Origin of the sequence: Stenotrophomonas sp. Nf1 (assembly GCF_003028475.1) — a bacterium.
Lineage (GTDB): Bacteria > Pseudomonadota > Gammaproteobacteria > Xanthomonadales > Xanthomonadaceae > Stenotrophomonas.
Genome location: NZ_PYTV01000014.1, coordinates 55651 through 112092 on the forward strand (window position 1 = coordinate 55651; position 56442 = coordinate 112092).

The window sequence follows — 56442 nt, forward strand, 5'->3', positions numbered from 1 at the left end:
GTGCTGGATCGCCAGGGGCGCCCGTACAAGGTGGTCAAGTTCGCTACCGATATCACCGCGCAGAAGCTGCAGGCAGCCGATTCTGCAGGGCAGCTGGCCGCGATCGGCAAGTCGCAGGCGGTGATCGAGTTCAGCCTGGACGGGCGCATCCTGTCAGCCAACGACAACTTCCTGGCCACCACCGGTTACAGCCTGGATGAGGTGCGTGGCCAACATCATTCGCTGTTCGTTGAACCCGAACTTCGCAGCAGCGCCGAGTACCGCCAGTTCTGGGAAAAGCTTGGGCGCGGCGAATACGATGCCGGCCAGTACCGGCGGCTGGGCAAGGGCGGGCGCGAGGTCTGGATCCAGGCCTCGTACAACCCGATCCTCGACCTCAACGGCAAGCCGTTCAAGGTCGTCAAGTACGCCACCGACATCACCGCGCAGGTGCATGAGAACCAGGCCATGCAGCGTGCCGTGGCGCAGACCCGCGAAGTGGTGGCCGCGGCCAAGCAGGGCGATCTGACCCGCCGCGTGGCCACGGCCGGCACCCAGGGCCCGATCGGCGAACTGTGCGAGGGCGTGAATTCGCTGGTGGAGGCGATGGCCGCGATCATCAGCCAGATCAAGTTCGCCGCCGACACCATCGCGGTGGGTGCGACCGAAATCGCCCAGGGCAACAGCGACCTGTCGCAGCGCACCGAGCAGCAGGCGGCCTCGCTGGAGGAGACCGCCGTGTCGATGAAGGGGCTGGCCGACACCGTGCAGCGCACCGCCACCAACGCACGCCAGGCCAGCCAGCTGGCCGGTGGCGCCGCCGAGGTCGCTGCGCGCGGTGGCAGCGTGGTGCATGAGGTGGTGGAGACGATGGCGGTGATCAATGCGTCCTCGCGGCGCATCGTCGACATCATCGGGGTGATCGACGGCATCGCCTTCCAGACCAACATCCTGGCGTTGAATGCAGCGGTGGAGGCGGCACGCGCGGGCGAACACGGCCGTGGCTTTGCCGTGGTCGCCACCGAGATCCGCGAACTGTCGCAGCGTTCGGCCAGCGCGGCCAAGGAGATCAAGCAGCTGATCGATGCGTCGGTCGCCAACGTGGGGGCCGGCACCGCCCAGGTCGAAAGCGCTGGCCGCACCATGGACGAAATCGTGACCAACGTGCGCCGGGTCAGTGATCTGATGAGCGAGATCAGTACCGCCTCGCAGCAGCAGAGCGACGACATCCAGCAGATGAATCATGCGGTCGATCTGATCGATCAGGGTACCCAGCAGAATGCGGCGCTGGTGGAAGAGGCCTCGGCGGCGGCACGCAGCATGGAGGAGCAGTCGGCGCAGCTGCTGCAGACTGTCGCCGGTTTCCGCGTGCAGGGCAGCACCACCCATCCGCAGGGCGGCGCCGTCCTGCGCGCGGTCTAGGCACGACGGTCGGAGCGTTCGTCAGCGGCCGCCGTGGCGGTACGCACGCAGTTGCGGCCGGCGTGCTTGGCGCGGTAAAGGGCCTGGTCGGCGCGGTCGACCAGGTCACCCGGCGGCGCCTCCGCGCCAGGGGGCTGCCAGGCCACGCCGATGCTGATCGTCACGCTGTCCTCGGCGGCCGGCAGCGCGGCGGCTGCCACGGCGGCGCGCAGCCGCTCACCTGTCTGCTCTGCGTGGGCGGTGTCGGGCGAGGGCAGGGCAGCGATGAATTCCTCGCCGCCGTAGCGGGCCAGCAGATCGTCGCCACGCTGCAGGCAGCCCTCGAGGATCGCCGCAACGGCCCGCAGCCGGCGGTCGCCTTCCGGATGCCCGTAGGTGTCGTTGAGCCGTTTGAAGTGATCGATGTCGATCATCAGTACTGCCAGTCCCATGCCCTGGCGGCGGGCACGGCGATGGGCGCCGGCCAGTGACTCATCGAAGCTGCGGCGGTTGCCCAGCCCGGTCAGGGGATCGCGCCGCGCCAGCAGTTCCAGCTCATCGCGCTGGCGCTGGATCTCGACCTGGGTCAGCACGCTGCGCAGGGCGTAACCGAGCATGGCACCGATGAAGCCCACCGTCGCCAGGACCGGCTGCAGGCGGGCGACCAGCAGGGCCACCATCATCAGCAGCAGCGGCAGCATCAGCGGCACCCCGGCATCGACGACGCGGCGCAGATCGCGCGGCACAGCCACCGCCGGCCAGCGTCGGGTGCTGCCGGCCATCACTGCCAGCAGCACGAACAGTGCGCTGATCAGCAGGTCGGTCCACCCTCCGTCGGGTGCCTGGGGCTGCACCGTGTTGATGTACAGCGCCAGCAGGAAGTAGCCCAGCGCGTAGATCGAAAGTGTCCGGAAGAAGTCGCGGCGGTCAGGATTGTCCTCAGCCAGGAAGCGGATGAGTGCGAAGCAGAACACCAGGCTGTTCTGCACCATGCTCAGCGTGCTCAGGCTCTGCATCCACAGCGCGGTGTTCAGGTGCGCCAGCGCCCGCGTATGCACGAAGTACAGCAGCCACAATAGGGCGATGATCGCCAGGTCGACCGCGCGGATGCAGCGGTTGCCGCCGCCCGGGCTGGCCGCCACATAGGTCAGCGGGATCCGGTAGAACACGTACAGCACCAGCGATGACAGCATCATCTGTGCAGGCCCCAGACCGGCCATCCTGCGGTACAACAGGGCCAGCAGGGCCAGTGAGAACAGACTGACGGCAACGCCGAGCAGGCGCCACTTGCAGGCGGCCTGGCTGCGTCGCGCGCGCCGGGCGCAGGCCAGCGCCGCCAGCAGCGGAGCGGCCATCAGCATCAGATAGGAGCCGACCGGGTCTTCGGGGCCGATCAGGCCGATGACAAGCGCGTGCGTAACCAGGAACAACAGTGCGGCACGCAACGTCATGCATTCCCCCGCCCCCAGGTTCGGCTGGGATCACGATAGGCAGATGCGGGTGAGGCTGGCAAGAAAAGTGTGAACTTCGTTCACTGGCAACGTTGTCAGCAGAAGGCGGGTATTTCAGCGGGATGTCGCGTTCGGTTCATCCGCATCGCGCCCGGGATCGGCGCCGGGCCCCGCATATGCAAAAGGCCAGGTCGGGGACCTGGCCTTTGATGCAGTGGTGCCGGTGAAAGGACTCGAACCTTCATGGGGTTACCCCCGGCTGATTTTGAGTCAGCTGCGTATACCATTCCGCCACACCGGCAGGCAGCGTGCGAGTGTAACCGAGGTCGGCAGGGCTTTCATAGAGGGAAGGCCGATCAGGGCGCTTCCTGTCGGCATAGGCCCTATGGTGGCTATACTGCGGCGGCTTGAATACCTCCAGGAGCGGTAGCCGATGACAGTGTTGCAGGACCTGAGGGTGCTGGTGGTCGAGAATGACGAGATGAGTGCGGCCCTGCTGCAGATGCAGCTGGTGCATGCTGGCGCGACCGTGGTCGGGCTGGCGGCAAGCGTGTCCGAAGCCCTGCAGCTGTTGTCGGAATCGCGCCCGGACGTGGCCCTGCTCGATTACCGTCTGGCCCGCAACGAAACCAGCGAACCGGTGGCGGCTGCGTTGTCGGCATGCGGCATTCCCTTCGTGCTGGCCACCGGCATGCTGGCCGAGCAGATTCCCGAATCGATGCGCAGTGGCGTGCTGCTGGTCAAGCCCTATCTGTCGGCCGACCTGTTCCAGGCACTGGTGCGCGCGGTCGGTCGTTCCAGCGTCAAGGCCTGAGCGGACACGTCCGTTTCGCCAGGCAGGTATGCTGGCGGGGCCTGAATGCTCAGGCCTACAAGGAGCGTGGCATGAAGAAGTGGATCAAGCGCATGGTTGCTGCCGGTGTCCTTTCGATGGCGGTCTTTGGTGGTACGGCGTCGGCCGCGTGGTGTGGCCAGCCCTGTTTCCAGCTCTACAAGAGCTGCATCGCACGGGGCGGTGAGGTCGAGCAGTGCCTGCAGGAACAGGCGTTCTGCGAAGAGGCGATGTGCGGCGGCAACCCCTGATCCAGGAACCCCGCCCAGGCGGGGTTTTTCATCTGTGCGCGGCGCTCAGCCCGCTTCCTCGTAGACGTAGCGGATCTCCTCGCGGTCGTCGAGGATACGGTATTGGCGCGCCAGGTCATCCGGGTCGGGATTGAGCCAGGCATCCAGGTGTTCCCTGCGGATCGGCACGACGCCGCGATCATGGCCGGCCGCGGCGACATCGCTGGGCGGCGCATCGGTGATCGTGGCAAATGAGAGCAGGCGTCCCTCCGGGCCTTCCCATTCCGCCCACAGGCAGGCCAGCAGCAGGTCGCGCGGTGGATCGGGACGGAACTCCAGCACCACATCCTGCTCTTTCTCATCCGTGCCCAGTGTGCGCCCGGCCATCGCGTGGCGGGGCACGTGCTCATAGAACGCGCTGACCACCACGACACCGTGGCGCAGGCCGAAGGCGCCGCGCCAGTAGCCTTCCAGGCTGTCGCGGCGGGCGTTGTAGGTGCCGGGATAGAGCACGTCGTTGCGCGCGGGCTTGTCCGGCAACCGGCATTGATAGCGCATCGGCTTGATCACCCGCTGGCCGTGCTCGCTGACCATCACCGGCGCATAGGTGCCGGGAAAGATGCGGTTGTCGCGCGGCAGCAGCTGCACCCGGTGCAGGTCTTCGAGCCTTGCCTGCGCGCGCTCGATGCGATTGCCGGCCACGCGCAGGTCGTTGCGCGCCTTCCGGGTGGGGCGCGTGGCAAGGGTGGCATGGGCGATGTCGCGGCGCTCGCGCTGGCGGGCCAGCTCGGTCTCCAGTTGCTGCCGTTCCTGTGCGTGCCATTGCTGGATCTTGGCGACGATGTCGCGGCCCTGCTCGGTGCGTGCGCCGGCAAAGCCATCGTCCATCGCTTTGGGGGTCTTCGGACGCTTCTTGCCGGGATCATGGGCGTATAGCTCGGCAAATTCCTCCAGCGAGAGGATGGCGCCGAATTCACGCACCAGCTTGGCGTAGTCGGCGCGGATCAGGGCGGAATAGCACATGGGGACTCTGCCGGCGTGGGTCGCAGCGGCTGCGACGCGGATGCGGCAGGATAGCCTGACCCTTTGGAGAGAGTGCATGAACGATTCTGTCACCTGCCAGTTCCGCGAGGCCGTGCCCACGGTCGAAGACTACTGCCAGCTGCGTGTGCTTGCCGGCCTCAGCGCCAAGAGCCGGGAAGCGGCCGAACGCGCGCTGCCCAACACCCTGTTCGGTGTGTGTGCCTATCAAGGGAGTGAACTGGTGGCGATGGGGCGCATCGTCGGCGATGGCGGCTGCCATCTGCAGGTCTGCGATATCGCAGTGCTGCCGCGGTTGCAGGGGCAGGGCCTGGGCAAGGACGTGATGCGACGGCTCGATGCATGGATGCAGGCGAACCTGCCGCCGTCGGCGTACGTCAGCCTGCTGGCCGATGGCGAAGCGCATCGGTTGTACGCGCAGTTTGGTTTCGCGCCGACCGCGCCGGCCTCGATCGGGATGTATCGCCGGTTCTGAGGCGTGGAGGCGGTGAGGCCATCCACGCATGGCGTGGATGGCGCCTTCCCATAAATCGCAGGCAAAGAAAAACCCCGGTCGAAACCGGGGTCTTCAAGAATTGGCGTCCCCACGGGGATTCGAACCCCGGTCGCCACCGTGAAAGGGTGATGTCCTAGGCCTCTAGACGATGGGGACGCACGAAAACTTCAAGTTGTAGAACTTCGACGGCCTAATGTCGAAGTGGTGGAGCCAAGCGGGATCGAACCGCTGACCTCCTGCATGCCATGCAGGCGCTCTCCCAGCTGAGCTATGGCCCCAATGAAACTGCGGATGATCTGCCGGGAGCAGAGTCCGTTTTGAAACTGGCGTCCCCACGGGGATTCGAACCCCGGTCGCCACCGTGAAAGGGTGATGTCCTAGGCCTCTAGACGATGGGGACGCACGAAAAACTTCAAGTTGTAAAACTTTCGACGGCCTAATGTCGAAAGTGGTGGAGCCAAGCGGGATCGAACCGCTGACCTCCTGCATGCCATGCAGGCGCTCTCCCAGCTGAGCTATGGCCCCGTGTTACCGAGCCGCCTATCATACCTGCGTGTTCACGTTTGTGGAAGCTTTTTTTAAACTTTTTTCGTTCCGGTTCAACCGCAGCCACAAGGGCAGGGGAACCGCAACGCCACAACCTGAATGCCGGTAGGCGGTGAACAAAAAAGACCCGGTTATCGGCCGGGTCCTCGTTGTTCGTGATGAGTGGCGTCCCCACGGGGATTCGAACCCCGGTCGCCACCGTGAAAGGGTGATGTCCTAGGCCTCTAGACGATGGGGACGCAGATCTCATCAATGTTCTTTGCGACCTTTCGACGGCCTAATGCCGAAAGTTTGGTGGAGCCAAGCGGGATCGAACCGCTGACCTCCTGCATGCCATGCAGGCGCTCTCCCAGCTGAGCTATGGCCCCACGTCGCTGAGGAGCGAAATAATAGCCTTGCCCCAGGGGGTTGGCAAGCATTTGTTGCACTTTTCTTCACGTCGATCGCGACGGCGTTGTCATGCCTCCGCGCTCATGCGTTGCCATCGGTCAGGGCAGCCAGGATCGGGCATTGATCCAGCGTGCCATGACCGGGGCAGGCCTCGACCAGCTGCGACAGGGCCGCATGCATGCGTTGCAGTTCCGCCATCCGTTGTGCGATGTCATGCAGGCGTGCCTGCGCCGTGTCGCGCACGCTGCCCATGTCATGCCGGTGCTGGTCGCTGAGGGCCAGCAGTTCGCCGATCTCCTCCAGGCTGAAGCCCAGCGCCTTGGCGCGGCGGATGAAGCGCAGGCGACGCAGATCAGGCTCGCCGAAGATGCGATAGCCCCCGGCCGAGCGTGCTGCCGTGGGCAGCAGCTGCTGGCGCTCGTAGTAGCGCACCGTATCGATCGGTACGCCGGCCTGGCGTGCCAGTTGACCAATGTTCATGGCGGATTCCTGCGGATGCTGACGCCATTGTGAAGCCTTGAGTCCGCTCCAGGGTCAAGGGACGTCCCTGCGCCGCATTCAGCCTACTTTGCAACTTTCTTCATAGCCCCGCTGCTGGAGCAGTTCCTACCCTGCGCCTGAACTGGCCGCGCGATGGCCTGCAACGAACCGAGGAGGGGGCTGTGGAAGGATTCAGGAACGAAGGATTCGTCGAGGTGGGGGTGGTGGAGTATCCCGGAGGAGACCCATCTGCGGCCTCGGTGCTGACTGAGATGGCCCATGTGGCCAACCGGCTTGCCCACCAGCAGCGGCGACCGTTCAAGCGCGTCGTGGTGACGCGCTGGATCGTGCCGGCCAGCCAGACCGGTGTGCATCGCATCGCCGGCGCGGAGATCCTCGATGCCGACATTCCTGGCGTGGTCGCCGTACCGGGCCAGATCAGCCAGGGGGTCTGCCTGCGCGCCGACGAGATCCTGCTGGACTGGCTGCGCGCGCATTACGACGGCGGCAGCCTGCTGGCCGCGGCAGGCGATGGCGTCAGCGTGCTGGCGCGCGCCGGGCTGCTGGCCGGGCGCACCATCTGTGCGCTGGATTGCGGCCGTCACGCCGGTCTGCAGGTGCAGGCGGCCAGCTGGGTGCCGAGCGAGCGTGCACTGGTCGATGATGGCGATCTGCTGACCGTCGCGGGCAGCCAGGCCTGGCGGTTCCTCGGCCTGCGCCTGCTCTATCGCCTGCACGGCCAGGGGGTGGCCAATGCCGTGGCCCAGCAGCTGGGGGTTACCGTTCCGGCGGGGATCCAGCAGGACCTGGAGCGCTTCAGTGCCAATTTCGCCCATGGCGATCGCGATGTGCTGAAGGCGCAGCGTTGGCTGCATACCACCGCCGCGCGCGGCGCCACGTTGAGTGCGATCTGCGAAGTGTCAGGGTTGGAGCCACGTACGTTGCAGCGGCGCTTCCTCAGGGCCACCGGTCTGCGCCCCATCGAGTACTGCCAACGCCTGCGCATCGCCAAGGCGCAGACGCTGCTGCAGCAGGGAGCTGGCATCGATGAGGTGGCGTGGGGTGTGGGCTATGCCGATCAGAGTGCATTCCGACGCCTGTTCCTTCGCATCGTGGGCATGACACCGGCCAACTATCGTCGCCTGGTCAACCACAAGCGGCGCGAGCGTCCGCTGATGCCCTCGGTGGCCGGCAGCCTGCGCGGACTGCAACCTGCGGCCGGCGCGCAGATGCGACGCAGCGCGGCCTGATGCGGAAGGCATGGAGCGGACGCTGCACTTGCAACCTGGGCGCGGCGCTTCGACCATGCAGTCAGCACACGAGTGAACAGGTGGCAGATGTCGAGTATTGGACCGGTACCGATGCCGGTGGTGGTGATACTGCTGGGTGCATTGCTGGCCATGGTGGTGGCGCATCTCTGGCCGCGCCGCAAGGGCGAAACGACGCCGCCTTCGGCGGCAAGCATGGTGCTGGACATGCTGCTGATCGGCCTGCTGTGCGGGCGGATCAGTTTCGTCGCACTGAATTTCGGGCTCTACCGCCAGGCGCCGTGGAGCATCCTGCAGATCGCCGACGGTGGCTATCATCTTGTCGTGGTACTGGCCGCGGGCCTGCTGTGGGGCCTCTGGCGGCTGCGTCCATGGCGTGTGCTGCGTGTTCCGGTGCTGGCCGGCGCGTTGCTGGGGGTGATGTTCTGGGCAGGTGGCAGCCATCTGCTGGCGGTCTGGCAGCAACAGCGGATGCCACTCCCTGCGGTGCAGGTGGTGGACCTGCAGGGGCGGTCGATCGATCTGCAGCAGTTCCGGGGCGCACCGGTGGTGCTCAATCTGTGGGCCAGCTGGTGCGGGCCCTGCCGGCGCGAGATGCCGGTGCTGGCCGCAGCACAGCAGGCTCATACAGGCGTGCAGTTCGTGTTTCTCAACCAGGGTGAAACCGCGGACGAGGTCCGGGAATTCATCGCCGCAGAGCGGCTTGCGCTGGGCAACCTGCTGCTGGACGACTCCGCTTCGGCATCCACCGCGCTGGGGGTGCAGGCTTATCCTTCCACGCTGTTCTTCGACAAGGATGGACGCCTGCACGAGCTGCACCTGGGCGAACTGACCGCGGCCGGTCTTGAACACAAACTGCGCCGGCTGCGGTAGCCTGCGCGAGCATCTCACTACGGAGTTCCCATGTTGTCCACTTCCCTGCGTACCGCACCGGCGGTGCTGTTGCTGCCGGTTCTGCTGGCGTTGGCCGCCTGCAGCCAGGCCCAGACCCCGCCAGGCAAGACGGCGGCGGCACCGGCGGCGGGTGCGCCGGCCACCACCGCCAAGGGCGACCGTCCTGCGGTGCTGAAGGGCATCGAGAAACACGGTTTCGAAGTCGTTGCCGAGTTCGATGCACCGGGCGGGCTGCGCGGCTTCGCCGGCGTGGTGGGCGGGCAGCAGCCCGCTGCGGCCTATGTCACCGCCGATGGCAAGAATGTGCTGGTTGGCAGCCTGTTCGATGCCGAGGGCAATGACGTGGCGGCCGAGGCGGTGGAGAAACTGGTCGCTGCGCCGATGTCGGCCAAGATCTGGACCAAGCTGGACGCCAGTGCCTGGGTGCGTGACGGCAAGGCCGACGCCCCGCGTGTGGTCTATACCTTCAGTGATGCCAACTGCCCGTACTGCCACAAGTTCTGGGAAGCGGCGCGACCGTGGGTCGATGCCGGCAAGGTGCAGCTGCGCCACATCATGGTGGGGGTGATCCGCGAAGACAGCCCTGCCAAGGCGGCTGCCATCCTCGCCGCACGCGACCCGAGCGCGGCGTTGCTGGAGAACGAACGCCAGTTCGACCGGGGTGGCATCAAGGCACTGCCGAGCATCAGCCGTGAGATCGCCGGCAAGCTCGATGCCAACCAGGTGTTGATGATCGAGATGGGCTTCCAGGGAACGCCTGGCATCCTGTTCCAGGATGCCCAGGGTCAGGTGCAGCGCCGCTCCGGCCTGCCACAGGGGAGCGATCTGCAGACGGTGCTGGGACCGCGCTGAGCAGCGCCATCGCTTTGCTCTGAAGTGCGGGCCCGCATGGCGACATGCGGGCCCGTTGCATTTCGTGCGGCTGGCGGACACAACCGCTTGCGCACGATCTGTTGCGGGTCACGTCTGAATCGTGACTGAGATCAAGCATTACGCCTTGATTCCAATCAAGGCCAAAAACGACAGCTGTACTAGCCTTTGACGCATGGAATACAGCGTCAGCGCGCCCTGCATGCTGCGCCGCGGCCGCCCTGATCCGGGCGCAACGGTACAGCCATTCACGACACTCTCACCCTCCGCTTGTTACCCAGACCGCTGCGGTCGCCACCTCTCTGGCAGCGCGGCCCTGATGGTGATGGCATGGGTGGAGATGGGGCAGTGTCATCGTCCTGTTGCCTGCGAAGGGCAGGCTCGCCGGTGTCGTCAACGCAGTACCCGCATTTCCAGCAACGGCAACGTGTGGCCGGGGCGGCACCTGTGTGCGGCCGGGCAGCGCGATGCGAGTGTTCGCCCGGGGAGGAAGCAATGCGCTTGGCGGTACTGAGTCTGGCCTGCTTGACGGCACTGGCGATCACGCCAGCGTATGCACAGCAGGGGGAGCCGGAAGATGCACAGGCGTTGCGCCGCGAGATCGCCGCCATGCGGCAGGCGTTGGAAGGCATGCAGCAACGGCTGGACCGGCTTGAACAGCGCGATGCTGCTCCGGCGCAGGCCGCGCCATCGGCGGCGACGCGCGTGGCCGCTTCCGCCCCCTCCGATGCCATCCATCGCACCCAGGTGCCGGGCGTGGCGCAGCCGGTGCTGCCGCAACGCGACTCGGTGGCCGATCCGTCCACCGCGGCATCGCGACCGGACAGTGCCGCTGGTCCAACCGATCCAGACCTGAAGGGGTTCTTCGCGATTCCTGGCACCGATACCGTGATCCGTATCGGCGGCTACGCCAAGCTCGATGCGATTGCCGATTCGCGCGCGGCCGGTGACGAAGACCAGTTCATTCCTTCTTCGATGCCGGTGGGTGGCAGCCACCGCGATGTCTCCAATTTCAACATCCACGCCAAGCAGACCCGCTTCAGTTTCGAGGCGCGGCGCCCGACCACGCACGGCAACCTGCGCTTCTACCTGGAGAACGACTTCTTCGGCAGCAGTGACGGCTACCAGTTCCGCCTGCGTCATGCCTATGGGCAGCTCGGCAACACCTATGCCGGCTATGGCTATTCCAGCTTCATGGATGCCGACAGCCTGCCCGATACCCTCGATTTCGCCGGCCCCGGTGGCGCTGGCTACCTGCTGGTGGCCGGCGTCCATCACAACTTCGCGATGGGCAAGGGCAACACCCTGACTATCGCTGCCGAAGACCCGGAGACCGAACTGGCCGGTGCCAGTGATGAACGCGCCGCGGTGAACCGCTTGCCCGATGTCACGGTCACCGCGCGCATGGAGCGCGACTGGGGCCACCTGCAGCTGGGCGCGGTGGCACGCAGCCTGGCCTACGACGGTGAGGGCGAGCGTGACCGGCGCATGGCCGGAGGCCTGCAGCTGAGTGGCTCGGCCTCGGTGGGCGAACGTGATCTGCTGCTGTTCGGCGCGCTGGGTGGCCGCGGCCTCAGCCGATACACCGCCGACCTCACCGGGTCGGGCCTGGATGCCGTGGTGGATGCCGAGGGCCGTCTGGATGCCCTGGACCTGCATGGCGGCTTTGTCGGCTACACCCACTACTGGTCGCCACTGTGGCGCTCGAACCTGATCGTCGGCCAGCTGACTCTGGAACGTAACGCGGCGCTGGCCGCCGACGCCTTCCGGCAGAGCCGCTACGGCGTGTTCAACCTGATCTGGAGCCCGGCCCCTTCGTGGACCATGGGCATGGAACTGCTGTACGGGCGGCTGGAACAGCAGGGCGGCGCGCGCGGCGACACCGTCCGGGTGCAGGGCAGCCTGCAATACAACTTCATCAAGTAGGCGCCAGCGGCTGCACGCCAGCGCAACCCGTCCCCACGCCCGGCCGTACCGGGCTCATGCCAGTACAGGAGATTGTCATGGCAGAAGCAAAGAAAATCGGGGTGGTCGGAGCCACCTTCCTCGTCGCCGGCAACATGATGGGTTCCGGTGTGTTCCTGTTGCCGTCCAGCCTGGCCAAGATCGGTACCGCCTCGATCTGGGGCTGGCTGATCACCACCGCCGGTGCACTGCTGCTGGCCTTCGTGTTTGCCAAGCTCGGCAAGCTGGCACCCAAGGCAGGCGGCCCGTATGCCTATGCGCGCGACTGGTTCGGGCCGTACATGGGCTTCCAGACCAATACCATCTACTGGTTCGCCAACTGGATCGGCAACGTTGCCATTCCGATCGCAGCAGTGGGCTACTTCAGTTACTTCTTCCCGATCCTGTCCGAGCCGCTGGTGCGTTGCATCGCGGTGCTGGTGCTGGTGTGGGCGCTGAGCTTTGCCAACATGATCGGCCCGGCCTTTGTCAGCCGCGTGCAGACGGTCACCACCAGTTTCGCGCTGGTGCCGATCCTGGGCATCGCCATCTTCGGATGGTTCTTCTTCGACGCCGACATCTTCAAGGGCGCCTACAACGTGTCCGGTGAATCCAACTTCGGGGCGATTTCCAGCGCGGCGGCGCTGACCCTGTGGGCGTTCATCGGCGTTGAATCGGCCTCGGTGACTGCCGGTGTGGTCGAGAACCCGGAAAAGAACGTGGCCCGCGCGACGCTGGCCGGTGTGTTCCTGGCGGCGGTGGCCTACATCGCCAGCTCGTCGGTGATCATGGGCATGGTGCCCAACGGCGAGCTGCAGACCTCCGATGCGCCCTTCGCGCTGGCCGCGGCCAAGGCGGTGGGTGGCTGGGGCGGGGCGCTGGTCAGCCTGTGTGCCTTCATCGGTGCGGCCGGCTCGCTGGGTGGCTGGATCCTGCTGACCGCACAGAGCGCCAAGGCCGCCTCTGACGACGGCCTGTTCCCGAGCATCTTCAGCAAGACCAACAAGGACGACGTGCCGGTCAAGGGCGTACTGATCGTGGCGGTGCTGATGACCCTCGCCGTGCTGGTCACCTCCACCTCGGAAACCGCGTCGGCACAGTTCGACGTGATCACCTCGGCAGCGGTGGTACTGACCCTGCTGCCGTACATCTACTCGTGCGTGGCCTGCTATTTCGTGGTCGAACGCTCGCACACCATCATCCATACCGGCGCGTTCTGGACGCTGACCAGCCTGACCGTCGTGTACTGCCTGTGGGCGATCTACGGCTCGTCGGGAACCATCGTGCAGTACGCCTTCCTGTTCGTGCTGTTCATCACCGTGTTCTATCCCTTCTTCAGCGAGGAGCGCCGCCAGCAGCGGCAGCGCGCCCGCGAGGCCTCGGCCATCACCGCCAGTGCCCAGCGTTCCTGAGTTAGACAAGGAGAATCAACGTGTATTTCAAGTCCCTGGACTATCCGGTCATTGTCATCGACAACGACTACGAGTCACCGCGCATCGGTGGCATCCTGATCCGTGCGCTGGTGGAGGAGCTGCGCAGCAACGATCAGCGCGTACTGTGCGGCCTGAATCTGGATGATGCCCGCGCCGGTGCCCGTACCTACGTAGCGGCCTCGGCGGTGCTGATCTCGATCGATGGCAGCGAGGAAGTGGATGGCGAGTTCCAGCGCCTGACCGCCTTCCTGCGCGAGCAGAGCGCGCGCCGTGCCAACCTGCCGGTGTTCCTGTACGGTGAGCGCCGCACCATCGAGAAGGTGCCGAGCAAGCTGCTCAAGTACATCCACGGCTTCATCTTCCTGTTCGAAGACACCAAAAGCTTCATCTCGCGGCAGGTGATGCGCGCGGCCGAAGACTACATGAAGAACCTGCTGCCGCCGTTCTTCAAGGCGCTGATCCATCATGCGGCCGAATCGAACTATTCCTGGCACACGCCCGGACATGCCGGCGGCGTGGCGTTCACCAAGTCGCCGGTCGGCCGTGCGTTCCACCAGTTCTACGGCGAGAACACCCTGCGCAGCGATCTGTCGATCTCGGTGCCTGAGCTGGGTTCGCTGCTCGACCATACCGGCCCGATCAAGGACGCCGAGGAAGAGGCGGCGCGCAACTTCGGCGCCGACCATACTTTCTTCGTCACCAACGGCACCTCCACCGCCAACAAGATCGTCTGGCATGGCACGGTGGCGCGAGGCGACGTGGTGTTCGTCGACCGCAACTGCCACAAGTCGCTGCTGCATGCGCTGATCATGACCGGTGCGGTGCCGGTGTACTTCACCCCCAGCCGCAACGCGCACGGCATCATCGGCCCGATCAGCCTGGACCAGTTCACGCCCGAGTCGCTGCAGCAGCGTATCGCCGCCAACCCGCTGGCCAGCAAGGCCTACCAGGCCGGCTCCAAGCCCCGCATCGCGGTGGTGACCAATTCCACCTACGACGGCCTGTGCTACAACGCCGAGAAGATCGCCGACGAGATCGGCAGCGCGGTCGATTTCCTGCATTTCGACGAAGCATGGTATGCCTACGCCGCGTTCCATCCGTTCTACGAGAACCACTACGGCATGGCCAAGGGCAAGCCGCGTGAGCAGGATGCGATCATCTTCACCACCCATTCCACGCACAAGTTGCTGGCCGCGTTCTCGCAGGCGTCGATGATCCACGTGCGCAATTCGGCGCAGCGCGACCTGGATGCCGAGCGCTTCAACGAGTCGTTCATGATGCACACCTCCACCAGCCCGCATTACGGGGTGATCGCGGCCTGTGATGTGGCGTCGAAGATGATGGAAGGCGAGGCCGGCCGTTCGCTGGTGCAGGAGATGCATGACGAGGCGATCGCCTTCCGTCGCGCGATGCTGCACGTGCGTGACGATCTCGGCCGCGACGACTGGTGGTTCAGCGTGTGGCAGCCCACCAAGGTCGAGCGCAGTCTGGACAAGGGTGATACGCCGGCACCGCTGGTGGCCAAGCGCGAGGAGTGGTACCTGCAGCCAGACGGGCATTGGCACGGCTTCGAGAATCTGGTCGACGACTACGTGCTGATCGACCCGATCAAGGTGACCCTGCTGACCCCGGGCCTGGCGATGGACGGCAGCATGGGCACGCTGGGCATTCCGGCGGCGGTGCTCAGCAAGTTCCTCTGGGGCCGCGGCATCACCGTGGAGAAGACCAACCTGTACTCGGTGCTGTTCCTGTTCTCGATGGGCATCACCAAGGGCAAGTGGAGCACGCTGGTCACCGAACTGATGGCATTCAAGGAACTGTACGACCGCAACGCACCGCTCAGCCAGGCACTGCCGTCGCTGGCCGCAGACTATCCGAACGCCTACGCGGGTTGGGGCCTGCGTGACCTGTGCGACGCGCTGCATGCGTTCAACCAGGAATTCTCGGTGGCCAAGGTGATGCGCGAGATGTACGTGGACCTGCCAACGCCGGTGATGACCCCGGCCGATGCCTACAACCACCTGGTGAAGGGCGAAATCGAACGGGTCGACATCGAGCAGCTCAGCGGCCGCGTCGCAGCCACCATGCTGGTGCCGTACCCGCCGGGCATCCCGACCATCATGCCGGGCGAGCGTTTCGGCGACAGCGACGAACCCATCATCCAGTCGCTGCGCATCGCCCGCGAGCAGAATGCCCGCTTCCCGGGCTTTGAGTCGGACGTGCACGGGCTGATCATCGAGCAGGACGGCGATGTGAGCTCGTACCGGGTGGAGGTGCTGAAGGCCTGACCGGCGACGGTCGGCCCTTCGGCGAACAATGGAGACCGCGCGCGAGCAACGCATCCTGAAGTTCTCCATCGGGGTCACCATCGCGGTCAGCGCGGTCGGCTTCAGCGGTGGCCTGCTGGTGGGGTCGCAGGCCATCCTGTTCGACGGCGTGTACAGCCTGGTCGACGTGGCGCTGACCCTGGTGTCGTTGTCGGTGTTGCGGCTGGTGGCGCGGGAGCAGAGCCCGCGCTTCCAGTACGGCTACTGGCACCTGGAGCCGATGGTGGAGGCGCTGGGCGGGGTGATCCTGTCGCTGGCCTGCGTCTATGCGCTGGCCAATGCGGTGATTGGTTTGACCACGGGCGGACACGAAGTGAAATTCGGACCTGCGCTGTGGTGGGCGGCATTGCTGAGCGCCAGCAACCTGGCGATGGCGGCATTCGTCGCGCAGCGTGCGCGGCGCCTGCGCTCGGCGTTGTTGTGGCTGGACGTGCGAGGTTGGCTGCTGGGTGGGCTGATGAGCCTGGCGGTGGTGCTGGCCTTCGTGCTGGCACTGGCGTTGCACGGCGGCGACTGGCACCACTGGGTGCCGTACCTGGATTCGATCGTACTGGCGCTGATCAGCCTGGCGGTGCTGCCGGTGCCGGCGCGCAGTGCCTGGAAGGCGATGCGTGAAGTGCTGCAGGTTGCGCCCGACGATCTGGATCGGCGCGTGCAGCAGGTGATGCAGGCATTCGTGGCCGAACGCGGCTATGCCGGCTTCACCAGCCATGTGGCGAAGATGGGGCGGATGCGCTTCATCGAGATCCACGTGCTGACCGACCCGTCTACCCCCTTGGGAACGGTGGGCGGAGTCGATGCGATGCGTGATGAGATCGCCGTGCGGCTGGATGCGCGTGGCAGCACGTTCTGGCTCACCATCGATTTCACTGCCGACCCGGCGTGGACGTAGCGTCGAGCTTGCTCGACGGCGCCACGCATGGTTGCCTTCTGCCTGCCTGTAGAGCCTAGCCCATGCTCGGCTGCTGATCGCATGGAGCAGCCGAGCGTGGGCTCGGCTCTACAACTGCCGACCGCGTGAAGCCGTCGAGCAAGTTCGACGCTACGGACGGGGCGATCGTTGCGTGCGGCGGACTGCTCTGTTGCACCGGATGTATTTGACCTCAACCCGGGTTGAGGTCACAGACTGCCCCACAGTTCCACACCGCCTAGCGCAGGTAGTACTCCACGGGCACCACCAGTTCCTGCGGTGCCTTCAGCTCGGCGGGAATCGGCGGCAGCGGCTGCGCGCGGCGGAAGGTCTGCAACGCTGCGTCATCCAGCATCGGCTGGCCACTGGGCTGCTCCAGCCGCAGTGCCAGCAGGCGACCTTCGCGGTCGATGCTGGCCCTGACCCAGGCAGTGCCCTGCTGGCGCCGCGAGCGTGCGGCGGCGGGGTAGTAGCGATAACGCTCCAGCCGCGCCATCAGGCGGGCTTCCCACTGGTCGCTGGCGGCGCCGGCCTGGAGGTCCGCCGGTGGCGCGTCTGGAGCGGGCGGCGCGGCCGTGATCGATGCCGGTGCGGGACTTGCATCGGTCACGGCCGCTGGCGGGGCGACCGGCAGCGGCTGGCGGCCACGGCCACCGGTCTCGCTGGCAGCCAGCTCGCCCTCGCGCGCGGCGGTGGGCGTGGGCGGCGGCGGTGATTTGGCAGGTTGCGAGGCGCGCGCCTGCTGGGCTTGGCTGGGCGTATCGGCCTGGCGTTCCTCCAGCGGCTGCGGTGGCGTGGCCGGTGCCAGCAGACGCAGGCTGATGCGTACATCCTGTTCCGGTGGCGGCAGCGCCGGAGGCGCCGTTACCCAGTGCACCAGCAGCAACAAGGGCAGCAGGTGCAGGCCGATGGTGATCGCCATGGCCTGCCAGTGTTGACCGCGCTCACTCATCGCCGGTCACCCACAGCAGATCGGCGTCAGCGGCATCGATCACTTCGCCGGGCGAGGCGAGGGCAATCACCAGGGTGGGGACGGCCGGCGGCAGGTAGCCTGGCACTCCGGTACCGCGCAGCACATGCCAGCGGCCGGCAATCAGCAGCGCCGGTGCCGGTGCGCTGGCCAGTACCTGCGCCATGCGGGTGTCCCGCGCGTGCTGAACGGCCAGCATGCCGTCCAGCATCGGTGCTGCGTCCGCGTGCTGGGCCAGTAGCACCGCCGCCAGCCGCTGGCGGGCAGCGGCGACCGGGAAGCGCACCGGGTCGGTCGAAGCGAGCAGCGTGTTGACCTCTCCGCGCGACAGGTTGGCGCCATGCAGCGCAGTTCCTGCATGAGTCGCGGCCTCCACCACAGCGCCGTAGGCGCTCCACGGCCAGCGCGGATCCCAGTCCAGCAGTTCCTGCAATCGCGCGCTGTCGGCCTGGTTGCCCTTGCTCAACCAGCGCTGCACGCGTTGCAGACGTGGCTGACGCTCGCTGGCGATCATCTCCATCACCAGTGCGCCCTGTGCGCGCTCGCGCTGCAGTGCCAACAGCAGCCAGCGCTGTGCGGCATGATCGCCCGCCATGTCGTGACGCTCGCCCAGCAGCAGGCGCTGCGCGCCGGCGGCGCGCTGCAGGAACGTGGCTGCGTCCAGGGGCTGGCCGCTGGCCAGGTCGATCACCGTGCCAGGCATCGGCTGCGCGCCGACCATGCCCGCCAGCGCCAGCAGGCACAGTGGCAGCCAGCGGCGGCTAGAACGCCACATTGACGCCCATCGAGACGGTACGGCCGCGGCCGTTGCCGCGGTCCAGGATCGGGCTGAAGATGCTGTCGATCGAGGCATTGTTGTCATAGGACTTGTTCTGCAGGTTTTCGATGTTCAGCCACAGCGTGGTGTTGGCCTGCGGCTTGAAGCTGGCGTAGAAGTCCAGCAGCACCCCGGTGCCGCCGGTCTTGCGGGTCTGGAAGAAGTCGTAGCCTTCTTCGGTCGGTCCGGAGTACTCGGCGCGCAGGCCGGCCTGCACGCGCTGCTGCCACCAGCGACCGCCCACGTCCAGGGTCCAGTAGCGGTCGGGCAGGGCAGTGATGTCTTCCAGGTTGACGAATTCGATGGCCGGCGCACTGGTACGCGAGCGGGTCCAGCTGAGCGTGGCGTGGTAGCGCTCGCTGGCGTAGTGCGCTTCCAGCTCGACGCCGTGCATGCGCACCACACCGGGATGGTTCATCCAGCGGGTCGTGGCAGTGAAGTCGTCCGCATCCAGCACGTCGGTCCAGGCATTGAGCTGCGGATCGCTGTCGATTGGCACCACCAGCGGCTCCACTTCCGGCGGATGCACGATCAACAGGTACTGCGGCTTGATGTAGTCGCGGATGCGGTTGTCGAAGCGGGTGATGCGCAGCTGCGCCAGGTCACCATCGACCAGCAGCGAATCGGTGCTGAGATTGGCACCGAACTGCAGGTTGCGTGAGCGCTCGCGGCGCAGGAACGGATTGGCACCGATACCGTCGGCGACGCTGGCGTCCTCCAGCGGGATCTTCTCGAAGAACATTTCCTGCACACGCGGCGGCCGCGAGGTGCGCGAGACTTCAGCGAACAACTGCAGCCAGTCGGTGGCCTGCAGCGAGAGCGCCAGGCTGGGACTGAGTGCGCGCTCGCTGCGGCGCACGTCGATGTCACCGCCATTGATCTGCGTGCATTGGCCCGGAACATCGGAACACACCGGAATATGGCCGCCGATGCGATAGCGATCCTGGCGCAGGCCAGCGGTCAGCGCGTAGATGTCGTACTGCAGTTCCAGGGTGCTGAACACGCTGTCCAGCTGGCTGCGGCCCTGCGGGTTGGCGCCGCGCAGGATAGGGGTGTCGGCCACGTAGATGTCCGACTGGTGCTTGATGCCGGTGTTCCAGCGCGCCTGCAGGGCGCCGATATCGAAGCGGCTGGTGTTGTCGAGCGTCCAGCTGCTGAGGCTGCTGTGGGTGCGGCGGCCGATGTAGTTTGAATCCTCCACCGGCGGATAGAACAGCCGGGTCTTGTTGCTGGCGAAGGTCGCACGCAGGTCGATCCACGGCGTGTAGGGTGTGTAGTGGTAACTGGCGCGCTGGTTGCGAGCGGAAATCTGCCACGGATAGTTGTGGTAGAAGTCGTTCTCGTAGCGCATGTGGCTCAGGTCGAGCCGATGCTGGTCGCTGGGTTGCAGGCGCGCTTTCAGCAACCAGCTGCTGGGCTGCTGGCTGCCCGGATCGGCGTTGTTCTTCTGCCCATGGGCGGTGGCGTATTCGCTGTTGCGGCTGCTGCTTGCGGCAGCCAGCAGGCCGAACTGGCGGTCGCCACCTTCTTCGCTGTGACGCCAGGCACCGGCGAAGGTGCGGCCATTGCCGTAGCCATTGTTCCCTTGGCGGTAGCCGGCACGCAGGCCCCAGTCACGGCCCTCGCCGAGCAGATCGTCGATGTCCAGCGTGCGGAAGTTGGCACTGCCGGCCAGCGTACCGGCGCCATCACCGCCGGCTACCGCACCACGCTGCACGTCCACACCGGCGAGCAGGAACGGATCGACATAGGCGAACGGGCCACCGGAGCCATGCCCGGCGTTGTTGCGGAAGGTCTGGGTGACCCCATCGATCATGGTGTTGACCCGGCCCGCGCCGGTCATGCCCCGGATATTGACCTGCAGCCCGGGCTGGCTGCGCGAATGGAAGCTGTGCGTGCCGGGCATCGAGCGCAACAGGCTGTTGCCCTCCTGGCGTTCGGCCATGGCCACGCGTTCGCTGCCGACAGTCGGCGCGAAACCATCGCGGGTGGCAGGGACGTACTGGCTGGCACCGGCACCGGGATCATGGCCGAGCGCATCGTGGCCCTGCACACGCAGCGGGCCGGTGCGGCGGCTACCGTCGCCGGATTCGGCCGGTGCCGGCTCCAGCGTGGCGCGGCGTGCATCGATGAAGCGCGGTCGCAGGCCACTGCCGAGCAGCAGGCGCGACAATGCCTGGGCGTCGTCGAAGTCGCCTTGCAGTGCAGGTGCGGTGTGGCCGGCAGGCAGCGCCGCGCCAATCACCAGGTCGACGCCGCTCAACCGGCTGTAAGCGTCCAGCGCGCTGGCCAGCGGCTGGGCGGGGACATCGTAATGACGCGATGTTGTCTGTGCCTGCGCGTGGGCGGGCAGCGACGGGAACGCGCTGGCGCAGGCCAGCGACAGGGCGAGGACAAGGGGGCGGTGGCACAGCATCGGGGGCTCCAGGGGCTGACGCAGAGCGTCGTCATCCCGGGTAGACGCGTGGGCAGGGCCGATGTCAGGGTGCATCGCGTCGCCCCGTGCGCGGGGGCAGCCAGACCTGCAGGTTGCCGCCAAGGCGCAGCACGCGCACATGCAGCTGCGCCGCCAGCTGGTCGCGGCTGTGGGCGGCGCCTGCGGTGCTGCCAAGCAGCGTGACCGGCTGCTGGCGCAGGCGCGCGCCGACGATCCAGGTGTGGCCACCATGCCAGCGATCAAGGTCCTGGACGACCTCGCCCAGCGGTGTGGAGACCCAGTGCAGGCGCCGCTCGCGCCAGGCCAATGCGCCCGGATCGGCGGGCACGGTCATGCCCGGGCCGACGCTGTCGAAGCGCAGTTGTTCACCCTCGGCAACCACGGCATGGCTGTTGCCGCTGTCCACGCGGACGCGATGCTCGGTAACCGTGACCCGGCTGCTGCTGTCCAGCACGGCCAGGTCGAACGCGGTCCCCAGTGCGGTCACCGTGCCTTGCGGCGTGTGCACCTGGAACGGGCGGACCGCATCGGCAGCTACCTCGAAGCCGGCCTGGCCGCGTTGCAGCTGCAGCTGCCGGCGTTGAGCATCGATGCGGACATGTACTTCGCTGCCCGGCGACAACCGTACCCGCGTGCCATCCGGCAGCCGTTCGTCACGGATCTCACCGGCGGCGGTACGCAGCACCTGTGCAGGCGGTGGCGAGGCATGGCGGCTGTACAGCCCAAGTGTGCACAGCAGCAGGACCGCGATGCCGGCCTCGCGCAGGCGGCGGCGCTGACGGCGCTGTTGCTGGCGTTGCAGGCTCGGCAGGGCAGCACCGGCCTGCCACAGCTGCTGCAGGTGCCGGTACTGCGCGGCGTGGCGTGGATCCGCCTGCAGCCACTGCTCGAACGCGGGTTCGTCGCGGTCGCCGTCGTGGCCATCCAGCCACCAGCGCGCGGCTTCGCGTGCGATCGTCTCCTGGTTCATGCACCTGGCACCCGCTGCAGGGTGACCAGCGCGCGCAGCAGATGACCGTGCGCGGTCTGCCGGCTGATGCCGAGCTGGCGGCCGATTTCAGCCAGCCCCAGCTGTTCCACCCGGGCCAGCAGGAACACCTGGCGCGAGCGTGGTGGCAGCGCGGCGATGATCGCATCGAGGTGGCGCAACTGTTCGGTGTCGAGCAGGCGCTGTTCCGGCTGCGGTGCCGGATCAACCAGGGCCAGCACATGCGCATCCTCCAGCGGTGCTTCGCGGCGACGCTGGCGCTGGCGGTAATGGTCGGCAATCAGATTGTGGGCAACGCGATACAGGTAGGCGCGGCCATTGCCCAGCAGACCGCTGGCAGCGACCTTCAGGAAGCGCAGCCAGGTTTCCTGGACGACGTCATCGGCGTCGCAGCGTTGCGGGAGTTTGTGGCGGACATGGGCATGCAGCGGCCGGTAATGGGCCGCGCACAGCTGCGCGACATCCGTCTGTTCGACAGGCGTGGACACGGGGCGGGCAACAACTGGGAGGGGAAACAGCCCGCGGCGGCAAGGGCAGCGGCTGCACCTTACAGCAAAAGAGAATCATTTGCATCTGTTGGCGGTGTGCGTCGACAGGCGGACGGTAGAGTCGACTGCCAGTCGACTGGTTTTCTGATCGACTGCTCCTTCCGTAACAGCTGCAGAATCCCGTGCTTCGCGCGGTAGTCGACTAACCGTCGACTCTACCGTCTGCCACTTGGTTGTTGCCGCGGTAGTCGCAGTGGATCTGCAGTGCTTCGGTCGGGTTGTGGTGCAGATCGAAACCGCACTGCTGCAGGCTGTGCTTCACCCGCGCGATCGCTTCGGCATGGCGGGCGACGCGGCGCGCCTGCCAGACGGGAGGCGTGAATACGCCCAACGGCAACAGCCGCAGCCGTTGGCCATGCAGCACCAAGGAGACATCGACGTGACGTCCATCGATGTCGTGACCGTTGGCACCAAAGATGGCATCGACCTCATCGCGGCGCTGCGGATAGCAGGTGCGGAACAGGGCGATGCCCAGCCGGCGCACCGCGCGGCGGAAGCCGCCGAGGCGGCTGTGGCCGGATTCGAAGCCGCGCGTGACCAGCAGGCCGAGCCCGGAAGGCAGCAGCGCCTGCGCGTCGAGCAGGCACTGCAGTACCTCTGCTTCGATCTGGATGTGGGTGGAGGGCCAGCGCGGGGCGACACGCAGCCCGTGGTGGTTGCCGCATTGCAGGGTCAGCATGCGTGAAGCCTGGCATGGGACCAGGTCGCCGGGTAGTGCCGGCCGCTGGCCGGCAGATCCGGATGCCGGCCAGCAGCCGGCACTACCGCCGTCGGGTTAGAGATTGCGGTACTGGATCTGAACCGCCAGCACGCGCAGGCCGTCGGCGTTGCTGGACAGGATGCGCTCTTCGCCGATGCCTTTCTGCCGTTGCAGCTGGTAGCCCTGATCGGCGGGCAGCTGTGCGGCGATGCTGTCCATGTGCTGCCGGGCATCGGGGCCGCTGCAGTCGAAGTGGCCCCAGTAGGCGCCATTGCGGTGGATCTGCAATCGGTAGTTCATCGGGCTGTCTCCGGTAGTTCCTGCAACCACTGGCTGAACATCGCGGTGGCCGCTGCCGCCAGCGGTGCGCCATAGCGGCGTGCCTGCGCACGCAGGTCGTTGGGGTCGATGCCGGCCTGGGCCAGCTCCAGGGTGTGCCCGATCAACCAGCGCTCGAACTGGCGCGCATCCAGTTCAGGATGGCACTGCAGGGCCAGGGCGTGGTGACCGATGGCAAAGGCCTGGTGGCGGCAGGCCGGCGTGCAGGCCAACCGGCGCGCACCTGCCGGGAGCTCGAATGCCTCGCCATGCCAATGCAGTACCGGAATACCCTGTAGCGCCAGCAGTGGTGAACGCTGACCCTCATCGGTCAGCAGCAGCGGCGAAAAGCCGATTTCCTTGCCACCGCTGGGCGCAACCTGTGCGCCCAGCGCGCGTGCCATCAGCTGCGCACCCAGGCAGATGCCCAGGGTAGGCCGCTGCTGTAACAGCCGTCGTTGCAGCAGCGCGATGCTGTCGTCGAGGAACGGGTAAAGACCAACATCATTGACGCTGATCGGCCCGCCCAGCACCAGCAGCAGGTCGGCCGTTTCGGCTGGATCGAGGGCATCGACGCCGGCCTGCAGCACCTGCAGCTGCCAGCCCTGTGCCAGCAGCAGCGGGTGCAGGGTGCCGAGGTCTTCGAAGGCGACGTGTTGCAGGACAACCGCGTGCTTCATGCCTGGGCTCCGTTGTTCGGCCAGTAGAAGCTGTCCGGGGTAGCGCGGGCGCCGAAGATGGCCTGGCCGACACGGACCACGGTCGCGCCTTCCTCGATGGCCACTTCGAAGTCACCGGACATGCCCATCGACAGCTGCGACAGGTCGAGGCCAGGTGGGGCGCTGCGTTGCAGCTGATCGCGTAGTTCACGCAGGCGCACGAAGCAGGCGCGCACGCGCTCGACGTCGGGGCTGAAGATGGCCAGGGTCATCAGGCCACGTACGCGCAGGCGGTCGAAGGTCGGCAGCTGCTGCACAAATGCCTCGACAGCAGCGGGTTCCAGGCCGTACTTGCTCGGTTCGGCGGAGGTGTTGACCTGTACGAACACATCCAGCGTGCGATCCTCCAGCTGCAGGCGCTGTTGCAGGGCCTCGGCCACGCGCAGGCTGTCCAGGGCCTGGAATTCGCTGGCGAAGCGTGCCACGTAGCGCGCCTTGTTGGTCTGCAGATGGCCGATCACCGACCAGTGCACGCCGAGGTCGGCCATCGCTTCGGCTTTGCGCTGTGCCTCCTGCACCTTGTTCTCGCCCAGTTCGTGGCAACCGGCGGCCACCGCCATGCGGATACGGGCGTCATCGACGGTCTTGCTGACCGGCAGCAGGCGTACGCCGGCCGGGTCGCGGCCGATGCGGGCACAGGCATCGGCGATGCGTTGGCGCACCGTGACCAGGTTGGCGGCGATCTGTTCGACAGACTGGGCGACGGGCCAGTCGGCGGCGGCAAGGGGCATGCGGGCACCTCCAATGCAGGGCGGCCAGGGTGGGATACACTGGCACAGGACAAGAATTATTTTGGCATAGGACAAAATGAAAATCACCGGGCATAGCGCCGAGTCGATCTTCGACAGCATCCGCGATGGCATCGGCAAGGGCCGGTTGCCAGCGGGCAGCGTGCTGCCACCGGTGCGCGAGCTGGCCGAACAGCTGGCGGTGAACCGCAACACCGTGGCCGCCGCCTACAAGCGGCTGGACGCGGCCGGCCTGGCCAGCACCGGTGGCCGCCGCGGCACGGTGGTGCGCGGACTACCGCCGACGATGGCGCGCGAGGGCACCCCACCGGGATTGGCCCTGCATGACCTGGCCGGTGGCAATCCGGATCCACGCCTGCTGCCGCCCTTGCGGCTGGCTCCGGCTGCGCCGCGGCTGTATGGCGTGGGTACGGTCGACCCACGGCTGCAGTCGTTGGCGCGGGCCTCGCTGGATGCGGACTGCCCCGTCGGCTATGCGCTGGAACTGACCCATGGTGCGGTCGATGGCATCGAGCGCCTGTTGGCGGCGTGGCTGCTGCCGGGCGACCGGATCGCGGTGGAGGATCCCTGCTTCCTCGGCAGCCTCAATGTGCTCAATGCCTTGGGCCACGCGCCATTGCCGGTGACGGTGGATGCACATGGCATGCAGGTGGAGTCGCTGCGCCAGGCACTGGAGGCCGGCGCGCGTGCGGTGCTGCTGACCCCGCGTGCGCACAATCCGACCGGGGCCAGCCTGGATGCGAAACGGGCACGGGCGCTGCGCCAGGTGCTGACGGCCTACCCGCAGGTGGCGGTGTTGATCGACGATCATTACGCGCTGCTCTCGCAGCAGGCCTATCACTCGGTGCTGCCGCTGGATGGCCGCCGTTGGGCAGTGCTGCGCTCGCTGTCCAAGCCAGTGGGCCCGGACCTGAGGCTGGCCTGGCTGGCCTGCGATGAAGCAACGGCCACGCGGTTGCGGTTGCGGTTGGCGTCCGGTACCGGCTGGGTCAGTCATCTGCTGCAGGACGCGGCCATCTCGGTGCTGGCCTCTTCCGCGCAGCGGGCCAGGATCGTGGCTGCGGGTGAGCGCTACCAGCAACGCCTGCAGTCGCTGCAGGAGCTGCTGCGGGCGCGCGGCGTGCCGACGCCGCAGCCGATGGAAGGCTTGAACCTGTGGCTGCCGTTGCCGGCCGACAGCCATCGGCAGGTACTGGCGCTGGCCTCGCGTGGCTGGCATGTGCGCGCGGGCGAGGTGTTCGCGGTGGCTGCGCCGGGGCATGGCCTGCGCATTACCTGCGCGGCACTGGGCGCGACGCAGTTGCGGCAACTGGCCGATGATCTGGCGGCGGTGTGCGGTTCGTAGCGTCGAGCTTGCTCGACGGCCCGTCACGCAGCGTCGAGCGATGCTCGACGGCTTCTACCCACAGCAGCCGAGCATGGCTCGGCTCTACAATGATGAAGGAAAGCCGAGCATGGCTCGGCTCTACAAAGGTGAAGCGACGTCGAGCAAGCTCGACGCTACGGCGTGCGGTGATCAGGGCGCGGCGTTGGCACCGGGGCGGACGTAGTAGGACTGGCCGCTGTCATCGACAAACATCAGCTCCGGCTTGCCCTGCCAGGAGGTGAGCATGGCGCCGGTGTTGTTCTGGTGCTTGACCATCAGGCTGGCGCCCCGGTCCGGATTGGCGACGACCTTGAAGACTTCGGTGGTGCCGCTGGCGTCGTCCAGGGTCAGCACGGCTTCGCCGCCGCGGTCGCTGGTGCCGTAGCCACCGCGCTCGGAGCCATCCGGGCCGAGCAGGATCAGCCCGGAAAGCGCCGTGGCGCGCGGCCCTTGTGGGCGCCCCTGGCTGAGCGGATCGGGAACCGGTGCACCGAGGATCACGCGCGGTTGACCATTGCCATCGTGGATGACCAGGCCGCGTGCCTCGATGATGCGCTGTGGTGATTGGCTGCGATGCAGGTTCCAGGCGGTCCAGCCGGATACGAGCAGGGCAAGGGTCGAGACCCCCAGGGTGGTCAGCAGCAGCGCACGGGGCATCGGGTCGTCCTTCCTTGGATGTGCCGACGATAGCGGATGCAAAAGGTGATGGGTAGAGCCGGCCGAGTAGAGTCGACTGGGTAGAGTCGACTGTTAATCGACCGCTGTTCGATCAGGTCGCGGAAATTCCCGCGCTGGCGCGCGCAAGTCGACTGACAGTCGACTCTACCCAGTAGCCATCACCCAGCAGCCATCACCCGGTAGCCGTTACGCCGTCATTCCCGGGATCAGTGGAAATCGCGGCTGTGGCTGCGCAGGCCCTGCAGCAGTTCATCCAGGCAGTGCATGCGCTGCACGATGACATGCTGCACGCCATCAACACGCTCCAGTCGGCCGTCGATCTGCATCAGCTGGGTGTCGACCAGCACCCGGTGCTGGCGGTCGGCCAGGTGCCGCCAGACCACCGCATTGACCATGCCGGTCTCGTCCTCAAGGGTGAGGAAGGTGACGCCGCTGGCGGTCTGCGGGCGCTGGCGCATGCGTACCAGGCCGGCGATGCGCACGCGGCGGCCGTGGCCGTGCCCGGCCAGCTGCGCGGCATCCAGGCAGCCACGGCTGCGCAACTGCGCACGCAGGAACGAGATCGGATGGCGACCCAGCGTGGTGGCGGTGCTGCGGTAGTCGGCCTGCATGTCTTCCCAGGCGCTGGGCAGCGGCAACGGCACGCGGGCCTCGGCCGTGGCACGCGCCTGATCGAACAAGGGCAACCGGTTTTCCACGCCGGAGATATCCCAGCGCGCACGATGGCGATGGCCACTGAGCCCACGCAGCGCACCAGCATCGGCCAGCAGGCCCTGCTGGCGGCGGTCCAGTGCGGTGCGCTGGCACAGGTCGCTGACATCGTCGAACGGACGCCGCGCACGCTCGCGCACGATGGCCTGCACGGCCGGTTCGCTGCAGCCGTCGATCAGGCGCAGGCCGAGCCGGATCGCCGCCGGCCCCTTGCTGAAATCCAGCGTGCAGTCCCAGTTGCTGTGGCGCACGTCCACCGGCAGCACGCCGATGCCGTGCCGGCGCGCGTCCTGCAGCAGCTGGTCGGGGCTGTAGAATCCCAACGGCTGGCTGTTGATCAGGCTGGCGGTGAACGCGGCGGGATGATGGCACTTCAGCCAGCAGCTGTTATAGGTCAGCAGGGCGAAGCTGGCAGCATGGCTTTCCGGGAAGCCGTAATCACCGAAGCCCTTGATCTGCTCGAACAGGTGTTCGCCGTACTCACGGCTGAAGCCATTCTTCAACATGCCGGCCAGCAACTTCTCGCGATGCGGTTCCAGGCCGCCACGACGCTTCCATGCCGCCATCGAGCGGCGCAGGGCATCGGCTTGGCCAGGTGTGTAACCTGCTGCTTCCACTGCCAGCTGCATTACCTGCTCCTGGAACAGCGGTACGCCCAACGTGCGTGCGAACACGCGCTCCAGTTGCGCTGGATAGAGCGGATTGTTCGGGTCGTTCAGTGCATCCGGGCCTTGCTCGCGCAGGATCCTCCGCCGTTCCAGATAGGGGTGCACCATGTCGCCCTGGATCGGGCCGGGGCGCACGATCGCCACTTCGATCACCAGATCGTAGAAGTTGCGCGGCTGCAGGCGTGGCAGCATCGCCATCTGCGCACGCGATTCGATCTGGAACACGCCGATGGTGTCGGCGGCGCAGATCATGTCGTAGGTCTTCGTATCCTTGGCAGGGATCGCATCCATGCGCCCGCTGTGCAGGCCGTGCTGCTGCAGCATCGCCAGGCATTTGCGGATGGCGGTGAGCATGCCCAGCGCCAGGCAGTCGACCTTCATCAGGCCGGTGGCATCCAGGTCATCCTTGTCCCACTGGATGACGGTGCGGTCGGCCATCGCCGCGTTCTCCACCGGCACCAGGGTCGACAGCGGATGCTCGGAAATCACGAAACCGCCCGGGTGCTGTGACAGGTGGCGCGGGAAGTCGATCAGTTCGGCCGTCAGTGCCAGCAGCCGCCGCATCAGCGGTGTATCCGGATCGAAACCGCGCTCGCGCAGGGTCTCCGGCAGCGGTACATGGCCACCCCAGTGGTCCATCGCCGCGCCCAGTTCGTTGACCTGGTCCATCGGCAGGCCGAGCGCACGGGCCACGTCGCGGATCGCGCTGCGGCCACGGTAGCTGATCGCCACCGCAGTCAATGCGGCGCGTTCACGACCATAGCGGTTGAACACGTACTGCAGCACTTCCTCGCGGCGCTCGTGCTCGAAATCGATGTCGATATCCGGCGGCTCGTCGCGCTCGGCGGAGATGAAACGCTCGAACAGCAGGTTGCTGCGCGCCGGGTCGATCTCGGTCACGCCCAGCACGAAGCACACCGCCGAGTTGGCCGCCGAACCACGCCCCTGGCAGAGGATGTCCTGGCTGCGCGCGAAACGCACGATGTCCTGCACGGTGAGGAAGTAGGAGGCGTAGTTCTTCTGCTTGATCAACGCCAGTTCGTGCTCGATCTGCGTGCGTTGTGCCGGTTTTATGCCGTCTTTCCAGCGCCACGGGATGCCACGCTCGACCAGCACCCGCAGCCAGCTGTCCGGATCATGCCCTTCGGGCACCAGCTCACGCGGGTAGGTGTACTGCAGCTGCTCCAGCGTGAAGTGGCACCGCTCGGCGATGCGCAGGGTCTCGGCCAGCAGTTCGGGCGGGTACAACTGGGCCAGTGCTGTGCGTGGACGCAGGTGGCGCTCGCCGTTGGGGAACAGGCGCCAGCCGGCTTCGGCCACGCTGCAACGGTGGCGGATCGCGGTCAGCGTGTCCTGCAGGGCGCGGCGGCGGCGTACATGCATGTGCACATCGCCACTGGCCACCAGTGGCAGGCGATGGCGTTCACCGAACGCCTGCAGTTGCTGCAGGCGGCGCGCATCGTCGTGCTCGTGGTGCAGCTCCACCGCCAGCCACAGTCGATCGTTGAAGGCATCGCGCAGCAGCTCCAGGTCGGTGGCGGCCGGGTGCCGGTCCAGCCACAGGCACAGCAGGCCGTCGGGCAGGCCGAGAATATCCTCGCGCAGGCAGCGGTACTCGCCCTTGGCCGCCCGCCGCCGGCAGAGGGTGATCAACTGGCACAGCCCGGCATAGGCGGCCTGGTCGGTGCACAGCAGGGCCAGCTTCGGCCCATCCTCGAGCTGGAATTCGGCGCCGACGATCAGCGCCACGCCATGCGTCTTTGCCGCCTGCCAGGCGCGCACGATGCCGGCCAGCGAGCACTCGTCGGTGATCGCCAGGGCGCGGTAGCCCTGGCCGGCCGCGCGTGCGAACAGCTCTTCGGCGATCGAGGCGCCACGCTGGAAACTGAAGGCCGACAGGCAATGCAGTTCGGCGTAGCCGGGCAGTCCGCTGTGCATCACGGCTCAGCCGAACCAGCCGTGCAGCATCCACGGCGCATGCGGGTCGTTGCGGGTGCGGAACGCCCAGCCGCGCTGACCGTGCGCGGTTTCCACCACGTAATAGTCGCGCCGTGCATCGGCCTGGTCCCACCAGCCCGATTCGATCCGCTCCGGCCCGGCGACGATGCGCAGGCGCGGGTCGCGCAGGGGCTGCGGCGTCTCCAGCAGCCAACCGGGGCGCAGCGGCCAACACGCGGGCGGCTTGACCGGTGGCTGGCTACCACTGGCGCGTTCGGGTCGATGGTCGGCCTGTACCGCCAGCGGCTGCACCGCATCATCGCCCAGCCGTGCGCGCAGGCGTTCGCGCAGCTGGTTCCAGGGCATCGCCTGCGCGGGCCGGGTATCGAACAGATCGCGCGCGGCCGGTACGAACGGTGGCAACTGCTCGGCCTGCAGGCGCAGCGCGCGGCTGCCGGCGGGCAGGGCGAAGGCCTCCATGCGGTTGCGCGCGATCTCGAACAGCAGCGCGGCATCGCGCTCGGGTGCCAGCAGGCCGATGGTCAGCACGCTGGGCGGCAGCAGATCATGCTCGAAATGCAGGTCGAACTGCTGCACGCCGCCATCGCGCGAGCACAGGAAGGCGGCCAGGTCCAGCAGCAGGCGGCGCAGCGGGAACAGCAGGGCCTGGCTGGATTCGATCTCGTATTCGAATTCGATGCGTGCATCGAAACGGTCCGGTGGCTGGTAGTAGCGCAGCGGCGCGGTGGGCAGGCCCCGCAGTGCGTCCAGCTGCTGCAGCACCTCGGGTGCGAAGCGCCGGGCCAGGCTGTCGCGTGGCAGGTCGAGCACCGTGCCCAGCGTGCGCAGGCCGGAGCGGCCGAGCACGGTCACCGCATCACTGGGCAGGCCGCAGCGTGGCAACGGCAGCTGTGCCAGCACTGCCGGCAACTGCTGCGCATCGAGGCCAAGGCCGTCATGCACGTTGGCCAGCGCGCGTGCGGCATGCGGGTTGGGCGCGGCCACCAGGCGATGGCGGAAACCGAGTTCATGCAGTTCGTTGCGCAGGCGCTGTTCGATGGCGGGCCAGTCACCGAACAGGGCGCGGCTGGCACCGATCTCCAGTACCAGCGCATGCGGGAAATCGAGGCTGACCTGCGAGCTGTAGGCGTAGGCCCAGCTGGCCAGCAGCTGCCGGGTGTGCTGTTCGGCGTTGGGGTCGTAATCGTGCAGATGCAGGTCCTGCACCAGCACCTGCGCGGCCGACAGCAGCATGCCCGGGCGCAGGCCCACCGCGCGCGCGGCCGGGCTGACCGCGCGCAGCACGCGGCGCTGGGCCGGCCCCTGCAGCAGCACCAGCGGCCGCTGCGGGTCCGGCTGCAGGCGCAGCACGCTGTCCAGCGCCAGCTGCGGCAACAACAGGCAGGCCCAGTGCATGGCGCGGCCTCAGTGCGCGATGGCCAGCGGCAGTGGCTGTGCCGGCGGCAACCCGCCGCGGCACTTCAGCACCCGCACCTGGCCATGCTCGAGCTGCAGGCGCAGGCTGGCCGGGGAGGGGTTGCGCGCCGCACGTGCTTCGCGGAACACGAAGCCCAGGCACTGGCCGCTGTCGGCGGCCACCTGCAGGCGGCGCAGGGCGCGGTCGTCGGCCTGCTGCGGCCAGCACAGCACCGCCGCACAGGCGGCAGAGCGCAGGCATTGTTCGGCCGCCCACAGCGCCTGCTTCGGTGTGGCCTGGATGATCTGCAGCTGGGCCAGCTCCAGCCCGGCGGCGGCCCAGGCCGGCGCATGCGGGCGATAGGGCGGGGCGATCAGCACGATCGGGCGGTCGCGTTGGCTCAGCCGGGCCAACGCCGGCCAGACCAGGGCCAGTTCGCCCACGCCGGGCGCGGCCTGCAGCACCTCGCACAGCCCGCTGGCCGGCCAGCCGCCACCGGGCAGGCGGGCGTCCAGGGCCGGGTGGCCGCTGGCCAGATGGTCGCTGGCCGGCCCGTGGCGGGCCGGGCCACGCCACAGCTGGCGACCATCCAGCAGCCGGTCGAGGGCGACAACGGCGCCCATCAGCCGGTCCTCCAGGGGAGGCGCCGGGCAGGCTGGAAGCGGCAGAGATGGGCGGAAACGGCGGGCATGGAGCGAGTATCGACAGGCGCGTATCAGGGGCTGAGACCGGACATGCTACTCGCGTTGTAAGTAGAATTACTAATGAAATCGGCGGGTCGGGTTTCAGGTTGCTGAAGGGGTAAAGGAGTGCCGACCAAGGTCGGCACCCACCCGGTATGGGACGGAATGCCGATCAAGGTCGGCACCCACAGGCCCCGGTTACGGGCGCACCGGCAACGCCACCGGTCGCAACGGTGCGGCATCGCCGCCGCGGATCTTCAACGGGCCGCCGATGAAGGCGAACTCGTAGACCTTGTCGCGGGCCAGTTCGTCCAGTGCCACCAGTTCGATGATCGGCGCACCCTGCTGGGCCAGCAGGTAGGTGTGCAGCGGCACGTAGTCGTCGGACACCTCCGACGGGAAGGTCTCGAAGCTGAGGTTGTCGGCGCCGACGATCATCGCGCCGCTGTCTTCGACCAGGAAGCGCGCCGCGTCCAGGCCCATGCCCGGCGGGTTGGCCATGTAGGCCTTCGGCTGCTCGAACAGGCGCATGCGGCCGGTGCGGATCAGCACCACGTCGCCCTGCTGCAGCGTCACCTTCTGCCGTGCCAGCGCATCCTTCAGGTCCTGGCGGGTGACGCGGTAGCTGTCCGGCAGCATCTCCACGCCCTTGGCGCCGGCCACGTCGATCAGCACGCCACGGGCGATCAGTGGCGGGAATTTCTCGATGCCGGTGACCTTCCAGCCACGGTCGCCCAGATGCTTGTCGGCCTCGAAGCCGTTCCAGATCTTCCCGTGGATGCCGAAGTGGTTCAACGCATCGATGTGGGTGCCGGTGTGGCTGTACATCGAGAAAGCGGTGCCGGTGTAGCTGCGGGTGAGGTTCATGGTTTCGCCCACGCCCATCGGATCATCCATCACCGTGCCGCGCGGGGTGTGGGTCATCCAGAACTGGTAGTGCGGGTCGCCGGCGTCCTGCCAGCTGGGCATGCCGACGTAGTACTCGGTGGCCAGGTCATAGGCCTTGCCGCCGCTGACCCGCGACAGGATCGCCGCGCGCGAGGCGTCGGTGATCAGGTTGAGGCGGCCGATCTCGTCCTTCGGCCCCCAGGGGCTGGTGCCGACCTGCTGGCCGGAGGGAACGCGTTCGTGCGCGGACACTGTGGTGGAAGCCGCGGTGCCGGCCAGCAGCAGGGCCAGTGCGGTGGCCAGGGTACGTGGGGTCATGGGTAATCTCCTTGTGGGGTGGGGGGCGGTGCGGTTCAGGCCGCGACCAGGTGCGCCAGGGCCTGGCGCAGGTGTGGCAGCGGCAGGGTCTGCAGGCGCAGGCCGTTGCCGCCGATCACGGTGGGAATGGAGTGGATGCCGAGGGCCGCGGCTTCGGCACGATCGGCCTGCACGCGCTGGCGTACGGCGTCGCTGCGCATCGCATCGGCGAAGGTGCCGCGCCGATGACCCAGCGATTCGGCGATGTCCAGCAGCACATCGGCATCGCCGATGTTGCGGTGCTGGTGCAGGTGCGCCCACTGCACCGCGTCGAACATCGCGCCATGGGCGTCGTTGCCGCCGATCAGCCCGGCGGCCTGGCAGGCCAGTGCGCCCAGCCAGCCGGAGGGATACTCGAAGTCCTGTGCGCGCATGCCTTCGATATCGATGCGCGCGGTGTCTTCATGCGCGGCGCAGTCGGTCCAGTGGCGCAGGATGGTCGCCTTGGCGCGCGCCATCGAGCCGAACACCTCGATCATCCGGGCGCGCGAGTCCTGCAGCACGAAGCTGCGGTGGCGCACCTGGATGCCGAGTTCGGCCGAGACCTGCTGCAGGCGCGGGGCCAGCACGAAGCACCAGCCGCAGACCACGTCGTGGAAGAAATCGACCACCGGCGCTGCGGTGGCGGGGGAAGGAGCGGAAGACATCTGCCTGCCATCGGTGAAGGAGGAGGCGGCAGATTAGGCAGGGCGGCGTGGCCGAAACAGCACGCCACGGGCAGCTCAGTTTTCGCTGGGAGTTACGAATCCAGGCCGGCGCAGCCGGGCAGCTCGGCGTGCAGGAAATCGATGAAGGCGCGCACCTTGGGCTGCAGGTGGCGCGAGGTGGGGTAGACCGCATGCACGAAGCGTGGCGGATAGCGATGGTCGGGCAGCACCTGCTGCAGTTCGCCGCGGGTCAGCGCCGGTGCGGCCAGGAACGAGGGCAGGGCGCCGATGCCCATGCCGGCCACCAGCAGGTCACGCAGCAGCAGGCTGTTGTTGACGGTGACGCGCGCCGGCAGGGTGATCGAGACCTGGCCATCGGGGCCGAGCAGTGGCCAGCTGCCGGGCGAGTCGGACAGGCTGTAGGCCAACACGCTGTGCGCCTGCAGATCATCCACCGTGTGTGGCGCGGGGTGCTGCTGCAGGTAGGACGGTGCCGCACACAGCACCTGCTGCAGCGACGCCAGGCGGCGTGCCACCAGCCGCGAATCGTCCAGTTCGGCACGGATGCGCAGGGAGACATCGAAGCCTTCACCGACGGCATCGATCAACCGGTCTTCCATCAGCAGATCCAGTGACAGCTGCGGATGCTGCTGCAGGAAGCGCGGCAGCAGCGGCGACAACGTGCTCAGCGCGAACGACTGCGGCGCGTTCACGCGCAGGCGCCCGCCGACCTCGCCGCGCTGTTCGGCGATGCCGCGTTCCAGCGCCTCCAGTTCGTCGAGCAGACGGCAGCATTCGCGGTAATAGGCGTGGCCGGTTTCGGTCAGGCTCATGCGCCGCGTGGTCCGCTGCAGCAGCACCACCCCCAGGTGGGTTTCCAGCGTACGCAACTGCTTGCTCAGCCCGGCTGGCGAAAGGCCCAGGTCTTCGGCAGCGCGGGCCAGTCCGCCGCGTTCGACGATGCGGCGGAAGGCGCGCATCAGGTTGAAGGAATCCATGCCGGTCCCGCGTGCGATGAGGGCGTCATTGTAGATCCACGCCATGCGTGGATGCAGGAAACACGGTGCCGACCACTCTCCGCATCCACCTGCGGCACGCGCTTGCGCCGTTTGTTCAAGCCAGCAACCTACAGGCCACGCCAGCATGCAGGCCCCTCACTTTCCGGGTTGCCCATGAAGCACTGGATGCTCCGCCTGTATGCCCCCCTGTTCCTGCTTGGATTCGTCTCTGCCGCCATCATCTGGGTGGGGCACTGCCACGGCGATCCGCTATGGCTGCTGGCCCTGCTGGCGCTGGCCATCGCGCTCTCGTTCGGCGCCGAACGGGCCTGGCCGTATGATCCGGCGTTCAACCACGATCATGGCGACAGCGTGCGTGACACCCTGCACGCACTGGTCAATGAAGGGCTGAACCTGCTGTCGATCGCCGCAGTACCGTTGCTGGCGGCGGTCATTCCGTGGCAGGTGTGGCCGGTACAGTGGCCGTTCGCGTTGCAGGTACTGGTTGCCATCATCGCCGCCGATCTCGGCATCACCCTGGTGCACTACGCCAGCCATCGCATCGGCTGGTTGTGGCGGCTGCATGCCGTGCATCACAGCGTCACCCGCATGTACGGCTTCAACGGCCTGATGAAGCACCCGCTGCATCAGGCGGCCGAGGCGGTGGGAGGCGTGCTGCCATTGCTGGTGCTGGGCCTGCCGATGCCGGTGGCGGCAGTGCTGGCATTTGCCATCGCCATCCAGCTGTTGCTGCAGCACTCCAACGTGGACATGCGCCCCGGCGTGCTGGGCCGGGTGATGGCGTGGGCGCCGCTGCATCGCTTCCACCACATGCGCTACGGCACTGCTGGCGACGTCAACTTCGGGCTGTTCCTGACCGTCTGGGATCATCTGCTGGGGACCGCTTTCGATGCGCCGGGTTATCGGCTGCGGCAGCAGGACCTCGGCATCGGCAGCCAGCCGGACTACCCGCGCGATTACCCCGGGCAGCTGCTGGCGCCGTTCCGCGAACTGCCGCATGGCGAGGTGCCGGAATTACCCGAAGGCCTGCGCAGGCGGGAGTGATCGAGCGTGTCAGGCCGCGTGCAGCTGCAGGCCCTGCAGCTGTGCCGCACCGATGCCGAACATGCGGCGCAGGCTGCGCGACAGATGGGCCAGGTCGGCGAAGCCGGCGGCATGCGCGCTGTCGGTGAGGCTGTGCCCGCGCAGGTGATGTGCCAGCGCGATGCGCAGGCGCTGCCACAGCACCCAGCCGCGCAGGGTCACCGCCAGGTCGGACTGGAAACGCCGGTGCAGCTGGCTGGTCGACAGATGCGCCGCTTCGGCGATATCGGCGGCCGGCACCGGGCCCGGCAGGTGCTGGCTGATGCGGGCCAGCGCCGCCTGCACGCGGCGGTCGAGTGGCTGTGCGCGGCTCAGTCGCGGCAACCAGTCGTGCAGTTGCGCTGCAGTACCAGGCAGTGTGTGCAGATGCTGCTGGATCTGTTCAAGGTCGGCATGCGCCGGTTCGAGGAACACCGTGCAACCGGTTTGCGGCGCCGACAGGATTGCGTGCGGCTGGAACGAGGGCAGCCACAGCCGCTGGCCCTGCTGACGCACACCGTCGATTTCGACCTGCCAGGGCGCCTCCTCGCTCAACAGCAGCTGATGGGCGTAGTGCGCATGTGCAGCGCTGCCGCCGGCATGACCCTGCAGCACCGCCACGTGGGCATCCAGCAGCAGCGTGCCATTCCAGGGCAGGGCGGGGGAGGACATGGTGGGATTGTAGATCCACGCCATGCGTGGATGAATCTCCATCGAAATCGAATATTCCGAGAGTTGAACGAAGAGCAGCCGAGCATGGGCTCGGCCCTACAGCAGGCCGTGCGGGGAATTGTCGAAGGCGGGCCATTCCGCCATCGCACGGATAGCCGCTTTTGCTTCTGAGGTTGCCGGCCAGCGGCCGGCACTGCCGCGGGTGTGGGGCGCCACCCGGCCGCGCCGTCACCGCCCGTGCGGGGCGCCGCCCGGCCGTCACCTCATCGCCCGTGTGGATCCGGCCGGTGATGCACGTACTCGACCACCGTGCCATCAGGGTGCACGGCGTTGAACGCCGCGCCGGTCGGCACTACCTGCAGCGGGAAGATGATTTCGGCGCCGGCCGCGACCAGCTTGTCGTGATAGGGCCGAACATCGTCGACCAGCAGTGTGCCGGTGGTCGAGGTGAACGGTGCCAGCGCCGCCGCGCTGCCTTCGATCAGCAGGAACGCACCGACCATCGCCAGGCGCAGCCCGGCCTCCGGGAACGGAAACCCGGCATCGGCCACCAGGCCCTGCAACTGTTCGTAGAAGGCCACGCTGCGCTCCAGCTCACCGGGGGCCACGAACACCCGGATCAGCACGCGCGGCGCGCGCTGGCTGGACGTATCGCAGCGGTCGCGCCAGAGATGGTCGAAGTCGCGGTGGACGGTCATGGGCTCGGTTCGTGGCCAGGGATCTCCATTATCAGCAGCCCTGCGAGGCCTGCTGATGACCGCCGGTGATGGCCTGATAACCACCGGCCCGGTTGCCCCTGTGACTTAGGTCCTGTTGACAGGTGTGAACGCCCTCGCACAATCTTCACATGATTGGGTCGCCCTGCGCGGCCCGGGCAGGCAGGTTGTCACGCCGGGAGGAGGGTCCCGCGCGCAGACCGGCCCGCCCTTCGGCCTGCGGGACGTTGCCTGGCAACCCCTGCGCGGCATGAACGCTGCACCCTTCGGCGGCACTTTCCCTGGACCGATTGCCTTGGCAACGGAATTACGCCTGCCGATGAAAACGTTTACAAAGCCGCTTGCACTGTCCCTGGCCCTGTCTGCCGCACTGGCCGCCCCGGCCTGGGCCGACCCCGCCGCGTTCACCGTGCTGACCCTGGAACAGGCGCCCAACGCCGAGGCGATGCCGGCCCTGGCCGCGCAGCTGAAGAGCCTGAAGGTGGACGCGGTGAGCGTGCGTCAGGTGCAGCGCGGCATCGGCCAGGTCGATCCGCTGCAGGTACTGGCCGATGGCCTGGGCTATGAATACCGCTTCATCGCCGCCGGCAAGGACGATGGCCAGACCCAGCGCGGCCAGGCCGTGCTGACGCGGCTGCCGATCGCCGCTGAATCCGGCCCCGACCAGCCGGGCCTGAACTATCTGCGCCTGGACGATGGCCGCCACACCGTCGCGGTCTATACCGACGCCGGCGCAGGTGCCGCGCAGCTGCCGGCGCTGGTCACCCGTTCGCGGCTGGGTGCACCGGCGGTGCTGCTCGGCGCGGTGGCCGGTGACTCGGCCAAGGCCGCAGGCTTCGATCCGGCGCGGGTGGCGCTGGAAGCCGATGCCAGCTACTTCAGCGATGGCTTCCAGGCCGCCAGCAGCGCACCGTTCAAGGTGGAAGGCAGCAGCCTGCGCGCCACCCTGCTGACCCTGGCCTACGCTGCCGACAGGCACGGCGACGCACCGTGGATGGACACCACCCTCAACGCCGACGCGCGCGCCGCGCTGCTGCTGAAGGCGATGACCGAGGACGAGAAGTTCCAGATGCTGCACAGCTACTTCGGGCTGGGCAAGGACGGTGGCCCGCTGCCGGAAGGCGCGGTGGGTTCGGCCGGCTTCGTGCCGGGCGTGGCGCGCCTGGGCATTCCGTCGCAGCAGTCGGCCGATGCCGGCGTCGGCGTGACCAATCCCGGTGGCATTCGCCCGGGTGACTTCGCCACCGCGATGCCGTCGGGACCGTCCACCGCCTCCAGCTGGAACCGCGAAGTGGCCTTCGCCGGTGGCGCGACGATGGGCCGCGAGGCGTGGCAGCAGCGCTTCAACATCCTGCTGTCGGGCAGCGTCAACCTGCAGCGCGACCCGCGCAATGGCCGTAATTTCGAGTACGCCGGTGAAGATCCCCTGCTGGCCGGTTCGATGGTGGGCGCGTTGATCCAGGGCGTGCAGAGCCAGCACGTGATCTCCTCGATGAAGCACTTCGCGCTGAACGACATGGAGACCCGCCGCAACTTCCACGACGTGCGCATTGGCGAGCAGGCCATGCACGAATCGGACCTGCTGGCCTTCGAGATCGCGCTCGAAGCCGGTCGCCCGGGCGTGGCGATGTGCTCGTACAACAAGATCAACGGCACCTACGGCTGCGAGAACGGCTACCTGATGAACCAGGTGCTGAAGCAGGAGTGGAAGTTCCCCGGTTTTGTGATGTCCGACTGGGGCGGCGTGCACAGCGGTTCGAAGGCGGCGCTGGCCGGCCTGGACCAGCAGTCGGCCGGTGAAGTGTTCGATGCGGCGGTGTTCTTCGATGAGCCGCTGCGCCTGGCCGTGCACGGTGGCGTGGTGCCGCAGGCGCGCCTGAACGACATGGTGGCGCGCATCCTGCGCACGATGTTCCTGCACGGCAACTTCGACAACCCGCCGCAGCACCAGAAGGTCGATGCCGAGGCTGGTTTCGCCGTGGCCCAGCGCACGGTGGAAGAGGGCAGCGTTCTGCTGCGCAATGAAGGCAACCTGTTGCCGCTGGCCGACACGTTGAAGCGCATCGTCATCATCGGTGGCCACGCCGACAAGGGCGTGATCGGTGGCGGTGGTTCGTCGATGGTGGGCGTGACCGCCAAGGGCACCAATGCGGTGCCGGGCGTGCTGCCGACCACCTGGCCGGGCCCGGTGATCTTCCACCCGTCCTCGCCGCTGGAATCGCTGCGCGCAGCGCGTCCAGACGCAACCATTACGTATGTGGACGGCACCAATGCCGCTGCTGCGGCCAAGGCTGCCGCGCAGGCCGACGTGGCCATCGTGTTCGCTACCCAGTGGGCCGCCGAATCGGTGGATCTGCCGGATATGCAGCTGCCGGACAACCAGGATGCGCTGATCTCGGCGGTGGCCAAGGCCAACCCGAAGACCGTGCTTGTGCTGGAAACCAACGGCCCGGTGCGCACGCCGTGGCTGGCGCAGGTGCCGGCGATGCTGCAGGCGTGGTACCCGGGCATCCGCGGTGGCGAAGGCATTGCAGCGCTGCTGACCGGCCAGGTGAACCCCTCCGGCCGCCTGCCGGTGACCTGGGTGGTGGACGAATCGCAGCTGCCGCGCCCGCACATCGACGGCCTCGGCTTCAAGCCGGCCAAGCCGTTCGGTGATGTGTTCGATTTCGATATCGAAGGCGCCAACGTCGGCTACAAGTGGATGGCGGCCAAGGGCCTGACTCCAACGTTCGCGTTCGGTCACGGCCTGTCCTACACCTCGTTTGCCTATGAAAACCTCAAGGTGAGCGTGGAAGGCTCGCGCCTGGTCGCCAGCGTCGATATCCGCAACACCGGCAAGCGCGCCGGTGCCGATGTTGCCCAGCTGTACCTGAAGCTGCCGGCCGGCAACACCACGCCGATCCGCCTGATCGGCTATGACAAGGTGAACCTGCAGCCGGGCGAACAGCGCCGCATCCGCATCGAAGCCGAGCCGAAGACCCTGGCCCACTACGATGCACAGGCCCGCCAGTGGAAGATCGACGGCGGCAGCTATCAGGTGCAGCTGTCGCGCAATGCCGCCGAACCGTTGCAGACGGTGGACGTACAGCTGGTGGAGCAGGTGCTGCGCTGATGCATGAAGACACGGCCCGGCACAGGGCCGTGTCTGAAAAAGGGGACGGAGGGGATTAAGTCGTTTATGCATAAACGACTTAATCCCCTCCGTCCCCTTTTTCATGTGGCGAACCACCCGCGCAGGAAATCAATCAGCTGCCGCACCTTCGGTGAGGGCTGCGTGCTGTGCGGATAGACCGCGTACACGCTCTGCTGCGGGAAGCGATGATGGCGCAGCACCGGGCGCAGGCGATCCTGGGCCAGATCGTCCTCGATCAGCCAGCGCGGCAGCACGGTGACGCCGGCACCGGCCACGGCGAACGCGCGCAGGCTGCTGGCGCCATCCACGCGCACGACTGCATTGCCGGGGTTGGTGGCGAACAACGCATCGCTGCCATCCGGAGCCACCACCGGTACGTCGGCCAGGCGCGGATAACCGAGGCGGGGCAGGGTGCCCAGCTGTACGGGGTCATCGGCAGCCTCGGTGGAGGGCAGGCGTGCCAGCAGGGACGGCGCGGCCACCGCGCACAGCGGGTGGCGCTCCAGTTCGTTGGCGTGCAGGCCCGAGTCCGGCAGGCGGCCGAGGCGGATCGCCAGGTCGAAGCGCTCGGGAATCAGGTCGGCCGGTGCCGGCGAGGTCGACAGGTGCAGCTGCAATGCCGGATGCCGCATGCGAAACGCCTCCAGCGCCGGAATCAGGCGCAGCTGCGCGTACTCCGGCGTGGTGGTCAGGCGCAGCACGCCCTGCAGCTGGTGCTGGTCGCGGCGCGCGGCATCGATCGCGGCCTGTGCAGCGTCCAGCGCCTGCACACAGTGCTGCAGGAACTGCTCGCCGGCCTCGGTCAGCGCCAGGTGGCGGGTACTGCGCAGCAGCAGGGTCACGCCCAGCTCCTGCTCCAGCCGCTTGAGGTTGAAGCTGACCACCGCGCGGCTCAGGCCCAGGCGGTCGGCGGCTGCGGTCAAGCTGCCGGCCTCGACCACGGCACGGAAGATATCGAAGCGATCGAGGCTGACCATGGCGATTCATTGTCAAAGAAGATTTGACAGTGTTGCAGTCATAGTCGTGTTTTTTCAACAAGGCCCGGCCGGCATGCTGGACGCTTCCCTGATGGAGCGCCGTCGATGCCGTCTCCCCGCCTGCGCCATGAGGCGATCTTCCTGCTGGTGTTTGCCCTGGACCTGGTCAACATGTTCATCGCCACGGTGGCCTATCCGGCGCTGGCCGCCGAACTGCATGCCGACATCGGCAGCCTGGCCTGGGTCGGCACGGCCTACATGCTCGGCCTGAGCGTGCTGATTCCACTGGCGCCATGGCTGGCCGCACGCTGCGGCGAGCGGCGCCTGCTGCTGGTGGCGCTGCTGGTGTTTGCGGCTGCCGCCGTGCTGGCGGGTGCGGCACCGGGTATCGGTTGGCTGCTGGGGTGGCGTTTGTTGCAGGGGCTGGCCGGCGGCCTGCTGATTCCGGTGGCACAGGCCGCGGCCTATCGGCAATGCAGCCCCGATCAACGCGGCGCGCTGACCCGGCGCATCCTGCTGGTGGCGTTGCTGGTGCCGGCACTGGCGCCCGCACTGGGCGGTTTGCTGGTGCAATGGCTGTCCTGGCGCGGGGTGCTCTGGGCCAGCTTGCCGTTGGCGGTGATGGCCATAGGTCTGGTGCTGACCTGGATGCCGCCCGATGGCGAGCGCAGTGCGCCGCGCCTGCAGGCCTATGCGCTGTCCACCGCGATGCTGGCGCTGGGCGCGTTGCTGCTGGCACTCACCTGGTTGGGCGAGCGTGACCATCGGGCCGCCGGTGCCGTACTGCTGCTGATCGCACTGCTGCTGGCGGCGGTTCACCTGCGGCATGCCCGGCGGCAGGCACATCCGTTGCTGCGCTGGTCGCTGTTGTCCCACCGTGGCCTGCGGCTGGCGATGCTGGTGTATCTGGCGGTGCCGGGTGTGTTCATCGGCAGCCAGTTGGTCAGCACGCTGCAGCTGCACCAGGCTGGTTACAGCGCCGCACGCATCGGCGCGCTGACGCTGCCGTGGGCGCTGGCCTCGGCCATCACGATCACGGCCAGCAAGCACCTGTTGTCCCGCTTCGGCCCGGCCACGGTACTGCGCGCCGGCATGCTGCTTCAGGCCAGCGGCCTGCTGTTGATGGCGCTGCTGCCACAGCCGGCCTTCGCCTTGGCTGCACTGTTGTTCGCATTGATGGGCGCCGGTGGCAGCCTGTGCAGCAGCACCGCACAGACACTGGCGTTCCAGGGTGTCGAGGGTGAGGCACTGGGCGACGCCAGTGCGTTGTGGAACCTCAACCGCCAGCTCAGCTTCTGCCTCGGCACTGCAGCCATCGCGCTTCTGCTGGCGCTGGCCATGCAGTGGTTGCCGACCCGGGCCACGGGCGTGGCGCTGGGCCTTGCCGCCGTACTGACCTTGCTGCCGCTGGCGCTGCTGCGCCGGTCGCAACCGCTTTTCCTTCCGCAACCCGGGAATACCTGATGGATACCGCAGAACATGAAATCCACCTCCTGCACGACAAACTGCAGGCCTGGTTCCGTGCCGACGTCGGCGCCGATGCGCTCGATGATCTGATGACGCACTTCTGTGCGGACTTCAGCATGGTCGGCATCGCCGGGCGACGGCTGGACCGCGATGCGGTGCGGGCATTGTTCGCCGGTGCCCACGGCGCGCGACCGGGGTTGCAGATCTCCATCGAGGCCGTCCAGGCCGTGGACGCGCCACTGCCGCTGGCGGTGCTGCGCTATCGCGAGGGCCATTCGATCGATGGCGGCAACCCCGCTTGGCGGGAGTCGCTGGCGGTGCTGCGCCAGGAACAGGGGCGCTGGTGCTGGCTGGCGCTGCATGAAGTGACGGCGGCCTGATGGATCCGCCGGGCGCGGCTCGGGGCGCACCGGTTGGTAGTGCCGGCCGCTGGCCGGCATTTGCGTATCGCATCCAAGGGGCATGATGTTGCCGGCCAGCGGCCGGCACTACCGGTTACCGGTCGGCGCAGCAAGGCGGGAATTGCTGGCGCTGCATGAAGTGACGGCGGCCTGATGTTGTAGAGCCGAGCCCACGCTCGGCTGCTCTTCGGAGAGGTTGCGGTGGCCCCAGCCGAGCGTGGGCTCGGCTCTACAACGGTCAAATCGGTGCGTGCTCTTCGGGCAGCACATGTGCCATCAGTCCTGCCTGCATCCACCGCAGAATGCAAAGCCCGCACACACTTCACGGCCCAGGGCAGGAGTACGCTGGGGCCTTTCCTGCCGGAAGGGGTTGTCCATGCGTGTGCGTGCCGTTGCTGTGGCCATCGCCCTTTGCCTGTCCAGCGCCGTGCTGGCCGCCGATACACCGCCGATGACCCCGGACGTCAGCGGCAAGCCCTTCGTCGCCCCCGATGTCGGTCGCGACTACGACAAGCGCGTGGTGATGGTGCCCATGCGTGATGGCACCAAGCTGTATACGGTGATCGTGGTGCCCAAGGGCGCCCGCAACGCGCCGATCCTGCTGACCCGTACGCCCTATGACGCAGCCGGCCGTGCCAACCGCAGCGACTCGCCGCGCATGCGCGACCTGCTGCCGCAGGGCGATGAGGTGTTCGTCGATGGCGGCTACATCCGCGTGTTCCAGGACATTCGTGGCAAGTACGGCTCCGAGGGCGACTACGTGATGACCCGGCCCTTGCGCGGGCCACTGAACAACACCCCGGTCGACCATTTCACCGATGCCTGGGACACCATCGACTGGCTGGTGAAGAACGTGCCGGAGAGCAACGGCAAGGTCGGCATGCTCGGTTCGTCGTATGAAGGCTTCACCGTGGTGATGGCGCTGACCGATCCGCATCCGGCGCTGAAGGTGGCCGCGCCGCAGAGCCCGATGGTCGACGGCTGGATGGGTGACGACTGGCTCAACTACGGTGCCTTCCGCCAGGTCAACTTCAATTACTTCGCGATGCAGACCGAGAAGCGCGGCAAGGGCACGCCGCTGCCCAGCCTCGGCTACGACGACTACAGCACCTTCCTGCGCATCGGGTCGGCCGGCGACTATGCGCGCTTTACCGGCGTGGACCAGCTGACCTGGTGGAAGAAGCTGGTCGAGCACCCTGCATACGACGCCTTCTGGCAGGGCCAGGCGCTGGATGCGGTGATGGCGAAGACGCCGCTGAAGGTGCCGACCATGTGGCTGCAGGGCCTGTGGGACCAGGAGGACATGTGGGGCGCCAACCATGCCTACCAGGCGATGGAAGGGCGCGACAGCGGCAACAACCGCAACTACCTGGTGATGGGCCCGTGGCGGCACAGCCAGGTGAACTACAGTGCCAGTGAACTGGGCGCGCTGAAGTTCGATGGCGATACCGCGCTGCAGTTCCGTCGCGACGTACTCAAGCCGTTCTTCGACCAGTATCTGGTCGATGGCGCGCCCAAGGCCGATACGCCCCCGGTGCTGATCTACAACACCGGCGACAACCACTGGGACCGCTTGAAGGGTTGGCCGCGCAGCTGCGACAAGGGCTGTGCGGCCAGCAGCAAACCCTTGTACCTGCGTGCCGGCGGCAAGCTGGCGTTCCAGGCGCCGGCAGCGGGCGAGGGCGACTTCGAGGAGTACGTGTCCGACCCGGCCAAGCCGGTGCCGTTCGTGCCGCGCCCGGTGCGTTTTGGCGACCGTGACATGTGGACGACCTGGCTGGTCAAGGACCAGCGCTTCGTCGATGGCCGACCCGACGTGCTGACCTTCATCACCGAACCGTTGACCGCGCCACTGCGCATCGGTGGCGCGCCGGTGGTGCACCTGCAGGCCTCGACCAGTGGCACCGACAGCGATTGGGTGGTGAAGCTGATCGACGTGTATCCGGATCAGGAAGCATCGACACCGGAAATGGGTGGCTATGAACTGCCGGTGTCGCTGGCGATCTTCCGTGGCCGTTACCGCGAGAGCTTCAGCGAAGCCAAGCCGCTGGCCGCCAACCAGGTGCTGCCGTACCGCTTCGACCTGCCCAATGCCAACCACACCTTCCAGAAGGGGCACCGGGTGATGGTGCAGGTGCAGTCCAGCCTGTTCCCGCTGTACGACCGCAACCCGCAGACCTACGTGCCGAACATCTACCTGGCCAAGCCGGGCGATTACCAGAAGGCCACGCAGCGGGTGTGGCACAGCGCGGCGCAGGCCAGTTACATCGATCTGCCGGTGTATTGAGGGGCCTACGGTGACGCCGGGCATGGCCCGGCGCTACCGGTGATATCGCGATGCCTGTAACGTCGGAGGGGGCGGTAGTGCCGGCCGCTGGCCGGCAGCGATGAAAGCGTGTCGACCAAGGTCGACACCTACCAGGGCAGATGCCTTCAGCCCACCTTCGAAGGACCCGTGCGCCAGCGGCTGGGCACCAGCCCGAAGCGCTTGCGGAAGGCGGCGGCGAAATTGCTGGGATGGCGGTAGCCACTGGCCGCGGCCGCCTGCTCGACGGTCCAGCCATCTTCGCGCAGGCCCTGCTCGGCATGGCGCATGCGCTGCTCGTGCAGGTAGTCGAACACCGAGCTTCCATATTGCTGGGCGAAGTGGCGGCGCAGCGAGCTCGGGCTCATGCACGCCAGCTGCGCCAGTTCGACCAGGCTGTGGGCATGGCTGGGGTCATCGTGCAGGTAGGCGCGTACGCGCTCCAGGCGCTCGCGCTGCCCGGCACGCAGCGTACGTACCTGCTCGGTCTGCAGATCCTCGGCCTGCAGGCCGACTGCAAGCAGCTGCAGCGCCACGCCTTCGCGCCACAGCGCGTCGATGCCGTCCTGCCACGGGCTGTCGAACAGCTGTCCCAGCACGGGCAGCAAGGTGTGCGGAATGGCCCAGTGGCGGCATTCCAGATGCGCGTTGAGCGCGCTCTCCAGCTGCGGTAGCTGGAACAGGTCCGGATCGAGCTGGCTGGGCACCATCACGCTGACCCCGCGCATGCGCGTTTCACCAGGATGCGCACCGGTCATCTCGATCTGCTCGCGATGGTGTGCGGTCATCGCGGTGCCAGCGCGCAGGGTGAATCCTGCACGTCGCGGGATACGCACGTCGACCTGGCCCTGCAGCATCACGCGGATCACCAGCCCCGGGCTCTGCTGCGCGGTAGCCACATACGGGAACCGGTTATGGACGTCGGACGCGATCAGGCTCATGCCACCGCGCAGGAACTGTTCGTTGACCTCGCCACGACCGGCCCACTGGTCATCGCGCAGGTGTTCAGGGTCGGCGCGGTAGTCGAAGCCGTGGCGTTGGCCGAAACGGCGGTAATCGGCAAAGGTGAAGTATCGGGACATCGCTCGGCACGTGCTCTGGAGGTGGACACTGGCGGTGCCTTGCCCGGGGCGCTGCACTGCGGGTGCTGCGCCGGTGCTCGTGCGTGCAGCCGCACGGTGGCGACGGCACTGTGGAGGGCTGGGAAAGCGCCAGATGGGAAGTGTGTGTCGAAGAAACTGGAAACGTTTCCCATTGTCGCCGCGATTCGCGCGCTTTTGATTTCAATATGGTCAAACCGATTGATGATTACGGCCAAAGTGAATTCGCCGTTGAGCATACGCAGGCGTTTTGCCTGCATATCCGTACGTATATCCATACATCAACCGAAGTTGAGGTTGCACGGCTGGAACGATCGGATGCGGACACGATGTCAGCTGGCTCGTCACAGCGGCGGGCGTAGCGTGGTGAATTGGCGGCTGCGCGCCGCATCGCTATCCCCCAACGATGGAGAACGTAGATGATCGATTACCAGCTCGGTGGCAAGACCGCGATCGTGACCGGCGGTGTATCCGGTATCGGCCTGGCGGTGGCGCAGACGCTGGCCGCCTCCGGCGCCCGCATTTCGGTCTGGGACCTGAAACAGGACGCGGTGGACGCCACCGTGGCGCAGTTGCAGGCGCGCGGCACAAAGGCAATCGGTGTGGCGCTGGACGTCACCGATGATGTGGCGGTGGAGGCCGCCGTGCAGCGCACGGTGAAGGAACTCGGCGGTGTGCATATCGCGGTCAACAACGCCGGCATCAGTGGGCCGGCAGCCAGCAGCGGCGACTACCCGGTGGATGGCTGGCAGCGGGTGATTGATGTGAACCTGACCAGCGTGTTCCTGTGCCAGCGGGCGCAGATCCAGGCGATGCGCACGGCCGGCAGCGGCGGCAGCATCATCAACATGGCCTCGATCCTGGGCCAGGTCGGCTATGCCGGTTCCACCGCCTACGTGGCGGCCAAGCACGGGGTGGTCGGCCTGACCCAGACCGCGGCGTGGGAGCACGCGGCCGACGGCATCCGGGTCAACGCGGTCGGCCCGGGCTTCATCAGTACGCCGCTGCTGGAGAAGATGGACGCGAAGGTGCGCGCAACGCTGGAAGCGCGCCACGCGCTGAAGCGGCTGGGCACTGCCGAGGAGGTGGCGGCACTGGTGGCCTGGCTGGCCAGCGACGAGGCCTCCTTCGCGACCGGAACCTACTACGCCATCGATGGTGGCTACCTGGCGCAGTGATGCGTTGAGCCGCGGTGACGTCGGCGATGACCCGGCGCTACCGGGTGAACGGACCGTGGTGCCATCTTCACCACCGTCCCACGCCGATCGCGCAAGTCTTCCGGAAACTTCCGGAGGCCGCATGGAACTGTCCCAGGACTTCTCGATCCTGCTGCGCGTGGCAACGGCGATGCTGTTCGGCGGCGTGCTCGGCATCGAACGCGAGATGGGCAAGCACGCTGCCGGCCTGCGCACGCACATGCTGATCGCCGGTGCTGCGGCGCTGATCGTCGGGCTGGGCGATTCGGTGGCCGAGCACTTCCAGCAGGAGCGCTACCGCGACCTGCTGCAGGTCGACCCTGTGCGCCTGATCGAGGCGGTAGTGGCCTGCGTGGGCTTTGTGGCGGCCGGCACCATCCTGCGCGGCTCGCGCGAGGACCAGGTGAGCGGATTGACCACCGCCAGTTCGCTGGTGATGGCCGCCGCCATCGGCATTGCCGTGGGCATCGGCAAGTATGTGATTGCCATCGGGGTCAGCGTGCTGTGCGTGCTGGTGCTGGCGGTGATGCGGCGGGTGGAGAAACGGATCTCGTAAGGAATCTCGAGTTGCCGGCCAGCGGCCGGCACTACCATGGCAGCCTTAATGGTCAGACCAATATGGCATCTAGCCCTATGGTCTAATAGGCTCTCCGTCGAAATGGCGGTTCAATTCGCCGCAAGCGGTCCGATCATCGTCATTAATGGTAATACCAATAGTGACGGGCCGTGGCGATCCATCCTTCGGGGTGGAGCACATCCCGCCCCCAGTCGAGAGCCTCCATGCAGCCCTGGCAACACCTGTACGACCCCGCTGGCAACCTGTGGTTGTCGAGCCTGATCGCGCTGCTGCCGATCGCATTCTTCTTCGTCGCCCTGGCCGTGCTGCGCATGAAGGGCTGGCTGGCCGGCACGATCACCGTGGCCATCGCCCTCGGCGTGGCGCTGCTGTTCTACCGCATGCCGCTGACCCAGGCACTGGGCGCGGCCGGCTTCGGTTTCGTCTACGGGCTGTGGCCGATCGCCTGGATCATCATCGGCGCGGTGTTCCTGTACAAGGTTTCGGTCAAGACCGGGCAGTTCGACATCATCCGCGCCTCGATCCTGTCGGTCACCGAAGATCAGCGCCTGCAGATGCTGATGGTCGGTTTTGCCTTCGGTGCCTTCCTGGAAGGTGCGGCCGGTTTCGGCGCACCGGTGGCGATCACTGCGGCACTGCTGGTCGGGCTGGGCTTCAAACCGCTGTATGCAGCTGGCCTGTGCCTGATCGTCAACACCGCGCCGGTGGCCTTTGGTGCGATGGGCATTCCGATCATCGTGGCCGGGCAGGTCACCGGCCTGGATGCGTTCGAGATCGGGCAGATGGCCGGCCGCCAGCTGCCGTTCCTTACGATCATCGTGCTGTTCTGGATCATGGCGATCATGGATGGCTGGCGCGGCATCAAGGAAACCTGGCCGGCCGTGCTGGTGGCCGGTGGCTCGTTCGCCATCGCGCAGTACCTGACCTCCAACTTCATCGGCCCGGAACTGCCGGATATCACCGCTTCGCTGGCGTCGCTGGTGTGCCTGACCCTGTTCCTGCGCCGCTGGAAGCCGGTGCGGATCTTCCGCTTCGACACCGAAACCAGTGCCGAGGCGGCCGCACAGGCATTGGAAGCGCCGCGCTACAGCGTCGTACAGATCGCCAAGGCGTGGTCGCCGTTCCTGATCCTCACCGCGATGGTCACCCTGTGGAGCATCAAGCCGTTCAAGACGCTGTTCGCGGCTGGCGGCCCGCTGGAAGGCTGGGTGCTGAAGATCCCGGTGCCCGGGCTGGACCAGATGGTGCAGAAGATGCCGCCGATCGTGGACGCACCACTGAGCTATGAAGCCATCTACAAGTTCGACTGGTTCTCGGCCACCGGTACCTCGATCATCCTGGCTGCGGTGATCGCCATCATCGCCCTGCGCATGCCGGCCCGCTCGGCGCTGCAGACCTTCGGCGAGACCGTGCGCGAGCTGCGCATGCCGATCTATTCGATCGGCATGGTGCTGGCGTTCGCCTTCATCGCCAACTACTCGGGACTGTCGGCCACCTTGGCCTTGGCGCTGGCACATACCGGCGATGCGTTCCCGTTCTTCTCGCCCTTCCTGGGCTGGCTGGGCGTGTTCCTGACCGGTTCGGATACCTCGTCCAACGCGTTGTTCTCGGCGCTGCAGGCCACTACCGCGCAGCAGATCGGCGTGTCCGATGTGCTGCTGGTGGCGGCCAATACCACCGGCGGGGTGACCGGCAAGATGATCTCGCCGCAGTCGATCGCCATCGCCTGCGCTGCGGTGGGCCTGGCCGGCAAGGAATCGGACCTGTTCCGCTTCACGGTCAAGCACAGCCTGATCTTCACCACGATGGTCGGGCTGATCACCCTGGCCCAAGCCTACTGGCTGACCTGGATGATCCCCTGAGCCATGCCCGGCTGTCTGACCCCTCATTGCTCGCTTCAGGCCACAATGGCGCCATGAGCACGCAACGCATTTCGGACAAGGTGGCCGCGCAGCTGCGCGGCCTGGTGCAGGAACAACGGCTGCAGCCGGGCGACCGGCTGCCGGCCGAGCGCACGCTGGCGGTACAGCTGGGGGTCTCGCGTACCGCGCTGCGCGAGGCCATCGCGCAGCTGGCCAGCCAGGGCCTGTTGACCGCCCGCGTGGGCGGCGGCACCTATGTGGCTGAGCCGGCAGCGCGGGCACGGCAGGCGCTGGACGAACCGCTGGCCCCGTACCTGCCGCTGTTCCAGGGCGATCCGGAATACCGCTTCGACGTGCTGGAGATCCGCCACGCGCTGGAAGGCGCCACCGCCTGGCATGCCGCATTGCGTGCTACCGACGAGGACCGCGCGCGCATCGCACAGGCCTTCCAGACCATGATGGATGCGCACGGCAACGACGATCCCAGCGGCGAGGCCGAGGCTGACGCGGCCTTCCACCTGTCCATTGCCGAAGCCTCGCACAACCTGGTGCTGCTGCAGGTGATGCGTGGCCTGTTCGAGCTGCTGCAGACCAACATCTCGCAGAGCCGCGAGAAGCTCTATACCTCGGCCAGGACCTTCTCGCCGCTGTCCGACCAGCACCGCGAGATGATGGATGCGGTCCTGGCGGGCGACCCCGAACGCGCGCGCGCCGCCGCGCATGCCCACCTCGAGTTCGTGCACACCACGCTGCGCACCCTCGATGACAACGAAGCCCGGCGTGCGCGGGCCTCGCGTCTACCCTCCCCACACGGTTGACCCCATGATCATCTCCGCCTCCACCGATTACCGTGCTGCCGCGCAACGCCGGCTGCCGCCGTTCCTGTTCCACTACATCGATGGTGGCGCATATGCCGAGCACACGCTGAAGCGCAACGTTTCCGACCTGTCCGACATCGCGCTGCGCCAGCGCGTCCTGCGCAACATGTCCGACCTGAGCCTGGAAACCAAACTGTTCGGCGAAACGCTGGCGATGCCGGTGGCGCTGGGGCCGGTCGGCCTGACAGGCATGTATGCCCGGCGCGGCGAGGTACAGGCGGCGCGTGCGGCCGACAGCCGGGGTATTCCGTTCACCCTGTCCACGGTGTCGGTGTGCCCGATCGAGGAAGTGGCACCGGCGATCCAGCGGCCGATGTGGTTCCAGCTGTACGTGCTGCGTGATCGCGGCTTCATGTGCAACGCGCTGGAGCGCGCACAGGCCGCGGGCGTGACCACGTTGGTGTTCACCGTGGACATGCCGGTGCCGGGCGCGCGCTATCGTGACGCGCACTCGGGCATGAGTGGCCCGAACGCTTCGCTGCGCCGCATCGGCCAGGCCATCACCCACCCACAGTGGGCGTGGGACGTGGGCCTGCTGGGTCGCCCGCACGACCTCGGCAACATCTCCACCTACCGTGGCAACCCGACCGGGCTGGCGGACTACATCGGCTGGCTGGGCAGCAACTTCGATCCGTCCATTTCGTGGAAGGACCTGGAGTGGATCCGCGAGTTCTGGAAGGGCCCGATGGTGATCAAGGGCATCCTCGACCCGGATGATGCACGTGATGCGGTCAAGTTCGGTGCCGATGGCATCGTGGTCTCCAACCATGGCGGTCGCCAGCTCGATGGCGTGCTGTCGACCGCGCGCGCGCTGCCGGCGATCGCCGATGCGGTGCAGGGCGACCTGAAGATCCTGGCCGACTCCGGCATCCGCACCGGTCTGGACGTGGTGCGCATGCTGGCGTTGGGCGCCGACACCGTGCTGCTGGGCCGTGCCTTCGTCTACGCGCTCGCCGCACACGGCGAGGCCGGCGTGGCCAACCTGCTGGACCTGATCGCCAAGGAAATGCGCGTGGCGATGACGCTGACCGGCGCACGCCGCATCGCCGACATCGGCCGCGATTTGCTGGTCAACCTGCCGTGAGCGACCCGCAGACCGTGCTGGCGCAGCTGCGCGATGCTGTTGGCCGCCGTCACGTACTGACCGGCGACAGGGCCACCCGCCGCTTCCGCCGTGGCTACCGCTTCGGCGAGGGCCCGGTGCTGGCCGTGGTGCGCCCGGGCACGTTGCTGGAACTGTGGCGCGTGCTGCAGGCGGCGGTGCAGGGTGGGGCGGCGATCATCCTGCAGGCGGCCAACACCGGTCTGACCGGCGGCTCGACCCCGGATGGCAACGACTATGGCCGTCCGATCGTGCTGGTCAGCACGCTGCGCCTGACCGGCATCCAGCTGTTGAACGAAGGGCGCCAGGTGCTGTGCCTGCCCGGCGCGACGCTGGACCGGCTGGAGCAGACACTGGCACCGCTCGGCCGCGAGCCACATTCGGTGATCGGCTCGTCGTGCATCGGTGCGTCGGTGCTGGGTGGCATCTGCAACAACTCCGGCGGTGCGCTGGTGCGTCGTGGCCCGGCCTATACCGAACTGGCGCTGTACGCGCAGGTCGACGCGCAGGGCCAGCTGCAGCTGGTCAACCATCTGGGCATCGCGCTGGGTGATACGCCCGAGCAGATCCTGCAGCGCCTGCAGGCCGGTGACTACACGGCCGCCGACGTGGGCGATGGCGCCGGTCGTGCCGCTTCCGATCCACGCTACGCCGAGGAAGTACGGCGGGTCGATGCCGATACCCCGGCACGCTTCAACGCTGATCCCAGCCGTCATTTCGAGGCGGCCGGTTCGGCCGGCAAGCTTGCGGTGTTCGCGGTGCGCCTGGACACCTTCGAGAAGGAGGCCGCCGAAGTCTTCTACATCGGCAGCAACCGCACCGACAGCCTGACCGCGATCCGTCGCCAGCTGCTGACCTGCTTCGAGCGGCTGCCGATCGCCGGCGAATACATCCACCGCGATGCGTATGACATCGGCGAACGCTTCGGCAAGGACAGCTTCCTGCTGATCAATCACCTCGGCACCGCGCGTGTGCCGGCCGCGTTCGCGCTGAAGAGCCGTGTCGATGGCTGGTTCGAGCGGCTGGGCCTGCGCGGGGTGACCGACCGGGTGATGCAGGGGCTGACGGAGCTGCTGCCTTCGCACCTGCCCGTGCGCATGGGCGAGTTCCGTCAGCGCTATGAGCATCACCTGCTGCTGAAGGTTTCCGCGCAGGACGCAGCGCAGACCGAAGCCTGGCTGCGCGGCTTCTTTGCAGATCATGAAGGCGGCTATTTCCACTGCACGGCAGAGGAAGGGCGCAAGGCGTTCCTGCATCGCTTCGCGGTGGCCGGTGCCGCCGTGCGTTATCGCGAAGTGCACCGCGACCAGGTACAGGACATCGTCGCGCTGGACATCGCCCTGCGCCGCGACGATGCCGACTGGTTCGAGCAGCTGCCTGCCGACATCGACACCCGACTGCTGCACAAGCTGTACTACGGGCACTTCCTGTGCCACGTGTTCCACCAGGACTACATCGCGCGCAAGGGTGAAGACCCGATGGCGATCGAGCATGCGATGTGGGCCTTGCTGGACCAACGTGGCGCCGAGTACCCGGCCGAGCACAACGTGGGCCACCTGTATCCGGCCAAGCCGGCGCTGGCCGCGTTCTACCGGCAGCTGGACCCGAGCAACACCTTCAACCCTGGCATCGGCCAGACCTCGAAGGAAAAGGGGTGGGGTGGCTGCGACTGCGGTTAGGCAACCGGTCCGCGTAGCGTCGAGCTTGCTCGACGGCCTCGTTTGCCGGATTACATGCAGTCGAGCAAGCTCGACCCTACGGGGAGCGGTTACCATCGGGGTTCCACATGCAGGAGCCCTCTGATGCCCATCGCTGTCGCCCGCACGGCCCTGTGCGCGGCTCTGCTGGCTACTCCGCTGCTGGCGCTGGCCCAGGCTTCGATCCTGCCGCAGCAGCGCGATGCTGCCGGCAACGTGATGGAGCCACTGGGCCAGGTGCTCGATGCCACCGGCATGCGCAGCTGCACCGGCGACGGCGCATGGTGCGTGCGCGTGCAGCCGGTGGCCAACGATGGTGACCGGCCCACGACGCTTGAGGTGCAGGAGCGGGTGCCGGGCCAGCCGTCGCTGCACGTCTACCACGTGAGCATTGAGGTGCCAGCGGAGAGCGAGCTGTCGCTGTGGCCCTGGATCGTGCGGCTGGCGCCAGGGGTGGGGGCCGATGCGCCCGTGCAGGATCCACAGCAGCGCGCACGGCAGAACGTACTGGTCGGTGGCATCGTCAAATTCAGCACCATGTACTCCGGCGGCGGCGCCGATGCGTCCACCCTGCAGTTGGCACGGGTGCGCCACCTGGAGGACGACATCCAGGTTGATGATGACGTGCTGACCGTACCGTGGCTGGGCAACGCGATGATCCGCGCCTGCTTCAGCGAGCAGGACATCAAGCAGCGCGCCGGTGCCTGCCACGATGAGTATGGGTTCTCGGCCAAGCTGGGGTTGGACGTGGCCGCAGAGGGCATGCCGGTGCTGCGCTATCAGACCGTCGCAACGCGGTTCCCGGCTGGCGTCTCACGCTTCGAGGATTCGCTGGCGAAGGGCCCGCTGAAGAAGAAGGACCTGCGCACCGAGCAGGACCCGACGTGCAGTTATACGCGGCTGTTCCGCTTCAGCGATGGGATGTTCCACCCCGACCAGGCGCTGCCGGACTGCGCCGGGTATACCGAACCCTGAGATGTAGAGTCGAGCTTGCTCGACTGACATTCCGTGCGGACTGACCGGAGAGCAGTCGAGCATGGCTCGACTCTACAAAAGCCGTCTGCGGCGCTTACTCGCAGCGGGTGGCGGTGATGACGTTGTCCTTGTCCACGTACACCCGCAGACGATCCTGGCGGATGTCCTTGGTGGTGATGGTGCTGGGGCCGATCGGGTTGACCAGGCCGGCACCACTCTCACTGGAGAGACGTCGGATGTTGGGTTCGTTGGCCGGCTGGCCGATCGCCCACCCCAGCTGGCTGGCGTCGCAGCGGCCAGTACCCTTCACTTCCGGGCCTGGCGTGCTGACACAGGCGGCCAGCAGCAGGGGCGTGACGAGGGCGCCAAAGGTCAGACGGGCAGGGGAGAATCGGGTCATCGGAGCGGCTCCAGGGAACATGATGGCGCCACCATAACACCCTGCCTGTGGCGACGGCATGCGTTGGATCAAGGCGTGGCAGTCAACGCGCGCAGGCGTTCGTTACCGTACAACGGCCACAGGGCACGTGGCGATTCGTCAGTCGCCCTGGGCCTGGCAGGCCGCGGCCAGATTCAGTCCGGCCGGTCCACGATACTTCGCCGTCCTGGGATCGAAGGTCAGCTGGATCTTTTCGGTGCGGACCGCATCACCGCGCCCCTGCGGGCAGTTCCGCGTCGCTTCCAGAACCGGCCACGTGGCATGCGGCATGGCCGGAGCGGTCAGTGTCGTGAACTTTCCTTCCAGAAGTCGGATGTAGGTTCCGTCCTTGCACTGGGCCAGGACCAGCTTGTCGGTCACGTCGATATCGCCATAACTGCTGCCGAAGTAGGTCAGGATGGCATCCTTGCGGCCATCCTTGTTCAGATCCGGTGTGTCGCTCAGCGATGTTTTTCCCTGCTGGCCACTGTACGGGCAGCCTTCATCGTCGCCGGGCGGACAGGCGCTGACGTGCTTTCCTTCCAGAGGGAGCAGCTCGATCCGATCGTCGATGGCGACCGCGGCGCAGGCGCGGTCCAGGGTATCGGCGACAGGGGGCTTGGCCGCACAGGAGGCGGCCAGGCAAAGGCCGGCCAGCAGCGGGGCGGCTCGAAGAACGGAAGGCATCGTCATATTCCCGTGGTATCGAAGTGGAAGGAGCCGCGGCCATCACGCAATGCGCCCAGCTCGTTGTTGAGGGTGTAGTTGCGGCTGTTGCGCCCGGCATAGGT

51 protein-coding genes and 7 tRNA genes (2 of these 58 cut by a window edge) are annotated in these 56442 nt (G+C 67.1%); 25 read left to right on the forward strand and 33 right to left on the reverse strand.

Features of this window, described 5'->3' with window-relative positions:
- Window positions 1–1401 carry the 3' portion of a methyl-accepting chemotaxis protein gene (locus C9412_RS19800; protein ID WP_107233167.1) on the forward strand. It extends 426 nt beyond the left edge of the window, so the window shows 1401 of its 1827 coding nt (coding positions 427–1827); the start codon falls outside the window, past its left edge; the stop codon is at window positions 1399–1401.
- Here C9412_RS19800 and C9412_RS19805 read toward each other — a convergent pair.
- Together C9412_RS19805 and C9412_RS19810 are read right to left on the reverse strand one after the other, a co-directional pair.
- Window positions 1398–2831, reverse strand: coding sequence for a GGDEF domain-containing protein (locus C9412_RS19805; protein WP_107233168.1), 1434 nt, complete (start codon window positions 2829–2831; stop codon window positions 1398–1400). The genes C9412_RS19800 and C9412_RS19805 overlap by 4 nt on opposite strands.
- A 215-nt stretch (window positions 2832–3046) precedes the next feature.
- Window positions 3047–3132 (reverse strand) — tRNA-Leu (locus tag C9412_RS19810).
- Window positions 3133–3264: 132 nt separating this feature from the next.
- Between C9412_RS19810 and C9412_RS19815 the strand changes: the two genes are divergently transcribed.
- Both C9412_RS19815 and C9412_RS19820 read left to right on the forward strand, forming a co-directional pair.
- Window positions 3265–3645 (forward strand): response regulator, encoded by a 381-nt coding sequence (locus C9412_RS19815; protein WP_107233169.1) that lies wholly within the window; start codon window positions 3265–3267, stop codon window positions 3643–3645.
- A 71-nt stretch (window positions 3646–3716) separates the two neighbouring features.
- Window positions 3717–3914: a hypothetical protein gene (locus C9412_RS19820; protein WP_010484956.1), complete on the forward strand. Its 198-nt coding sequence runs from the start codon at window positions 3717–3719 to the stop codon at window positions 3912–3914.
- A gap of 45 nt (window positions 3915–3959) precedes the next feature.
- Here the strand turns inward: C9412_RS19820 and C9412_RS19825 are convergent, their stop codons facing one another.
- The gene (locus C9412_RS19825) at window positions 3960–4916 is read right to left on the reverse strand and encodes an SOS response-associated peptidase family protein (protein ID WP_107233170.1); all 957 of its coding nucleotides are present in this window, start codon (window positions 4914–4916) and stop codon (window positions 3960–3962) included.
- Window positions 4917–4992: 76 nt separating this feature from the next.
- On the opposite strand from C9412_RS19825, the gene C9412_RS19830 reads away from it, so the two are divergent.
- The gene (locus tag C9412_RS19830; RefSeq protein ID WP_107233171.1) at window positions 4993–5409 is read left to right on the forward strand and encodes a GNAT family N-acetyltransferase; all 417 of its coding nucleotides are present in this window, start codon (window positions 4993–4995) and stop codon (window positions 5407–5409) included.
- A gap of 101 nt (window positions 5410–5510) precedes the next feature.
- On the opposite strand, the gene C9412_RS19835 is transcribed toward C9412_RS19830, so the two are convergent.
- From C9412_RS19835 to C9412_RS19865, 7 genes are all read right to left on the reverse strand, one after another.
- Window positions 5511–5586, reverse strand: a tRNA-Glu gene (locus C9412_RS19835).
- Window positions 5587–5632: 46 nt separating this feature from the next.
- Window positions 5633–5708, reverse strand: a tRNA-Ala gene (locus C9412_RS19840).
- Window positions 5709–5754: 46 nt separating this feature from the next.
- Window positions 5755–5830, reverse strand: a tRNA-Glu gene (locus C9412_RS19845).
- Between the two features lie 49 nt (window positions 5831–5879).
- Window positions 5880–5955, reverse strand: a tRNA-Ala gene (locus C9412_RS19850).
- A gap of 184 nt (window positions 5956–6139) precedes the next feature.
- Window positions 6140–6215: transfer RNA gene (locus C9412_RS19855), tRNA-Glu, on the reverse strand.
- 53 nt (window positions 6216–6268) lie between these two features.
- Window positions 6269–6344 (reverse strand) — tRNA-Ala (locus tag C9412_RS19860).
- A 103-nt stretch (window positions 6345–6447) separates the two neighbouring features.
- On the reverse strand, window positions 6448–6846 hold the full coding sequence (locus tag C9412_RS19865) for a heavy metal-responsive transcriptional regulator (RefSeq protein WP_107233172.1): 399 nt from the start codon (window positions 6844–6846) through the stop codon (window positions 6448–6450).
- Between the two features lie 182 nt (window positions 6847–7028).
- On the opposite strand from C9412_RS19865, the gene C9412_RS19870 reads away from it, so the two are divergent.
- From C9412_RS19870 to C9412_RS19900, 7 genes are all read left to right on the forward strand, one after another.
- On the forward strand, window positions 7029–8096 hold the full coding sequence (locus C9412_RS19870; protein ID WP_107233173.1) for a helix-turn-helix domain-containing protein: 1068 nt from the start codon (window positions 7029–7031) through the stop codon (window positions 8094–8096).
- Between the two features lie 87 nt (window positions 8097–8183).
- Window positions 8184–8987, forward strand: coding sequence for a TlpA disulfide reductase family protein (locus C9412_RS19875; RefSeq protein WP_107233174.1), 804 nt, complete (start codon window positions 8184–8186; stop codon window positions 8985–8987).
- Between the two features lie 30 nt (window positions 8988–9017).
- Window positions 9018–9860, forward strand: coding sequence for a thiol:disulfide interchange protein DsbG (gene dsbG / locus C9412_RS19880; RefSeq protein ID WP_107233175.1), 843 nt, complete (start codon window positions 9018–9020; stop codon window positions 9858–9860).
- 513 nt (window positions 9861–10373) lie between these two features.
- A complete protein-coding gene (locus C9412_RS19885) occupies window positions 10374–11804 on the forward strand; it encodes a DcaP family trimeric outer membrane transporter (protein ID WP_107233176.1) in 1431 nt (476 codons plus the stop codon).
- A gap of 77 nt (window positions 11805–11881) precedes the next feature.
- Window positions 11882–13234, forward strand: a complete 1353-nt coding sequence (adiC, locus tag C9412_RS19890) for an arginine/agmatine antiporter (protein ID WP_107233177.1) — start codon at window positions 11882–11884, stop codon at window positions 13232–13234.
- A gap of 20 nt (window positions 13235–13254) precedes the next feature.
- Complete coding sequence (locus C9412_RS19895; protein ID WP_107233178.1) at window positions 13255–15543, forward strand: Orn/Lys/Arg decarboxylase N-terminal domain-containing protein; 2289 nt, start codon at window positions 13255–13257, stop codon at window positions 15541–15543.
- 28 nt (window positions 15544–15571) lie between these two features.
- Complete coding sequence (locus tag C9412_RS19900) at window positions 15572–16474, forward strand: cation diffusion facilitator family transporter (protein ID WP_107233179.1); 903 nt, start codon at window positions 15572–15574, stop codon at window positions 16472–16474.
- Between the two features lie 256 nt (window positions 16475–16730).
- Here C9412_RS19900 and C9412_RS21020 read toward each other — a convergent pair whose 3' ends face one another.
- The 9 genes from C9412_RS21020 to C9412_RS19945 form a co-directional block, all read right to left on the reverse strand.
- Window positions 16731–17444, reverse strand: a complete 714-nt coding sequence (locus C9412_RS21020) for an energy transducer TonB (RefSeq protein WP_107233180.1) — start codon at window positions 17442–17444, stop codon at window positions 16731–16733.
- Complete coding sequence (locus tag C9412_RS19910) at window positions 17437–18237, reverse strand: ChaN family lipoprotein (protein ID WP_107233181.1); 801 nt, start codon at window positions 18235–18237, stop codon at window positions 17437–17439. The genes C9412_RS21020 and C9412_RS19910 overlap by 8 nt, the downstream gene beginning before the upstream one ends.
- Window positions 18224–20695, reverse strand: coding sequence for a TonB-dependent receptor (locus C9412_RS19915; protein WP_107233182.1), 2472 nt, complete (start codon window positions 20693–20695; stop codon window positions 18224–18226). Before C9412_RS19915 ends, C9412_RS19910 begins: the two co-directional genes overlap by 14 nt.
- Before the next feature lie 64 nt (window positions 20696–20759).
- On the reverse strand, window positions 20760–21686 hold the full coding sequence (locus C9412_RS19920; RefSeq protein ID WP_107233183.1) for a FecR domain-containing protein: 927 nt from the start codon (window positions 21684–21686) through the stop codon (window positions 20760–20762).
- The gene (locus C9412_RS19925; RefSeq protein ID WP_107233184.1) at window positions 21683–22192 is read right to left on the reverse strand and encodes a sigma-70 family RNA polymerase sigma factor; all 510 of its coding nucleotides are present in this window, start codon (window positions 22190–22192) and stop codon (window positions 21683–21685) included. Before C9412_RS19925 ends, C9412_RS19920 begins: the two co-directional genes overlap by 4 nt.
- A 202-nt stretch (window positions 22193–22394) precedes the next feature.
- Complete coding sequence (locus tag C9412_RS19930; RefSeq protein WP_107233185.1) at window positions 22395–22931, reverse strand: hypothetical protein; 537 nt, start codon at window positions 22929–22931, stop codon at window positions 22395–22397.
- Window positions 22932–23027: 96 nt separating this feature from the next.
- Window positions 23028–23252: a hypothetical protein gene (locus tag C9412_RS19935; protein ID WP_107233186.1), complete on the reverse strand. Its 225-nt coding sequence runs from the start codon at window positions 23250–23252 to the stop codon at window positions 23028–23030.
- A complete protein-coding gene (locus C9412_RS19940; protein ID WP_107233187.1) occupies window positions 23249–23950 on the reverse strand; it encodes a glutamine amidotransferase in 702 nt (233 codons plus the stop codon). Before C9412_RS19940 ends, C9412_RS19935 begins: the two co-directional genes overlap by 4 nt.
- Window positions 23947–24720: a YggS family pyridoxal phosphate-dependent enzyme gene (locus C9412_RS19945; protein WP_107233188.1), complete on the reverse strand. Its 774-nt coding sequence runs from the start codon at window positions 24718–24720 to the stop codon at window positions 23947–23949. Before C9412_RS19945 ends, C9412_RS19940 begins: the two co-directional genes overlap by 4 nt.
- Window positions 24721–24796: 76 nt before the next feature.
- Between C9412_RS19945 and ptsJ the strand changes: the two genes are divergently transcribed.
- Window positions 24797–26083, forward strand: coding sequence for a transcriptional regulator PtsJ (gene ptsJ, locus C9412_RS19950; protein ID WP_107233189.1), 1287 nt, complete (start codon window positions 24797–24799; stop codon window positions 26081–26083).
- 171 nt (window positions 26084–26254) lie between these two features.
- Here ptsJ and C9412_RS19955 read toward each other — a convergent pair whose 3' ends face one another.
- From C9412_RS19955 to C9412_RS19985, 7 genes are all read right to left on the reverse strand, one after another.
- Window positions 26255–26761 (reverse strand): hypothetical protein, encoded by a 507-nt coding sequence (locus C9412_RS19955; RefSeq protein ID WP_107233190.1) that lies wholly within the window; start codon window positions 26759–26761, stop codon window positions 26255–26257.
- A 227-nt stretch (window positions 26762–26988) separates the two neighbouring features.
- A complete protein-coding gene (locus tag C9412_RS19960) occupies window positions 26989–30099 on the reverse strand; it encodes an error-prone DNA polymerase (RefSeq protein WP_107233191.1) in 3111 nt (1036 codons plus the stop codon).
- Window positions 30100–30105: 6 nt separating this feature from the next.
- A complete protein-coding gene (locus C9412_RS19965) occupies window positions 30106–31515 on the reverse strand; it encodes a DNA polymerase Y family protein (protein ID WP_107233192.1) in 1410 nt (469 codons plus the stop codon).
- 9 nt (window positions 31516–31524) lie between these two features.
- The gene (gene imuA / locus C9412_RS19970) at window positions 31525–32139 is read right to left on the reverse strand and encodes a translesion DNA synthesis-associated protein ImuA (RefSeq protein ID WP_107233193.1); all 615 of its coding nucleotides are present in this window, start codon (window positions 32137–32139) and stop codon (window positions 31525–31527) included.
- A 258-nt stretch (window positions 32140–32397) separates the two neighbouring features.
- Complete coding sequence (locus C9412_RS19975) at window positions 32398–33405, reverse strand: cyclase family protein (RefSeq protein ID WP_107233194.1); 1008 nt, start codon at window positions 33403–33405, stop codon at window positions 32398–32400.
- Between the two features lie 35 nt (window positions 33406–33440).
- A complete protein-coding gene (locus C9412_RS19980; protein ID WP_107233195.1) occupies window positions 33441–34091 on the reverse strand; it encodes a DsbA family protein in 651 nt (216 codons plus the stop codon).
- Between the two features lie 92 nt (window positions 34092–34183).
- A complete protein-coding gene (locus C9412_RS19985) occupies window positions 34184–35134 on the reverse strand; it encodes a LysR family transcriptional regulator (protein WP_219906195.1) in 951 nt (316 codons plus the stop codon).
- A gap of 141 nt (window positions 35135–35275) precedes the next feature.
- Here C9412_RS19985 and C9412_RS19990 point away from each other — a divergent pair, with 141 nt between their 5' ends.
- Complete coding sequence (locus tag C9412_RS19990) at window positions 35276–36154, forward strand: sterol desaturase family protein (RefSeq protein ID WP_258190378.1); 879 nt, start codon at window positions 35276–35278, stop codon at window positions 36152–36154.
- Window positions 36155–36163: 9 nt separating this feature from the next.
- On the opposite strand, the gene C9412_RS19995 is transcribed toward C9412_RS19990, so the two are convergent.
- Both C9412_RS19995 and C9412_RS20000 read right to left on the reverse strand, forming a co-directional pair.
- Complete coding sequence (locus C9412_RS19995; protein WP_107233197.1) at window positions 36164–36868, reverse strand: AraC family transcriptional regulator; 705 nt, start codon at window positions 36866–36868, stop codon at window positions 36164–36166.
- Window positions 36869–37107: 239 nt separating this feature from the next.
- Window positions 37108–37542 (reverse strand): glyoxalase, encoded by a 435-nt coding sequence (locus C9412_RS20000; RefSeq protein WP_107233198.1) that lies wholly within the window; start codon window positions 37540–37542, stop codon window positions 37108–37110.
- Window positions 37543–37879: 337 nt separating this feature from the next.
- Here C9412_RS20000 and C9412_RS20005 point away from each other — a divergent pair, with 337 nt between their 5' ends.
- On the forward strand, window positions 37880–40675 hold the full coding sequence (locus C9412_RS20005; RefSeq protein WP_107233199.1) for a glycoside hydrolase family 3 C-terminal domain-containing protein: 2796 nt from the start codon (window positions 37880–37882) through the stop codon (window positions 40673–40675).
- Window positions 40676–40776: 101 nt separating this feature from the next.
- On the opposite strand, the gene C9412_RS20010 is transcribed toward C9412_RS20005, so the two are convergent.
- Window positions 40777–41673 carry a LysR family transcriptional regulator gene (locus tag C9412_RS20010; RefSeq protein WP_107233200.1) on the reverse strand — a complete coding sequence of 299 codons (897 nt, stop codon included), beginning with the start codon at window positions 41671–41673 and terminating at the stop codon, window positions 40777–40779.
- 105 nt (window positions 41674–41778) lie between these two features.
- Between C9412_RS20010 and C9412_RS20015 the strand changes: the two genes are divergently transcribed.
- The 3 genes from C9412_RS20015 to C9412_RS20025 all read left to right on the forward strand — a co-directional run bounded on the left by C9412_RS20015 (window position 41779) and on the right by C9412_RS20025 (window position 45828).
- Window positions 41779–43137, forward strand: coding sequence for an MFS transporter (locus C9412_RS20015; RefSeq protein ID WP_107233201.1), 1359 nt, complete (start codon window positions 41779–41781; stop codon window positions 43135–43137).
- Entirely contained in the window at window positions 43137–43520 is a 384-nt protein-coding gene (locus tag C9412_RS20020; RefSeq protein WP_107233202.1) for a DUF4440 domain-containing protein, read from the forward strand. The genes C9412_RS20015 and C9412_RS20020 overlap by 1 nt, the downstream gene beginning before the upstream one ends.
- A 397-nt stretch (window positions 43521–43917) precedes the next feature.
- The gene (locus tag C9412_RS20025) at window positions 43918–45828 is read left to right on the forward strand and encodes a CocE/NonD family hydrolase (protein ID WP_107233203.1); all 1911 of its coding nucleotides are present in this window, start codon (window positions 43918–43920) and stop codon (window positions 45826–45828) included.
- A gap of 146 nt (window positions 45829–45974) precedes the next feature.
- Here the strand turns inward: C9412_RS20025 and C9412_RS20030 are convergent, their stop codons facing one another.
- The gene (locus C9412_RS20030) at window positions 45975–46928 is read right to left on the reverse strand and encodes an AraC family transcriptional regulator (protein ID WP_107233204.1); all 954 of its coding nucleotides are present in this window, start codon (window positions 46926–46928) and stop codon (window positions 45975–45977) included.
- An 83-nt stretch (window positions 46929–47011) separates the two neighbouring features.
- On the opposite strand from C9412_RS20030, the gene C9412_RS20645 reads away from it, so the two are divergent.
- The 8 genes from C9412_RS20645 (at window position 47012) to C9412_RS20065 (ending at window position 55233) form a co-directional block, all read left to right on the forward strand.
- Window positions 47012–47308, forward strand: a complete 297-nt coding sequence (locus tag C9412_RS20645; RefSeq protein ID WP_146160187.1) for a hypothetical protein — start codon at window positions 47012–47014, stop codon at window positions 47306–47308.
- A gap of 57 nt (window positions 47309–47365) precedes the next feature.
- Window positions 47366–48124, forward strand: coding sequence for an SDR family NAD(P)-dependent oxidoreductase (locus C9412_RS20035; RefSeq protein ID WP_107233205.1), 759 nt, complete (start codon window positions 47366–47368; stop codon window positions 48122–48124).
- A gap of 121 nt (window positions 48125–48245) precedes the next feature.
- The gene (locus C9412_RS20040; RefSeq protein WP_107233206.1) at window positions 48246–48698 is read left to right on the forward strand and encodes an MgtC/SapB family protein; all 453 of its coding nucleotides are present in this window, start codon (window positions 48246–48248) and stop codon (window positions 48696–48698) included.
- A 224-nt stretch (window positions 48699–48922) separates the two neighbouring features.
- Entirely contained in the window at window positions 48923–50581 is a 1659-nt protein-coding gene (gene lldP / locus C9412_RS20045; protein WP_107233207.1) for an L-lactate permease, read from the forward strand.
- Between the two features lie 53 nt (window positions 50582–50634).
- Window positions 50635–51399, forward strand: coding sequence for a transcriptional regulator LldR (gene lldR, locus C9412_RS20050; RefSeq protein WP_107233208.1), 765 nt, complete (start codon window positions 50635–50637; stop codon window positions 51397–51399).
- Window positions 51400–51403: 4 nt separating this feature from the next.
- Window positions 51404–52543: an FMN-dependent L-lactate dehydrogenase LldD gene (lldD, locus tag C9412_RS20055; RefSeq protein WP_107233209.1), complete on the forward strand. Its 1140-nt coding sequence runs from the start codon at window positions 51404–51406 to the stop codon at window positions 52541–52543.
- On the forward strand, window positions 52540–54240 hold the full coding sequence (dld, locus tag C9412_RS20060) for a D-lactate dehydrogenase (protein WP_107233210.1): 1701 nt from the start codon (window positions 52540–52542) through the stop codon (window positions 54238–54240). The genes lldD and dld overlap by 4 nt, the downstream gene beginning before the upstream one ends.
- A 123-nt stretch (window positions 54241–54363) precedes the next feature.
- Window positions 54364–55233, forward strand: coding sequence for a hypothetical protein (locus tag C9412_RS20065; protein WP_107233211.1), 870 nt, complete (start codon window positions 54364–54366; stop codon window positions 55231–55233).
- Between the two features lie 94 nt (window positions 55234–55327).
- On the opposite strand, the gene C9412_RS20070 is transcribed toward C9412_RS20065, so the two are convergent.
- The 3 genes from C9412_RS20070 to C9412_RS20080 all read right to left on the reverse strand — a co-directional run.
- Window positions 55328–55633 (reverse strand): hypothetical protein, encoded by a 306-nt coding sequence (locus C9412_RS20070; RefSeq protein WP_107233212.1) that lies wholly within the window; start codon window positions 55631–55633, stop codon window positions 55328–55330.
- 138 nt (window positions 55634–55771) lie between these two features.
- Window positions 55772–56338, reverse strand: coding sequence for a hypothetical protein (locus tag C9412_RS20075; RefSeq protein ID WP_107233213.1), 567 nt, complete (start codon window positions 56336–56338; stop codon window positions 55772–55774).
- 2 nt (window positions 56339–56340) lie between these two features.
- Window positions 56341–56442, reverse strand: the 3' portion of a protein-coding gene (locus tag C9412_RS20080) for a peptidoglycan-binding domain-containing protein (protein WP_107233214.1). It continues 1695 nt past the right edge of the window; only the last 102 of its 1797 coding nucleotides appear in the window; its start codon lies off the right edge, out of view; the stop codon is at window positions 56341–56343.

Coding starts and splice junctions, on each gene's coding strand:
- C9412_RS20025 (WP_107233203.1), top strand. CDS start 43,918: ATGCGTGTGCGTGCCGTTGCTGTGGCCATCGCCCTTTGCCTGTCCAGC.
- C9412_RS20030 (WP_107233204.1), bottom strand. CDS start 46,928: ATGTCCCGATACTTCACCTTTGCCGATTACCGCCGTTTCGGCCAACGC.
- lldD (WP_107233209.1), top strand. CDS start 51,404: ATGATCATCTCCGCCTCCACCGATTACCGTGCTGCCGCGCAACGCCGG.
- C9412_RS19965 (WP_107233192.1), bottom strand. CDS start 31,515: ATGCACTGGGCCTGCCTGTTGTTGCCGCAGCTGGCGCTGGACAGCGTG.
- C9412_RS20005 (WP_107233199.1), top strand. CDS start 37,880: ATGAAAACGTTTACAAAGCCGCTTGCACTGTCCCTGGCCCTGTCTGCC.
- adiC (WP_107233177.1), top strand. CDS start 11,882: ATGGCAGAAGCAAAGAAAATCGGGGTGGTCGGAGCCACCTTCCTCGTC.
- C9412_RS19865 (WP_107233172.1), bottom strand. CDS start 6,846: ATGAACATTGGTCAACTGGCACGCCAGGCCGGCGTACCGATCGATACG.
- C9412_RS19830 (WP_107233171.1), top strand. CDS start 4,993: ATGAACGATTCTGTCACCTGCCAGTTCCGCGAGGCCGTGCCCACGGTC.
- ptsJ (WP_107233189.1), top strand. CDS start 24,797: ATGAAAATCACCGGGCATAGCGCCGAGTCGATCTTCGACAGCATCCGC.
- C9412_RS19885 (WP_107233176.1), top strand. CDS start 10,374: ATGCGCTTGGCGGTACTGAGTCTGGCCTGCTTGACGGCACTGGCGATC.
- C9412_RS19815 (WP_107233169.1), top strand. CDS start 3,265: ATGACAGTGTTGCAGGACCTGAGGGTGCTGGTGGTCGAGAATGACGAG.
- C9412_RS19920 (WP_107233183.1), bottom strand. CDS start 21,686: ATGAACCAGGAGACGATCGCACGCGAAGCCGCGCGCTGGTGGCTGGAT.
- C9412_RS19915 (WP_107233182.1), bottom strand. CDS start 20,695: ATGCTGTGCCACCGCCCCCTTGTCCTCGCCCTGTCGCTGGCCTGCGCC.
- C9412_RS19910 (WP_107233181.1), bottom strand. CDS start 18,237: ATGTGGCGTTCTAGCCGCCGCTGGCTGCCACTGTGCCTGCTGGCGCTG.
- C9412_RS20040 (WP_107233206.1), top strand. CDS start 48,246: ATGGAACTGTCCCAGGACTTCTCGATCCTGCTGCGCGTGGCAACGGCG.
- C9412_RS19975 (WP_107233194.1), bottom strand. CDS start 33,405: ATGACCCCACGTACCCTGGCCACCGCACTGGCCCTGCTGCTGGCCGGC.
- C9412_RS19955 (WP_107233190.1), bottom strand. CDS start 26,761: ATGCCCCGTGCGCTGCTGCTGACCACCCTGGGGGTCTCGACCCTTGCC.
- C9412_RS20000 (WP_107233198.1), bottom strand. CDS start 37,542: ATGACCGTCCACCGCGACTTCGACCATCTCTGGCGCGACCGCTGCGAT.
- C9412_RS20010 (WP_107233200.1), bottom strand. CDS start 41,673: ATGGTCAGCCTCGATCGCTTCGATATCTTCCGTGCCGTGGTCGAGGCC.
- C9412_RS19945 (WP_107233188.1), bottom strand. CDS start 24,720: ATGCCCCTTGCCGCCGCCGACTGGCCCGTCGCCCAGTCTGTCGAACAG.
- C9412_RS19995 (WP_107233197.1), bottom strand. CDS start 36,868: ATGGCGTGGATCTACAATCCCACCATGTCCTCCCCCGCCCTGCCCTGG.
- C9412_RS20070 (WP_107233212.1), bottom strand. CDS start 55,633: ATGACCCGATTCTCCCCTGCCCGTCTGACCTTTGGCGCCCTCGTCACG.
- C9412_RS19930 (WP_107233185.1), bottom strand. CDS start 22,931: ATGCTGACCCTGCAATGCGGCAACCACCACGGGCTGCGTGTCGCCCCG.
- C9412_RS19940 (WP_107233187.1), bottom strand. CDS start 23,950: ATGAAGCACGCGGTTGTCCTGCAACACGTCGCCTTCGAAGACCTCGGC.
- C9412_RS19960 (WP_107233191.1), bottom strand. CDS start 30,099: ATGCACAGCGGACTGCCCGGCTACGCCGAACTGCATTGCCTGTCGGCC.
- C9412_RS19985 (WP_219906195.1), bottom strand. CDS start 35,134: ATGGCGTGGATCTACAATGACGCCCTCATCGCACGCGGGACCGGCATG.
- lldR (WP_107233208.1), top strand. CDS start 50,635: ATGAGCACGCAACGCATTTCGGACAAGGTGGCCGCGCAGCTGCGCGGC.
- C9412_RS19805 (WP_107233168.1), bottom strand. CDS start 2,831: ATGACGTTGCGTGCCGCACTGTTGTTCCTGGTTACGCACGCGCTTGTC.
- C9412_RS19825 (WP_107233170.1), bottom strand. CDS start 4,916: ATGTGCTATTCCGCCCTGATCCGCGCCGACTACGCCAAGCTGGTGCGT.
- C9412_RS19875 (WP_107233174.1), top strand. CDS start 8,184: ATGTCGAGTATTGGACCGGTACCGATGCCGGTGGTGGTGATACTGCTG.
- C9412_RS19900 (WP_107233179.1), top strand. CDS start 15,572: ATGGAGACCGCGCGCGAGCAACGCATCCTGAAGTTCTCCATCGGGGTC.
- C9412_RS19820 (WP_010484956.1), top strand. CDS start 3,717: ATGAAGAAGTGGATCAAGCGCATGGTTGCTGCCGGTGTCCTTTCGATG.
- C9412_RS20075 (WP_107233213.1), bottom strand. CDS start 56,338: ATGCCTTCCGTTCTTCGAGCCGCCCCGCTGCTGGCCGGCCTTTGCCTG.
- C9412_RS20065 (WP_107233211.1), top strand. CDS start 54,364: ATGCCCATCGCTGTCGCCCGCACGGCCCTGTGCGCGGCTCTGCTGGCT.
- lldP (WP_107233207.1), top strand. CDS start 48,923: ATGCAGCCCTGGCAACACCTGTACGACCCCGCTGGCAACCTGTGGTTG.
- C9412_RS19990 (WP_258190378.1), top strand. CDS start 35,276: ATGCTCCGCCTGTATGCCCCCCTGTTCCTGCTTGGATTCGTCTCTGCC.
- C9412_RS19980 (WP_107233195.1), bottom strand. CDS start 34,091: ATGTCTTCCGCTCCTTCCCCCGCCACCGCAGCGCCGGTGGTCGATTTC.
- dsbG (WP_107233175.1), top strand. CDS start 9,018: ATGTTGTCCACTTCCCTGCGTACCGCACCGGCGGTGCTGTTGCTGCCG.
- C9412_RS21020 (WP_107233180.1), bottom strand. CDS start 17,444: ATGAGTGAGCGCGGTCAACACTGGCAGGCCATGGCGATCACCATCGGC.
- imuA (WP_107233193.1), bottom strand. CDS start 32,139: ATGGGCGCCGTTGTCGCCCTCGACCGGCTGCTGGATGGTCGCCAGCTG.
- C9412_RS20020 (WP_107233202.1), top strand. CDS start 43,137: ATGGATACCGCAGAACATGAAATCCACCTCCTGCACGACAAACTGCAG.
- C9412_RS20035 (WP_107233205.1), top strand. CDS start 47,366: ATGATCGATTACCAGCTCGGTGGCAAGACCGCGATCGTGACCGGCGGT.
- C9412_RS19935 (WP_107233186.1), bottom strand. CDS start 23,252: ATGAACTACCGATTGCAGATCCACCGCAATGGCGCCTACTGGGGCCAC.
- C9412_RS20015 (WP_107233201.1), top strand. CDS start 41,779: ATGCCGTCTCCCCGCCTGCGCCATGAGGCGATCTTCCTGCTGGTGTTT.